This is a genomic window from Bacillus sp. FSL K6-1338 (genome assembly GCF_038006965.1).
GTDB lineage: Bacteria > Bacillota > Bacilli > Bacillales > Bacillaceae_G > Bacillus_A > Bacillus_A thuringiensis_S.
In genome coordinates this window covers 4,695,001-4,751,753 of record NZ_JBBOWI010000001.1, presented here as the reverse complement: position 1 = coordinate 4,751,753, position 56,753 = coordinate 4,695,001, and the positions used below count along the sequence as shown (strand labels likewise).

Sequence of the window (56,753 nt, the reverse complement as noted above, 5' to 3'; positions counted from 1 at the left end):
TTTGAAGTTCGTCTTCTAATTGTTTAAATTGTCTTCTATTAGTATGAGAACGCCAGTCTAATAAAGAAGCAATAATATATTCTTCTCGTGGGAATTTATTTTGAATCGATCTAATAATATTTAATGCTGTTTTTCCTGTTGTCATCTCATCATCTACGAGAACAATAGGATTGCTGTTTTGAAAAAAGCTTTCATCCACATAACAACGGTGCGATGTTGCATGAGAATGTTCTTCCTCAAATGTAATGACAGATTCTAGGTGGGGTATCGATTCCCTAGTTGTATGTACATACTTTGCATTTTGAAAGCATTGAAACATAGAATGACCAAGTGCTGTCGCTGTCTCAGCGAATCCGATGAACAAAACTTCTTCTTGCAGAGGATATTGATAACGAAATACTTCCTCTGGGATTTCATGAATTTCTAATGAAATGAGATTTAAAATTTCTTTTTGAAATGGATGAGAAGTATTATGTAGCATTTCCATATATCTTGCAGCGAGAGCAAATCCACTTGATAGAGAGACTGCAGGTTTAATAGGAAGATGCTTTCCAAGGATTGTACTCACAAATAAAAAACTACGTTTCTTATTTATTCTAGCAGCCATTTGAAAAAGATTGTCTAGCGCTAAGTTATATGGATTATCACGTACTTCTACATGAACTTTTATATTATTTAAAACGTTATACGTGTTGCTTTGCGTTTGTAATAAGGAGATCGGTGAATTGTTTGTTTTCATGTAGCACCCCATAAATATTAGATTTTAAAATGGTTTTGCGAGCCCAGCCATAATGCGGCTTTACTTCATTCATTTTGTTAGAAAAACTGCTTTTTAACACTCCATTATACGTATCTGCATTTTGTAAAATTGACCTCGCATCTAAATAATCTTCCATTGTGACAATGTGCATTGCCTGTACAACTTTAATATGAGATGGGTGAATAACTGTCTTTCCGATTAAGCCATTTGCATGGTCAAGTGATACCTCTTGAATGAGCCCTTCTTCATGATCATTAGAAAAATATTCCCATACACATCCTGAAATAATATATTCATTTGTTGCCCTTGAGAAAACGTTAATAATGTCTGAAATACAATCACGGACAACAGTAATATGATAGATAGGTGTGTATTTATTGCGCCGAATACTAAATATACTTGAAAAATCAGTAGCACCAATACGTACATTTAAGATGTAATCGTGATAAGAATCTAGTAAATCTTTTATTTGTAATAATGATTCTGCCCGTGTTTCCTTATACATAATTTCTGGTGATTCTAAAATCGGCATGCCATATAGCGATAATGAGTATAACTCGTTTATACATGCAAGCTGATCGATATAAGTCTTTCCGTTAATCGGTGTGAATTTTGGAAAGACAAAACCACATAAACAATGAACAGCACTACCTAATTCAGTAACAATTGTCTTCATTTGACTTGGCTGTCGAACTCTAATAAAAAGAAGTGGGATGTCTGCTTGATTTAGTATGTTGGCACTGACTAAGTTGGCTATTTGCTGTATTTGAACGACGATGTTTTGCTCTGCAAGTTTTACTTCTTCATCGCTGATAGCGTCCTCTAGACAAAGAATAATTGAGGTAGCATCCACATGTTTCTTTCTAATTATATCTTCCGCAATCGTTTCTTTCGTGCCAGGAGTATATAGTGTAGCGCCTAGTGCGTAAGCTAGTTGTTCTTTTCCTATATTTTTTGAAAAACTAAGAGGTTCTTTATAGAAAAAATTTTGCCGTTCTTCTGAGGAGAGATAAGAAAAGTAATTCAAATTGTCACCACCTTATTTGTAATGATTCTGTTTAATCGTAACATAATAAGAAAAATCTTCCATAAAATGAAGCGAGAAATTAAAAAAATATATTGAGAAAGATGAATTATAAGATGAATATCGAATATTGTTAATAGAAATATAATAGGGGGAAAGAGAAAGTGGATATACATAAGTTAACAGAGGAAGAAGCAAATGAGATAAATACGTGGGCGTACGAGGAACCATATAATTTATATAGTTTTTCAGGCGAGAAAGAAGTAATAAGAGAATTATTAGATGGAACTTATTATGGCTGTTGTAACGATCAAGAAGAGTTCATCGGCTATTTTTGTTTTGGAGAAAATGCACAAGTACCAGGTGGAAGAGATGCTAATTTATATGGTGGAGAAGATGTGATTGATATCGGACTTGGCATGAAGCCAGATTTAACAGGGAAGGGAATGGGAGAAATGTTTTTTCAAGCTGGAATAGCGTTTGCTGCTAAGGAATTTAATTCGAAGATGTTTCGATTAAGTGTAGCAACATTTAATACAAGAGCGATTACGTTATATAAAAATATCGGATTTAAGCAAGGGTCTATTTTTTTGAGTCGTGGAAGAGAATTTATGCTTATGGAATACGAAAGACCGTCAGCATGAAACTGACGGTCTAGAAAACATTATTATTCCGAGTGATCAGCTCGGTGCGCTAAACGGCTTGAGGCAGCGGCAGCAATTCCGCCAACGATATCGTCAAGGAACGTGTGCACTTTTCCAGTTGATTTATCATTTAAGTATTCTAAAATACCAGGTTTTAATTTATCGATATATCCAAAGTTCGTGAAACCGATAGATCCGTATACATTCACGATAGAAAGTGCGATAACTTCATCAATTCCGTATAAGCCTTCATCACGTTTTACGATATCTTGTAACGGCTCACTTAGCATTCCTTTTTCAGCAAGAACATCGAGTTCGATACCTGTAATCAGTGCGTTTTGTACTTCACGTTTTGATAGTACACGTTCTACATTATAACGGCATTCTGACATCTCTAAATTTGGATGATATTTTTTTTGAAGAAAATGAACAAGTTCAGCAATATCGTCAATTGTTACACCGCGTTCTTGTAATAGTTGTAATGCTCTTTCTTGTAGTTGATTTGATTCTTTCATGTTTATCACCTTTTTTTCTTTTTAGTATTTGTATACGTTTCGTTGCTTTATCATGTGCATAGGAATGAAAGGCGAGCACAAGCTCATATATATAAAGAAAAACCATAGGTGGCGACTGCGATGATTCAGCATATTTATGAGCATTATCACATGCATGTTAAAGAATTAATCCCCCTTGGCCCCTATAAAAGCTTTTGGATTCGCAACAAAATTTATGTACTTGTTCCAATTGGAGAAATGGAGGAAGAAGTACTTGTAGAGATGAAAAAGCTCAGTGATTATATGAACCAGCAAGGGGATATAACTGTAGCGACTTTCGTTCCGACTATACACGGCTACTATGTAAGTGAGATAGAAGAACAAAATTACTGCTTATTAAAAGGTATGCGCACGTTAGAACGACATGCTATGTCATTAGGAAGTGAGCTTTCTATATTCCATAAACGAGGTGCATTCTTTCCAGAAGAAATTGAGCAATTAAGCCGTATTGGTGAATGGAAAGCGTTATGGGAAAAAAGGCTCGATCAATTAGAAAAGTTTTGGCAATCACAAGTGATGAACCACCCTTCAGATGTATTCGATCAATTGTTTATTGAATCCTTCCCGTATTACTTAGGAGTTGCAGAAAATGCAATTCAATATGTTGTCGATACAGAAATGGATGATACGCCGCAACTAACGGATGCAGCAACAATTTGCCAAGAACGATTCACACCTTTATTATGGCATCAAACGAAGCGGCTCAAACTTCCTTTTGATTGGGTGTATGATCACCCAACTCGAGATATGGCAGAATTAATTCGCTATATGATGATAGAAAAAAAGAAAGACTGGGAGCAAACAATAATTCAATTTGTTACAGATTATGAACGTAATTATTCGCTATCCTCATTTGGCTGGCGCTTATTATTTGCAAGGCTCTTGTTCCCGCTGCACTATTTTGAAACGGTCGAACGATATTACCAAACTGGAAACGAAGAACAAAAAAGCATATATAGAGATCGCTTAGAAGCCATTTTACACGATGTGAACCGCTCAGAGCAATTTATGAAGCATTTTTATGGCTCACTTCGTTTACCAGTAGATAAGCTTGGGATTAGAAAATTAGATTGGCTATCTTAAACGTATAAAAAAGAGACCGCTGGAGGTCTCTTTTTTATACCACAATTTTATGTAATACATTATGCCCCTACCTGTTGATCTGTACATATATTTAAAACGAATTGATGTTTTTCGAGTTTTTCATTTACTTTACCCAATAATTCTTGCTGGATTTCTTTAAATAAAAATTGATAGCTTGTATTCCATGTTGGTATAACGGATGAAAGGCCTAATAAATACTCTTTTTTCTTTTCTAGTTCTTGAATTGTTAAAAAAGTGTTCCCCATTTTTGGCATGTGTCATCCCCCTATGTTTTCTTACTGTATATGTGTGAACGATTCACTATATAGTATTAATTATCGCATTTTTTGAGAAGGATTTCCAATTTTGTTTTATGATGTTAACGGATAAATGTGATTTGAATAAAAAAAGGAGACCAAATTTGGTCTCCTTTTAGAAGGCGATTCTGAACGAGCCGCTTCCGCTTTTAATTATCCAGCTCCAGCGGCTAAAATGTTCGGTGGCTTCGCTTCTTCCGCCGAGGCAAAAAGCGCCTCTATGTCAGAAGCTCCATCCTCCTCACATTTTGAACGAGCCGCTTCTGCTTTTAATTATCCAGCTCCAGCGGCTAGAACAGTCGGCCATTTCGCGCCTTCCTGTGAGGCAAAAAGCGCCTCTTCGTCAGGAGCTCCAATGACCTCCTGTTCTGAACGAGCCGATTCCGCTTTTAGATTAAAATACTTGTTCTACTTCGATAACGCCTGGTACTTCTTCAAGTAACGCGCGCTCGATACCAGCTTTTAGTGTGATTGTAGAACTTGGGCAGCTTCCGCATGCACCCATAAGGCGTAGTTTTACGATACCTTCTTCAATGTCTACTAATTCAACGTCTCCGCCATCGCGAAGTAAGAATGGACGTAATTTATCTAATACTTCTAATACTTGTTCTTGCATATGTGGGTTTTCCATTTTTATCGACTCCTTTCATCAGTTTTATTATAATCAAGATAGAGGGGAAAATCTATTTTTTCTCTTCTTGTTTTATTGTCGAAATATTGTATCGTGTTTTTTCAGTATAGGGGTATGGAATAAGTTTGTAAAATGATGTGCTTATGTAATAAGACATCTGAATATACTGTTGGAACAAGAAGTGGGGGAGAAGAAATGGTTAATGTGCAAGTGTATGGGACGAAAGTAATTTGTGCGAGCTGCGTCGGAATGCCATCTTCAACAGAAACGTTTGAATGGTTACAAGCGGCAATTGGTCGTAAATATGAAGGACAAGAAAATAAATTTAATTTCGAGTATATCGATTTCCAAGAAGAACAAGAAGATGCAGATAAAAAAGCATTCGCAGAGCGCGTAGTGGAAGAAGATTTATTTTATCCGGTCGTTCTTGTAAATGGAGAAATTGTTGGAGAAGGAAATCCTCGTTTGAAGGATGTTTACGAAGAAATCGAGAAATATTTATAAAACAAGAAGTCTTTGCGAATTTGCAAAGGCTTTTTTTATTGGAGGGATAGATGTGAAAAATGGAGTGAAGCATGCGTTACCAACGGAAGTACAACAGTTAATGGAGCGGTACACAGTAGAATTAAAAGAAATTTTTTTAGATGAAAAAATAGTCGGGGTATATATTTACGGATCCATCGCACTAGGTGCATTTCATAAGGAAACGAGCGATGTTGATTTTGTTACAGTGATAAGTGATTCCGTGAATGAAGCTGAAAAACAGCAGCTTGTGGAACTACATAAGAAACTTAGTGATAATACGCTAGGTAAAAGAATGGACGGTATGTATATTCCGCTTGTTGATTTAGGGAAATACAATGATGAAATAAACGAGTATGTGTATTGTGCAGATGGTAAAGCTAATGTTGGTCATTGGGACATTAATGCGGTCACATGGTGGACGTTGAAAAATCAAGGCATTACAGTTACCGGAAAAGAAGCAGAAGATCTTCCGTTGCAAATACAATGGAATGATGTAGTAAATACGATGAAATATAACGTAGAACAGTACTGGAGTGAAAAGGCGAAACAACCATATTTATTCTTTGTAGAAGAGTGGGTAGAATCAGCTGTCGTTACGATGGGACGTATTTTATATACACTAGATTATAAAACAATCGTTTCAAAAGATAGAGGATTGCAATACTTGTTAGAAAGTTCAGCGGAAGAATGGGAGCTTTTATTAAAAGAAGTAGAGCGAATACGGCACAATCCAAAAGAAAAGCGAATGCTCTCAAGGTGGAGAAGGGCAGATATGACGAAGAGGTACTTACTGCATTTAATTGAGACGTGTAGAGAGAAATGGTAGTAGCTTTTTATTTTGCATAATTTCATTTGCAAAAATGTCCTATATAGTTGAGGTAGGACTTATAATAAGTCCTATTTTTTGAAAAATTAAAAATAGATTAACGAAATGTGGAATTAAAGTTATGAAATAACAAATTGTAACCCCCTGTTTTTATTTAACAAATCTAAAAATTAAATCATCCCCTAAACACCTTACTTCCTTGCGAATAATGAGTTACTATTAATATATCTATATAATACATTTAGTATTGAACAAGACAGAAGGAGACATGTTATGGGATTTTTAGAAGTCGTAGGGAGTTTGTTATTTTTTGCATCACTTGTTTTATTAGTAATTTCATTAGTAAGTAAAATTAGAAAAAAACCAGCAAAAATATGGATAAAAAGAGCTATTATTTCATTTGTATTAGCAATGGTAGTATTAGGATTTAATGTCTCATTTTTAGGTGGAATAGCGGTAATATTTTTCTTTATGGGCTTATATGGTTTAGCTAAAATCATTCAACTATTGGTTAAAAAGAAAGATGGTAAAAAGAAATTTGCTATTCTTATGGTCATAGGATTTGTAGGATACTCTATTTTTGATAGTTCTTTTTTATTAAATGCAACTTACAATAAGCCTGCTGAAAAAGTTGCAAATGCAAAACAAGAAGAAAAGAAAGAAGAAAAGAAAGAAAAGGTTACATACAAGAAATATGGTATCGAAGAAATAAAATCGATGTTTACAGTCGGAATGACTAAAGAAGATTTTTCTAATAAAAAAGAAGAAGCAAGTCTTAATAATCGCTCCTTTGAAGATTACGAAGGATATTCTGTATACACTTTCAATTCCTCTGAAGGTAAAATAGCGGCTGTTGTTTTAAATAAGACTGCTGTTACAAAGATTGAAGTTTTTGATAATGAGGATTCTATTGCAAACTTTATTAAAGAGGAAGAAGTTAGAATTAAAGAAGAGCAAAGGATTATTAAAGAAAAAGAGCAGGAAGAGTTAAAGAAAAAACTTGAAGAATCATACAATAATAGTAAACAAAAACTAGAAGGATCTGGAGATTCTGTTACAAGTAAAATTAATTTGAATTCAGGTTTAGCATTCTTTGAGTTTACCAATCAAGGTTCAAGAAACTTCATCGTTCATCTAAAAGATTCTTCGGGTACAGCTACTCAATTATTAGTAAATACTATTGGGAGCTATAAAGGAACAGTCCAAACAACGGTTCCTTCATCTGGAGAGTACTATTTAGAAGTGAAATCAAGTGGAGGTTGGAGTAGCTCGGTAACCCAAAAGGCTTCTCCAAATACAGAAAAAGCACCAGGCACAGTTAGCGGTCATGGGGACGATGTGGTATTTATCGAAGTACCAAGTGGTAACCACATAATTAAACTTAAACATACGGGCTTAAGAAACTTTATTATTAAAGTGAATGATAAAAACTTGCTTGTTAACAAAATTGGAAGTTATGAGGGCTCAGCTTCTCAAGTATTCCAAGACACAGGAATGTATAGCTTTGGTGTTAAAGCTGACGGAGATTGGAGCATTACAATAGAATAAAAAAAGCGGTCATAGGGATATGACCGCTTTTTTTATTTGAATGAGATTATAATCAATACAATTTATAGAAGTAATAAAGCATCGGAATTTCATTTGAAATTTCACCTTAAAAAAATCGTTTACTGTTATTTCATGTTGTTACATACCGTAAAAGTACTTTACAAGGAATGAGAATTCGACAGATAATATAAAAAAATATGTAGGCGGGGAAGCGGATGAGTAAATATAAATTACATATAGATAAAGAACAACTATGGAAAGGCTGCGTTTTAAATTCGATTGCCCATGCAATTAATGTAGCGCATTGTCCAGATTTCTCACATGAAAGTTCATGGGATGGATTTAACTATAGTATGCAAAATACTCAAGGCGGACAAGGGACAATTACGTTTCATCCGAATTACACGATCGTATGTCTTCAAGATGTGAATAGCGAGAGAATTGATGAGTGGATTGATGCGAAAGATTATTTTGAAGGGGCACCTTCGGAAGTAATAGATATTGCGAAAGAAGAAGCACTTCAATACGTATTAGAAGAAGTAGAAGGCGAAACAGTTCCTTTTATTACAACTGCATTTTGGATTGAGGATAGCGGTGCGTATTCAATTGATTCATTTGAAGAGATGGAAGAGCACGGCGGATTCTTATTAGAAATTCCATTACTTGATACAGAATCAGCAATGGAAAGACTGGAAGAAGAGTATGAACTGACAGAGGAACAAATAGAGCTTTTACAACTCGTGTATGAGAGAAAAATCAAAAATCCAAACGAGAAAATTATGTTGTCTAAAGAAGAAGTAGCGATGATTGGAACGGAAGATAGTGAAGGATTGGAAGTTAGTAAGGAGTCATTTGAAGAAATGATTATTACTTGGGAGTTGTAGGGGAGGATAACATGTTTCCGATTGGTGATCAGCCCAAGATTATGAAAGACTTAGCAAGTATAGCTGGTGATTTAGAAGAAGTAGCGATTGAGGGGAAAACAAAAAATATAGAACGACTAGCATCTTTGCAAGTTAAAAAGTTATGGGTGTTCACAGTAAATCAAAAGCAGTTTGATCATATTCTTACGTATGTTTGTCCCGATATATTATACGTTTACGAAATGAGGGTCGAGGATTTAAGTAGCCTTCAGAAATTGTCTAATTTACAACAGTTGTATATGTGCTGGAATACAAAAGCGAAGACGTTATGGGATATTGATTATAATAAAAAGCTCAAATCCTTACTAATTGATGATTTTTCTAAGTTAGAAGATTTAAGTGCTTTAAGTGCTTTAAGTAAGTGCACACAACTCAATACTTTCTATATGGGTGGTGGGATAAATACAGCGATGAAAGTACAAACTTTAAAACCACTCGCTGAATTACAGCAGTTGCAAAAGCTTACTTTGATGAATTTAAAGGTTAAAGATGATTCATTAGAACCGTTAATGCAATTGAAAAATTTAAAAGAGTTAAGCATATCTAATCAATTTAAGGTGGAAGAGTATGCAAAACTTTCTGTAGCATTGCCATATACGGTATGCGAGTCTTTTAAACCTTACGTATATATGAACGATGCAATAGATGGGAAAAATATAATGGTGACTGGGAGAAGAAGGCCAGTCCTTAATTCAAAAACGGATACTGTGAAGATGCAAAAATATGAAGAACAATTTAAAAAGTTACAAAAGGAATATAAAGCACTAGTAGAAAGCAAAATGTGAAATCATATTGCACTTTCTACTAGTTTTTTTATATACATATCAATTTCATGAAAGAATACGAGCTCTTTTTCCTCGGTATTCAGATGCACGGAGCAATGTAAATATTGCTGTAAATAGCGATTAGCTTGTTCGTACTGTTTTAATTTGGAGAAAGAAAAACAAGTAAGAAGCAGAAACGCTTTTTCTCGTAATATTGAAACGACAGCTAGTACCGGAGTAATGGAATGTATATTCATTTCCACTAGATTTTCATAAGACGCTCACGTTTGAAACCAGTCGAAAATAGTAGAAAGGTAATTCGGAATAGCGATAGTTTCATGTGAAACATTATGCAATAACTGGTTCTGTTTGATATGCATAGGCTCTATTCTCGTTTGTAGAATGCAATCGAATATTGAAATGTTTTCTTTTAATTGTAATTGGTCCGTAATAAGCTGCGGGAGACCGATAGGGTGGACTCCTATATTTATATAGAATTCATCTCCAAACTGGCTTTTTTGTATGTTAATGAGCTTATAAAATCCGTTTTCAGCTTTGAAAAATGTATGTCTTTTTTTCTTAAAGCCGAGTGGTTTTAAAGTGGCGTGTAAATTTGTAATGAAATCTTGATCCTTTTTAGAGCGAGACTTATTCCTCGTCATATTCATACGTAGTTAAGTTTTGTAAGAAACTTTCAAAGTTAGGTGCTAATTCAATAATTTCCTCAAACTCATTATCGATAAATATAACTGGAGGATTTTCAGCTACATTTCGATAGTCTAATGCAATCCATGTATGTCCATCACCAGATAAAAGTACGATATTATCAGGCATTTCCCATTCTCGAATTAAATAGCGACTCTCTAAAATACTAGATTCATTTTCATCAAAAGAAATACCATATAAACCAGATACATTAACGTGATCGTCTGCCCAAGAATTTGGCTTTGAAGTAGGGTGAGTATCAAGACGAAGAGTTCCCCCATTTTGTTCTTTTAGAAGGTTTATGTATGATTCTGGAAGCTTTACGTTCAGTACCTCTTCTGCTTTTTTGATTAGTTCGTCGTTAATGGGTGCTAGTTTTAAATAGTCATCTTCTGCCCAAATTGTACTCTTCATATTCGGTCACCTCAAATAATAGTTTTAAGAATCTTATGTCATATATTATAGTTAGTTTAGATAACGCGCAATAGAGGGAGAAAATAATGAAAAAGTTTCAAATCGAACTAAATAAACTGCCAACAGAAAATGTCGGAGAAATAGTACTTAGTATAGATGAGAGTATTGTATTTCAAGAAAAGACGGACATAATAGACCCGATTTGTCAGTTGTTTGATGCTTGTATCGAGGTTTTTAAATATGATGACGCTACAATTTTCTTAAATGAATATGAAAAAAAGATGGAATTTAAGAAGAAAGATGGGGAGTTTCTCATTATTAATCAGAGAGGCAAGAAGTTAGCTAGTGTTGATAGCGAGCAATTTTTACGAGTACTCTTTTCGTTTCTTAAAAAGGAGATAGGGCAGATTTACATGAGTGGAGTTGATTCTTTTCGAATCAAAGATGCTTACCATAGAATGTTAGGAATTGATCCATTTGTTCCTAAACTTGTAAATGGAAATGATGAAATTATGTATCGAACTTATCATTCTACAAGTGACAAGTATGAATTAAAATGGAAGTATTTAAAAGGGAGAGAGGTTGACCCGATATTTACTCCGGTACTATCTCATGATAAGAAGAGTATCTTTTATGTAGAGGGAAATAACCACAGAATTCGTAAACTCGATAGTGAAACGAAAGAAGAAATTTGGCAGTGCCATATTCCAATAGTAGAAGATTGTAATTGCATAACTGTGAATGGTGTCACAATTATTTGGCATGCGAATCGATTTGGAGAAAGTATGGCGAAATTGTACGCTATTTCATCAAGTTGTGGGGAGCTTCTATGGGATTTAGAAATAGAAGGGCATATTATACAAGATGTAAAAACTACGGGAGAAGAGTTACCACGTTTACTAGTTATTACACAAGAAGGCTACAATGTTTTATTAGAGCTTGAAAGTGGAGTGAAATTATGGGAAAAGAATGTCCGAGTTGGGGGAGAAATGGCGCAGTGTCATCTTGGCTCAGATTACTATGTGTTAGCAGGAAATTCTTTTGATGAAGATGGGGAAGCTGATGTATATAGTAACGTTGCAATTGCCATTCAATTATTAGACGCTTCTACACTATGGAAACAAATGATGGAAGATTGTAATCCAAATGAACCAGTTACTTTAACTAATGAACATTTTATATGTGTAGCAATAGATTCATTACAAAAGTGGGAATATGGAAAAGAAGGTTGTAACTTAATTTTTGAAAAAGCCTTTGATGAGGTACAGTACTCTTACATTGCATCAATGGAATCAAAAATACTATTAACAAGAACTGAGTATGAATATGAAGATGTAAGTAGACAAATACAATGTTATGACCATAAGAGCGGTCAAAAATTATATGAAGTAAATATGCCTTTTGAAATTGAATTACCTCCATTTCTTACTGGAGAGATGATGGTATTGTCCTTAGGAGAAGGCAGAATTTGCGGTATTAATATTCAAACAGGTAAAGTGATTTGGAACAATACGACTCTACATGATGTTACAAAGGTTCTGTTATATAAAGATGGAGAAATTTACATTGCTACTTCAAATTTAGAATTAATCATACTTGATGCTGAATGTGGCGAAGTGAAAGATATAATTAAACTCCCTAAAAATGTTGTTGTAATAGATTTTATTGTATCAATTGAGGAAGTTAATAATGGACTATTCATTAGTTGTGTAAGTGGAAATATGTTTGAAATAGTAGAAGGCTAATTTGTGAGTTTTCTTAAGTCGAGATGTTTGTTTTAAAATAGTAGTATATATTCACTAAAAAAGATGTATAAAAATGATTTTGATGCATCCTTTTTAGTGAATATATAAAATAATTAACTTGGTGTATTAAAGGTATGATACATGATTATTTTAATATATTTAAAAGTAAAATGAAATAAGAAACAGATAATTGTCGGAATATATTCGATTTCCGTTCATTTTTATGAAATATGTGTACTTTTTGTTAGATTCCTTTATTTTGTACATATACAATAAATGTATATAGAAATAAGAAAAGGATGATGTACGTGAAGGACACTGTTTTACAAGAAACAATTTCTCAGCAAGAATTACATAAAGTTGTTCAAAAAAATACAGCTTATTATGATTTTAAGTGGGGTAAAGTAGAAAATCCTGCGCAAGGGAATACATGGAATTGGGTAGCCTTTTTCTTCCCAACTTTTTGGTTAGCTTATCGTAAAATGTATAAGTTATTTATTATATTTGCGTTATTGGCTATACCTAGTATAGTTATACCCCCTTTTATAGATATTCCAGATGGGATTTATGTAACATTTAGTTTAGCTCTTCAATTAGGAATGATGATATTTACTGGATGGCAAGGAAACCGTTTATATTATAAGCATGCTGTTCGTGTTTTTCGTAAGGGAGAAGATGCGTCTGATCATGAGAAGGCGTATTTCTTACAATCAAAGGGCGGCGTTAGTGTAGCTGGTATGATTGGTTTACAGATTATAGTCGGGATTGTGTTTGGTTTAGTTGCGTTAGGGCTGTCCTTTTTACCAACTGAGCCGAATATTAAAAACGTTGTTCGTTCAAGTGATGAAGGGGTTACTTTAGAGATTATGACTGATAATCCAACTTGGAAGTTTGTGAAGAAAGAAAAAGAGTATGACGTAGTAGAGTTTACTGGTTATGATTATACAGAGAAGAAAAATGTGAAAATTAAATTTGCTGTTTATTTTGATGAAGATTATTTCGAGTGGCAAGAGGTATATGAAAATAATAAGAAGTTAAGTGAAGAAGAAGTAGAAGAATATCAAATTTATATTGAAGAAAATAATTGGGGTTTCTAGAGGGAACTCGTTCATTTTGAAAAGAAGAATCTTGTGAAGATTCTTCTTTTGTTTATTAGGGGAGAGAGAAATGATTTCAGCATTAATAGAAGCTCTAATAGGATCTATTAGTTTAAGTACGGGTTTACACACGAAAAAGATTGATGCTAACATACTTTACTTGCAGCAGTATGAGTGGTTTCGAATGATGTATGAAGACGAGAAGTATCGAAAGTTATTTATTACGAACTACAAAGTTCGCTCATATTTACAAAGTAAGCTGAGAGTTCGATTGCTGGTAAAAAATAAAAATGCACAACGAAGATTTTTAAAATTAGTAGAAGAGCAAATGGAAAAAAGGCATACGAATTGAAATTTTGTAAAATACAATAAAAAATGAGAATTTGAGGTAGGGTTGTCAATAACGTGAGACTATGGCACTATAAAGAAATGCTATACAAATTTTATTTATCGAGATGTAAACATCAATTTTGATTTTTACGTATAAATAATGAACGGAGGAAATGAATTTATGGCTACTTTACCAAATTGTCCAAAATGTAATTCAGAATATACGTATGAGGATGGCGTTCTTTTCGTATGTCCAGAATGTGCTCATGAGTGGGGCCAAGACGCAGAAGCTGAAAATAATGATGGTGCAAAAGTTGTAAAAGATGCGAACGGAAACGTTCTTCAAGATGGCGACGCTGTTACTGTTATTAAAGATTTAAAAGTAAAAGGAACTTCTTCAGTTGTGAAGATCGGTACGAAAGTAAAGAGTATCCGTCTAGTTGATGGCGATCACGATATCGATTGTAAAATCGACGGTTTCGGAGCTATGAAGTTAAAATCACAGTTCGTTAAGAAGGCGTAAGACAATAAAAAGAGGGGGCGAATAGCCTCCTCTTTTTATTATGTCACTTTTTGTCGGTAAATCGATATTTCGTGCAAAATCGTTGATATATTCTAAGTTATGATAGATATATTTGAAAAATCGTTGATATATTGCAAGTTATGATAGATATATTGAAAAAATCGTTGATATAATTTCACTCACCGAGAACAGGGCATCATTTACTGAGCGAAAGTTACGATTCACTTCGCATCATAGTCAACCTCTTTCAACTGACATCGCTTATTAAAGAACGTTTTATATCCAAGCTGTAAAAAGATAATGACAGCGAAAGCGGTACTTCCTGAAATACCGAGTATGATAGCGATTTGATATTGAATGGCTGTGAATGGTGATACACCGGATAATATTTGACCAGTCATCATGCCTGGTAAGCTTATAATTCCCATTCCGACCATAGAATTAATTGTTGGTAAAATAGCAGAATCAAAAGCGTCTCGAATGAGCGGAGCAGCTGCTTCTTTCGGTGTTGCGCCGAGCATAAGTGCACCTTCAATTTGACCTCTTTGCGATTTCATATTGTTTAAGAACGTATTTGCGCCGAGAGAAACACCAGTCATGGCATTACCGACTAACATTCCCGTAATAGGGACGATATATTGCGGAGCATACCAGGGGTCATGACCGATAATAACAAAGATAAATAGTAGAAGTGGCCCAATTGATCCAGCGACCATGGAAAGGGCGGCTACTCGTTTTAATTCTTTAGACATTGGGATATTAACTCGTTTATAAATATTAAAAATTGCAAAGGTAGTAATAGAAGTAATGAGAGCAATTGTATAAAATGGATTACTGTTTTCAAATACGTATGTAAGGACATATGCAACAAGTACGAGCTGAATCGTCATACGGAATGTTGCGAGCGCGATTTGTTTTTCACGAGGTATTCCTTTTAATTTTACAAGTCCAATTAAGATAAGGATAAAAATATAGGCAGCCGCCAGTTGCCAAATTTGGAGTTCAATAACGCCCTTCAATAGAGAGCACTTCCTTTCTAGTTGCACCGTTTGTTTTACTAATTTCAATAATGTCGTCTGCAATTTCTTTTGGAAGTTGTTGCGAGTGTGTGATGAAGATAACTGTTTTTTTCTTTTTTCGTGCTAGTTCAGTAAATTGTTTCATAACGCGGCGTTCTGTATCATTGTCTAGTGCTGAAGTGGGTTCATCTAATAAATAGACAGGCGGATCCATAAGTACAATACGAGCAAAGGCAAGTCTTTGTTTTTCACCGCCGGATAATGAGGAGGCGCTATCTTCTAATTGCTTGTCTAAGCTAACGGTTTGTAATGCACTCCGCAGGGCATCATCATTTGGAAATGGTTTTTCAGAAAGACGAAGTCCCGTTAATAGGTTTTCTTTAACGGTTCCATCAAAAATAGGTGGAGTTTGCCCAAGCATAACTACGTCACGACGTAATTGAATAGGCGGATAATCAGAAATTAACTTTCCGTTATATTCAATTGTACCGGATGTTGGAGATTGTAAATCGTTTAACATGCGAAGCAATGTGCTTTTTCCACTTCCACTTTCACCGATAATGCAAGTGATTTTTTCATTTTGAATCTGTAAATAAGGAATGTGTAGGATATCTTTATATATAACGTCTTTTAATATAAACATAAATCGCTCCTTTCTGATTCTATTTATATCGTATCAAAAAAGGGAGGATAAGGGTTATAAAGAGCAACGTTTTTTCTTCATCTTGAGTTTTATTAATAAGTTAAGTAAACGATCTAATTCTTGGCTGAAAGAAATCACTTTATTATGAGTTAATCCGTATCGTTCAACGAGATAGATTAACTCTTTCTTTTTCGCTTCTATTCGATTGTTTAGTTTCGATAAGTTCATAAGTTGAATGTAATGCCTCCTACAAAAGTATTTATCACATAAAAAATAAGACCGAATGAATTCGGTCTTAAAGGAAATAATAAGACAACTTACAAATAGCATACACTGTTTATCAATAGTTTTTAATATAAAAATGAAAAATAAATCATTATACATATTGAGAAAGAGGTGTCTGATAATTTTTAAAAACTGATGCAAAGAGGCTGTCTACATAGTAGACAGCCTGTAAGATATTAACCCTTATGATATTTGTACATCCAAAGTAGACCGGATTTTAATAATCTTGGTACACGTCCCATTAATGGTTGGTTTGCAAGTAAACCAAAGCCATGCTTCTTACCAAGAGAGCCGAGAACACCTTTTAATTTGATTATAGGTAGTTCGTCAGGAAGTGGTTCATTGTTCCAACGTTTTAATAATATTTGGACAATTTGCTCTCCTTGACCTTCAGCAAGTTGGGCAGATGGAGCGTGTGGAAGTGCTGCGCAATCTCCTACAACATACACGTGCTCGTTATTTGGAATATTATGATATTTAGTTAAGACAACCCGTCCGCTACCATCTTGTTCAACTGGAAGGTTTCGAACAACTTCATTTGCTTGAATACCAGCTGTCCAGACGATTGCATCACATTCAAGTGGTTCATCGTGGTTATACACAATATTTGGTTCCACTTTTGTAATGTTAGAGTTTCTTATAATAGTAACTTTATGTTTTACGAACCATTCTTCTACGTATCTACTTAATTTCTCTGGATACGGGAATAAAATTCTATCTTTTCGATCAAATAAATAGATTTTTAAATCAGAACGGCTTTCGCGAAGTTCACTGGCAACTTCCACACCACTTAAGCCAGCGCCAACGACAGCTACTGTTGCATTTGGTTCTAGACTATTTAATTGTTCATATGTCTTACGTGTTTGTTCAATCGATTGTAGGCTATGTGTATATTCTTTCGCCCCAGGAACGTTATGATATTTATCCTCACAGCCAAGACCGATAATTAAATCATCATATTGGATCGCTTCGCCGCCATCGAGATGAACAGCTTTTTCTTCGAGATCAATATTTGTTATTGTGCCGTATTGAATATTGAGTCGTGGGTGCTCGGGAAACGGTATACGAATATGTGTTTCTGAAATAGTACCCGCAACTAATGCATAATATTCAGTTTTGAAGCAATGATATGGTACTTTGTCGATTAATGTCACTTGTACATCATCTGGAAGTTGGTTGCTTGGAAGTAGCCTTTGTAGAATTCTCATTCCACCGTAGCCGCCACCTAGTATTACGAGGTGTTTCATGATGGATTACCCCTTTTCTGTTGAAATATCCCCTAATCATAAAATTTTATATTAATAAAATATTTTGACTTTACTCAATCAAATTATATCGAATTTGTGAACAAATAACAATGCATGAATGAATACTCTGTTGTACAATAAGAAGAAAAGTAAAGTAAACTGTTTTGCCTTTTTAGTTACTATTTTATTGCAAGTAGCATGTTATATAAAATAAAACCATCTACTTTGAAGTGAAATAGTGAAGTAACTAAATAGTTTAGGATGTATAACGAAAACAACAAGAGACAGCTTAGTTTTCTTCTTATAGATGGAGTCAGAAGGTAATTTGTTTTGTAGTACAGGGGGGAGAATTTTGATTAAACCATTAATTGAATTTTGTGTAGGTAACCTTGCAAGTGGTTCACAAGCAGCTTTAGAGAAATTAGAAAAAGATCCGAATTTAGATGTAATGGAGTATGGTTGTTTAGGATATTGTGGCATTTGTTTTGAAGGACCGTTTGCACTTGTAAATGGTGAAGTTGTACAAGGTGCTACAGTAGAAGAACTGGTCAATAATGTATATGATTATTTGGATGAAAATCCAATGTTTTAAGGTGTTGCAATCAGCAGCACCTTTTTCATTAGATAAAATGTTATTTCGTAGGGGAGTTTAATACTATAGATAAATAAAAAAAGGCCCTTTTTAGAAGGGCTTTTTTCTTACACAATGTGTGTAAGAGTGGCTCATCGCCAAACGTTGTCAAATATGAGAAACGGGGGACATTCATATTGTGTTCTAAAAGCATGCATTCTATACTTAAAATAACAAATTATTTTTGGAGTGAATATAAATGAGCCAATTTTCTTTTACAAAAATGCATGGTCTTGGCAATAGTTATATATATGTAAATATGTTTGAAGAACAAATTCCTGAAGAAGATTTAGTTCTTGTGGCGGAAAAGGTTTCAAATATTAATACTGGTATTGGAGCAGATGGGATGATTTTAATTTGTCCATCTGACGTAGCTCCGGTGAAAATGCGCATGTTTAATAATGATGGTTCAGAAGGAAAGAGTTGTGGTAACGGTTTACGATGCGTAGCGAAATATGCGTATGAGCATAAACTAGTAGAAGAAACAGTTTTCACAATTGAAACGTTAGCTGGTATTGTAACAGCGGAAGTAACGGTAGAAGAAGGGAAAGTTACATTAGCGAAAATCGATATGGGAGCACCGCGTTTAACACGTGCAGAAATACCGATGCTTGGTGAAGGTGAAACACCATTTATTCGTGAAAACTTCTTATACAATAATCATCGCTATGCATTTACAGCTGTTTCAATGGGGAATCCGCATGCGGTTATTTTTGTTGATGATGTAGAGCAAGCACCTCTTACAACACTTGGTCCAGTCCTGGAGACACATGAAATGTTCCCAGAGCGAGTAAATGTTGAATTCATCGAGATTTTGAATGATGCAGAGATGAATTTCCGCGTTTGGGAACGTGGATCTGGTGTAACGCAAGCTTGCGGAACAGGAGCGTGCGCTGCAGTTGTCGCTGCTATTTTAAATGGAAAGATGGAACGTGGTAAGGAAATTACAGTCCATTTAGCTGGCGGCGATTTAATGATTGCTTGGACTGAAGAAGGAAACGTGTTGATGAAAGGGCCTGCGGAAGTAATTTGCCGCGGAGTGTATGAGTACAAGATAGAAGCGTAAAGATGTATAATAGAATGAGAACAGAAAGGATGGTGTATTTCATGATTGAAGTAACAGAACAAGCAGCTTTTCAAATTAAAGATATGTTAAAAGATGCTGAAGATGGAGAGAAGTACGTGCGCCTTGCTGTACACGGCGGTGGATGTACTGGCCTTTCTTACGGCTTAGGATTTGAAGTAGAACCAAAAGAAGACGACACAGTTCTTGAGTTTTTCGGTGTTGAATTTGTTATCGATACAGAAAGTGCTCCAATTGTTAAAGGAGTAAAAATTGATTATAAACAATCGATGCTTGGCGGCGGATTCACAATCGACAATCCAAACGCAATCGCATCATGCGGATGCGGATCATCTTTCCGTACAGCGACGAATGCTGGTAAGCCAGAAGAGTGCTAAGTTTTTAGCCGAAATAGAAAAAGACCTTTTTAGCGATGGAATAAAATCGTTAAGGAGGTCTTTTCTTTTGCCGTAAAAGCCCGATTACCAAGGCTAATCAATATTTCACTTTATTTTTGCATAGATGCAAGTATCAGTTAGTTGTTTGCCGTCAGATGAAAAATCTTCATTACGTAATATCCCTTCAAGTTCAAAGCCTAGTTTTTCAGGGAGTGCACGACTTTTCGTGTTATTACATTCACATCGTATTTCAATCCTTCTAAATTTGAATAACTGAAATCCAAGGTTTGTTAACGCACTTACTGTTTCTGTCATATATCCACTGCCACTAAATTGCGTGTTAATCCAGTATCCAATTTCACATTTAGAAACCTTCCAATCAATTCGATGAAGGCTAGCTGTTCCAACAAAATCATTCGTCTCTTTATGATAGATAAGATAGCGAAAGCTTTCTCTTTTCAAAAAATCTATATGCGCATTTCTCAGAAGAATTTCCGTTTCTTCAACAGTAGGAATGGACTGGAATAAAGACAACCATGGCTTTAATTCACGAATTGAATCTTTAATAGCTTCATGTACTACATTCCCTTCACCTGCTTGAAGTGGTGCTCGAAGAATGAGTCTGTCTGTTTCTATTTGTAACGGAACATCTAATAAAATAGGATTCATATTATTTCTCCTCTCGAAACCTTTAAATTATGACAGAATGAAACTTATATCATAAAAAAACTTTCACCCAAAAGAAATAATTCTTGAGGACGAGAGTCGCAATTTATAATAAATGAATTGAAAAATACTTTATCTCACTAATAGAAAATCACGTCACAGCATCACTATTAGTTATTATAGAACTGTGTGAAGTACAGGAATATAGTAAAGCTTATCTTCCCATAAAGGAACCTCTCAAAAACGAGTAAACAATAAATATATATTCAATTCATCATTTAGAAATCCCTTTTCACATATTGAAAACTAAACTATCAGTTGGTACAGCAGCATTAGGTTGTTAAACTAATGCATATGTTAATTGAATAAGGAATTATTATTTTTTAACCTGCTTTAAATTGAACGCATAATTCAAGATTGATTATCTAAACACAATCGCATCATGCAGATTTGGATCATCTTTCCGTACAGCGACGAATGCTGGTAAGCCAGAAGAGTGCTAAGTTTTTAGCCAAAATAGGAAAGACCTTTTTAGCGATAGAATAAAATCGTTAGGAAGGTCTTTTATTTTGGCGTTAAAACAGAAAATGCATGTAAAGTTACTTTAGAATTTAATTTAAATGTTATTATATATGGGATATATGATTAATCGAGTTTCATATTGTTCGTTTTAAGATAAGATTATGCAACAGAAATGTAAATGAATAGGAGAAATATACTATTTATTAGTTATATTTAATGTTAATATTTGTAACGAAGATGATTGGTGACCATGTTTGGATTAGCTGTAGCTGCATCGGTTATGACTAATAGGTAGATTTATTCCATAAAAGCCCGATTGGTGAGGGCTGATTAAAGTTTCACTTTATATAAAAAAGGTGCATGAGGGAGAAGGCTATAGCAAATTGTATAGAACTGAATAGTTCCGTATTAATTAAAATACGTTGATTACTAAATATTAAAAAATACCGGGGGGATTAGAGTGAAGTCATTTAAGAGAGTACTTATAGTAGGGATGGCGTTGACTACAGTATCGATTTTGGGAGCTTGTTCTAGCGATACAGACGTATTAACAAAAGTAGGAGTAAAGCAACCAGCGAAGGCGGAAGGTGACGTACTAAAAGAACAGAAGAAAACACCTATGACTACGAGTAAACGTGAAAGTATTAAAAATGAGGACGCTCCATCATCACAGAAGCGTTACATTTCTCATGATGAATCTAAAAAGATTGAGGAAGGTATGATGTATACGGATATTCTTAATACGATTGACTACGGTGGTGAGAACATAAAACATTATAATAACAATGAAAAACGCGTATTTTATACTGAAAAAGATACGGATGGTACATATGAAATTATGGTTGAATTAAATACATATGGTTACGTTGTGAATATTGAACGTACTGCTATAAAGGATACAGAGAAAGATACAGAGAAAGATACAGAGAAAGATACAGAGAAAGATACAGAGAAAGATACAGAGAAAGATACAGAGAAAGATACAGAGAAAGGTAAAGAGAATCGGGTATCTACGAAACGTATTGAAGAGCCTGTAAAGGAATATGAAGAAAAAAACGATCGTGTACCGTGGTATAAAGATGTAAATAACAATTCGGCAGCAGTAAGTTACAATCACTATTTGAAAATCAAAAAAGGTATGCCTGCGAATCAGGTAAAAGCTGCAATTGGACAGCCACATGTGATTGAGAAATATAAATCTTATTCAGTATATGACTATACTGGTTATGGTGGAGAAGGATCATTACGTGTAATCTTTGAACCGAATGGAACTGTTACGGATGTAGTGGAAGACGGTTTACCACGATAATAAATTAGTTACGGGAAGAGTTGTAGTAAAGTTTTCGTTGATTTTATAAAGTTTTTGGGAGCATACCCGAATATAGATGGAAAGTGTTTTTATTAGCCATGTTAACTATAGTATCAGTATTTACCGAAGTTTCTTCCAAATTCAATAGCGTTATTGTGGATGTTGTTGTCGTATTATTCTTGTTGGTATATATCGCAGTAGGACAGCGGTTGTAACTGAACGTAAGAGGACGCGTAGTAGCAGCTTCCTTTTGAAAGAAGGAGGAAAATATGATGGAGGATATTCTTGAATTCATAGGGAGATACGTAATTAAACCTATTATTAGTTTAGTGAGATATCTTGTAATAGAGATTATAATTGAGGGCATAATAGAAGGCGTAATAAACGGTATAAGGAAATTACGTGATAAATGGCGAAATTGGCGTGAAAGACGTTATTGGCGGTAGTGTAGGTGATGAGTGTGCGAAACAAAAACGTTATACAGAAGTTATGAAGAAGTTTAATGAAATAATAGAAAACGACTTGCATTTAGAATCTGTACTCGTTCCAATTGGTGATGGAATGAAGATTTCTAAAGTGAAGAAATAATTATTATCTTACAAAAGTGTAATGTTCATGTCATGTTTTTGAATTTCTTCTTTAAGCTCTGCGCTTTAAGATAAGAATATAAGAAAAACATATGAGGTGAAGGAAATGAAAAGATACATTGCACTATTTAGTATTTTAGTTGTATTTGCAAGTCTGTTAGTTGGTTGTGATTTAAACCGTATGGGTAAAGATGAGTATTATGTTCAAATTACAGTAGATGGAAAAGAATTTGATAGTAAAGCTAGTGATGGGCAGAAATTTAAAGATTATGAATATAAGCTGACTGGCTTTGATAAAGACGGTAAAGAGAAAGAATTAGAATTCATAGCTCAAAAAAATCTTCGTAAAGAAGCATTCCTACGCGTATATCACTCAGATAAAAAAGGTGTAACAGCTTGGGAAGAAGTGAAGAAAGACGAGCTTCCAGCGAAAGTGAAAGAAAAATTAGGCGTGAAATAAGACAGATAGAAAAGGAATTGACGAACAGGGTCAATTCCTTTTTTTGCTTTCAAATTCTTCTTCTGAAAAGACTTTAAATCCGTATCTTTTAAATAAAGCAGTAGTTACCCCGTAACCAGTTTGCTTATTACCGTTAAATTCTCCAGTATAAATCGTAGAATTACCACAAGATGGACTACGTTCCTTTAAAATAATATATTCTGGTTGTAAATTTTTAATTTGTTCTAATGCTTTATAAGCGCCATTTACGAAAGCTTCTGTGACATCTTCACCATCTTTTGTCATCACTTTCGCTTTTCCGTCCAAAACGTCGTCGCCATTCCCGCCAATAATTTCAGCGGAAGGACGAGGCGTTGGTAGTCCCCCTAATACTTCAGGACAAATGAGGACGGTATCTTCTTTTTGCAGAAGCTCCTCTATTTTTGAAACGAGATTGTCATTTCCGTCATATCGACAAGCGATACCACCTAAACAAGCGCTAATTACGATCATATTTTCATCTCCATTAAAAAAATATTAAATTCCACGCCAAATTCTCTTCCTGCCTCTTACTTATAAATGAGGTGATATAAATGGGAAGCTTATATAATTTAATGAAACCATATAGTGAATTTCGAAGTAAAGAAGAGTTTAATACATATCAAAAACAAGTTTTGAAGTGCTACCGATTTCAATTGAATAAAACTGATTCTATCATTATTCATTTTTTAGGAAAGTATGCGGTGAATGAGAAACAAAAAACAGTAGGAGTCGCCTGTCCGTTAATGGAGACGATTGCGAAGAATGTTGGAAAGAGTATTCGTACAGTACGCCGTTCAATTGCAAAGTTAGAGGGACTAGGAATTATAAAGCGTGTTGCAACAAAAGAAAGACATAAGCGCGGCGGGTATAGTGCGAATTTATATATTTTTCTTATATCTGCAATTGACCGCATGGATGACCGTATGAAAATGTCCGCTTGTAAAAGTGAGGATTATGCAGCTGGCTGTAGCGGAAAGGAACAAAAAAACGAGAGGGAAACAATTCTTTCTAAAAACATTCCACAAATAAAAGAGAAAAGAAAAATAACGTACGAGCTTGATGAGACGTATTGCCGTCATGATATACCGAAGCCTTTTATATACGCACTTCTGCCGATGACGAGTAATCCGAAGAAGATTAATATATTTTGGAGTAAGGTAGAACTTGCATATAAAAAGAGCGGATTGCTAGAGCAAGGTGTTTTACTAGAGCAAATATTAGCTGATGAAGAAGTGTATGGAAATTTCATTTGGCGAGTGAAGAGTGTCGTGAGAGCTTATAAATACGGGGAAATCCGTAAAAATGTGAAGGCACTTTTATATAGTACAGTGCGAGATTTATTTTTAGAGGTTGGATTAGAATGGGGAGCAGCACTGAGAAGAAGTAAGGGGATAGCGTTATTTGATCCATTTAAAAAGGAGCCATGCGTATAATACATGACTCCAAGTAGCTAGTCGAACTTTCTTACAACTGGAACACGAATCGCTACAAATAGTACGAAGACGATAACAGCAATTGCACCGCTTTTCATAACGGTTACGATTGGAATTCCCAGTGCAAGTGCGATTGATGTGAATGCATAAGAGAGCGGGATAAAGCCCATTGATGATAGCATAAGTAAGCTCATTACGCGTCCCATCATTTCCTCTTTTACTGTCGATTGAATCATCGCCATAAGCGGAACGATAGCCATTGCAATTGTAATACCATAAAACATGCCGGCTAATAGTGCTTGCCAAAGTACGGTGCTAAAGTTGATGGCTAAGAAGAATACACCAGACAATAGCATCATGATAATACAAAAAAGACCGCGCCTACGATTAATATTTCTTAAACCGACAATGACAGCACCGATTGCCATTCCGCCGCCTACAGATGCTTCTAAGTAACTAAACTGGAGTGAATCACCATGCAGCACGTTTTTAACAAAAAGCGGGAAACCAACTTGCATCGGGCCGATCAAAAATAAGTTTAAAAAGGCGCTACAAATAAGGAAAGTTGAAAGGAATGGTGATTCCTTTACATATAAGATTCCTTCTTTAATGGAAGTGAACATACCTTTATCCGTATCTTTTAGTTCTGGCATCGTAAATTGTATTTTTTGAACGAGTATGGCCGCGACAATCAGTAATAAAATTGTAATAGAAAATATTGTCTCGTAGTTTGTGAATTTGATAAGAATTCCGCCAAGTACAGGGCCTAAGATGACCGATGCTTGGTTCGTCATTTGTGTAAGTGAATTCGCTTGTGTTAACCGGCTTTTTTCTACCAATTCCGGTAAGATAGATCCATCTGCTGACCAGAAGAAAGCATCGGCAAGTCCAAAGAATAAAGCGAATAAAGCAAATGTATATAGTGTTACATCACCAACGATAAACCATGTGAGAATGGTTGCAACAAGAATCGCTCGAATAATATTGGAGTAAAACATAATGTTTTTTTTCGGGAATTTATCAGCTACAGCGCCGCCGATAATCATAAAAATAAGCCTTGGAACACTAAGAGCTACGAAAACAACACCGAGTGAAGCTTCAAGGTTTAATGTTTTTGCTATGTACCACGTTTGTGAAAAAGTAAAAAAGGCTAAAGCAAAGCTTGAAAAAAGAGTAGCTGCCCAAAGAAAAAGGAAATTCGTATTTTTTAATAACGGTTTTCCGCTTCCTTCTAAAGCAGTTTTATTTTGTTGTAGTTCCTCCATATTGCTTCCTTTCTATGTGACAAATTTAAACTAAAAAAACAGTAAACGCCCGATTGGTGAGGGCTAATACTCAATGAGAGATGTCCCTCGCTGATTATAGTTTCACTTTATACAGTTTCTAATATTTCTATACTGCACTTTCTCATTGTAGACAATAATAATGAATTTGCACAGTGGCTATTTAACGACAAAAAAGAAGATACCAAATGGTATCTTCTTTTTTGTCGTTCAGGCTAATGCAATATAAATATCCAATTGTACGTTGGTTGGATCTGTTGCTTTTTCATCATAAAGCTCAAAGTCTGTTGTAAAAGCACGTTTATTTTCTTTCGACCATTTCCAAATATATTCCCAAGCTTCGCAAACGACTTCAGCAACTGGTCCCTTTCTCGTTGTAAATACCGCATACGTAGCGGCGGGTATTGTTAAAGTTGTCATATTTTCAGGAACTTCTTTTAGTGAAGAAACGGGCATACCGATTGTAAATGTATATGTACCAGTTTCATCTGATTCGTAGTTGGAGTAGAAAGCGAGTGTTTCTTTCGTTTGTTGATTTGGGATGTGATGCATCATTTGTTCTTGAAAGTATCGGTTCCAGAGCTCGGGAATTTTGCCTTCAGTAGATGCTTCTTTTTCATTAGTCGTCGTAACCGAAACGCCGATTGCTTGGAAAGCTTCTTTTTTTACGATAATAGGTTCTTTCATCTTTAAAATATCCCCCTTATTAAATAGAACGTTTGTTCTGTTTTATTGTAACATATTTTGGAAGGATACGGTAGCACAATAATAAAAAACTCCTTCGCGTAAAAGGAGTTCTTTTCATTGCTATATTAAAACATACTTGAGCTATGCATCGGTTGAAGTTTTGCATTTGGATCGAAGTAAGCTTTTGCATTGTTTACTGCTGTCGGTGCTTCGCCAAATCCACAAGCGATAAGTTTTACTTTTCCTTCATATGTACAAATGTCACCAGCAGCGTAAATGCCAGGAATATTCGTTTCCATTTTTGAATTCACAAGGATGCTATTTTTTTGTATATCTAAGCCCCAGTTTTTAATTGGACCAAGAGAAGAAACGAAGCCGTAGTTTACAATTACGTCATCAACATCGATGATAACTTTTTCTTCAGTTTTTACGTGCTGAAGAACGACTTGTTCAATTTTGTCATCACCAATGAGTTCAACTGGAACATACGGTGTACTTACTTCTGCACGAGAATTCATTAAGTTTTCGACGCTATGTTCATGTGCACGGAATTTATCACGGCGATGAACGATTGTAACTTTTTCAGCGATCGGTTCTAACATCATCGTCCAGTCTACTGCGGAGTCGCCACCGCCAAATACTACGACGCGCTTGCCAGCAAATTTATTCATATCATCAACGAAATAATGTAAGTTTTTCTTTTCGTATTTTGCTGTACCTTCTAATTCTAAGCGGCGTGGTTGGAAAGCACCATTGCCGGCAGTAATGATGACTGATTTAGAATAGTGAGTTTGTTTATTCGTAACAAGTTTAAATATACCATCAGCTTGTTTTTCAAGCGTATCAACCGCTTCTTCTAAGCAAACGGTTGGATCAAATTTCTTCATTTGCTCTTTTAAGTTATCGACTAATTCTTGTGCACGCACTTTTGGAAATCCAGCCACATCATAAATGTATTTTTCAGGGTAGAGTGCGGATAATTGTCCTCCAAGTTGAGGTAAGCTTTCAATGATTTTTACACTTGCTTGTCTCATACCGCCATAAAATGCTGTGAACAGTCCCGTTGGACCACCACCAATAATTGTTATGTCGTAAACTTTTTGATTTTCTGCCACTTTCATTCCCCCTATAGATGGAATTTTGATATTGATTTCATATATTGTTCATATGTACACGAAAATCCTGCAAATGATGACACTTTCAAATAAATGATAGCATATTTGAGTTCATAATACTTCTGAAAACGACTGAATTGTGTGTAAGTTTTCGCATAGGTTCTTTTTTATTGTATAAAATATACAGAAAGGAAAATACATGAAAAAAAGGCTGAAAAACCCTTGAAAACGCTATGTTATTTTAAAATATTGATAATTCGCCAGATGCTTGAATTCTGGAATAAAACCGACTAATATAGGGAAGTATTATGTTAAATTTCTATGACAAAATTCGTACGATTTTTTGACTGCGTTTTGTTATGATATAGAATGTGATAAATTCCACATTCTTGACAAATAGAGTTTTTAGTACTTGGTATTATTTCTCATTACTATTATATAAAGAAAAGGGTTGTGATTTGGTGAAGACTCCAAAAATCGTAGTTTTAGGTGCAGGTTATGGCGGGATGATTACGACTGTTCGTCTGCAAAAAGCATTATCTGTAAATGAAGCTGAAATTACGTTAGTAAACAACAACAGCTATCACTACCAAGCGACTTGGTTACACGAGAGCGCAGCTGGTACATTACAAGATGAAAAAATCTGTCTAGATATTCAAGACGTTATTGATACAAATAAAGTGAACTTTGTACAAGACACAGTAGTAGAAATTAAAGCTGCTGAAAAACGTATTATCTTAAAAGACGGCGAGTTAGAGTATGACTACTTAGTAATCGGTCTTGGTTTCGAATCAGAAACATTCGGAATTACAGGATTAAAAGAGCATGCATTCTCAATCGCTAACATTAATGCAACTCGTGAAATTCGTGAGCATATGGAAGCTAGTTTCGCTAAATATGCAGATGAGAAGCGCGATGAGTTAGTAACAATCGTTGTTGGTGGTGCTGGATTTACTGGTATCGAGTACGTAGGTGAGCTTGCAAACCGTGTTCCTGAACTTTGCAAACAGTACAATGTACCACGTGAAAAAGCACGTATCATTTGTGTAGAAGCGGCTCCAACAGCACTTCCAGGTTTCGATCCAGCATTAGTAGAATACGCTGTAAAACAACTTGAGAAAAAAGGCGTAGAATTCCGCATCGGTACAGCAATTAAAGAAGCAACTGAAGAAGGAATTATCGTTGCAAATGGCGATGATACGGAATTAATTAAGTCTGAAACAGTAGTTTGGGCTGCAGGTGTTCGTGGTAATGGTATTGTAGAAGAGTCTGGCTTTGAAGCAATGCGCGGACGTGTAAAAGTCGATGAGTACATGCACGCTCCAGGATACGAAGAGGTATTCATGGTTGGTGATGCCGCGTTAATTATTAACGAAGAAATTAACCGTCCATACCCACCAACAGCACAAATTGCAATTCAACAAGGTTACAACATTGCACACAACTTAACTGTATTAGTTCGTGGCAAGGGCGAAATGAAAAAATTCGCATTCGATAATAAAGGATCTGTATGTTCTTTAGGTCATGACGATGCAATGGGTGTTGTTATGGGTAAAAAGTTAACAGGTTGGAAAGCTTCCTTCATGAAGAAAGTAATCGATAACCGCTACCTGTTCTTATTAGGTGGACCTTTATTAGTTCTTAAAAAAGGTAAATTAAAGTTCTTTTAATATATAGTAGAAAAAGCAGAAACGGCTAAGCGCTGTTTCTGCTTTTTTCATATTAAAAATATAGTATAATATATAAAAAAGAAAGAATATTCTGTCCGTTATGATGGAGGAGGTTATTACATCATGGAGAAACGAGGGAAGGTATGGCTAGCTGTTAGCGGTCTAGTAGCTACAAAAGATGGCAGGTGGCTATTCGTTAAGAAGAAATACAGTGGATTAAAAGGGAAATGGTCTTTACCGGCTGGTTTTGTAAATGAAGGTGAGACAGTTGATGAAGCTGTGAAACGCGAAGTGTTAGAAGAGACAGGCATTGTCGCTCATGTGAAGGGGATCATTGGTGTTCGATCGGGTGTTATTCGTGATGAAATTAGTGATAATATGATTATTTTCCTTTTGGAGCCTGAAGGAGAAAATATTATTGTACAGGAGAAAGAATTGTCTGAAGTGGCGTTCTTACATCCAGATAAGATTGCGGACGATCCGAATACGTCTGTACTTATTAAATATTTGTTAGAAGGAAGATCAGAACTACATCTTGAAGTGGACAAAACATTAAATCCAGGAGAATCATTTGGTTATACAGCTTATCACGTATTTACGGCACGTGGGAAGGAGAGGGAAAAAGAGTGAGTATACCGGTACTACTTATTTCAATGATGTTATTCTTTATTTTGTTCTTTGGAATTGGATTTTTACTCAACATGATTTTGCGGGCTACATGGGTAATGGTTATTGTGTATCCGATTGTTTGTATGCTTATTATTAATAAAGCGAGTATGTGGGATTATTTTTCAAAGCCGAAAGAAACATTTTCTTCATTTGGGACAAGTGTATCGCACTTAGGACAAGCAGACTTATTTATTCTATCTACTGGATTAGTAGGGGCTGCTTTAGCAGGAGTCGTAATCAAGAAACTTCGGAAAAGCGGATATCAAATGTTTTAATCTCCAATTCATTTGGAGATTATTTTTTTGCATATTCCTTCATCGTATAGGGAATGATTAACGATGAAGGAGTGTGGAATATAAAAATGTTAAAACGATATTGTATTCGCATTATGATGACTTGTTTACTTGCAATTGCATTATGCGTAACATGGAATGCTTTCACAGGAGTTTCTCTATTAGAGATTGTAAAGAAATATGAGGGAACGAGTGCAAAAGAAGTACATGCAGCAGAAGTTAAGAGAAATGTTGCTCCGAGTAAAGAAGTGATAAATGCTTTAGAGCAGGCAAACGACTGGTCTAAATATCGTTCAATTGAAATGACTGCAACAGGTTATACATCGGGGATTGAGTCAACTGGTAAGAGGCCAGGGCATCCAGAGTATGGTATTACATATTCAGGTGTTAAAGTGAAAAGGGATTTATATTCCACAATTGCTGCGGACTTACGCGTATTCCCGATTGGAACGATTCTCTTCGTGCCAGGTTACGGGTATGGTGTAGTAGCTGATAAGGGCGGTGCAATAAAAGGAAACCGTCTTGATCTATATTATGATACGGTGAAAGATGTTTATAGCCAATGGGGTAAGAAAAAAGTAAATGTGTATGTAGTAAAAGTAGGAAATGGTAAGTTTACAGAAGAAGAGTTAACGATGTTAAATCAAGACGAAACGATGCAAGTGTTTCGTGGTCAATATTTAAAACAAAGATAGTCTAGTTGTAATTACGCTAGACTTTTTTTCTTGGCTTATTTCATAATAGAGGAGATTTTACACGTCATATAACTGTAGTTGGAATTGTCGCATTTTATAGAAAATAAAGTTATAATGGTGGTAGAGAAATTTAGGGGGTCTGAACATGTTTCAAGTACAAAAAGAATTAGCAGGTCATGAAGTAGTGATTGTTGCTCTATTTGAAGAAGAGAAAATGAGTAGTTTTGTACAAGAACTGGACAAAGCGTTTGAAGGACAATTACAAGTTTTACTAGAAGAGAAAGAATTATCTACGAAGAAAAAGGCCATTTCGAAAGTACATAGCTTAGGAAAAACAAATGTGAAACGTTATTACTTTGTTGGTTTAGGCAAGAAAGAGTCTTACACGACAGAAACGTTACGTGCGGCTCTTGGAAAAGCGTTTAAAACATTACAAGTAGCAAAAGTACAAGATGCAGCAATCTTACTTGATTCTTTCGTAACAGAGAAATTAGATGCGATTGATGTAGCTCATATTGCAGCAGAAGTACAAGGCCTTGGTACATATGAGTTACAAACGTATAAATCAGATAAAAAGGATCGTGAAGAGTTAGAGAAGTTCACGGCTATTACAGCGGAAGATGCACAAGAAATTGAAGCCGCATTAACAGTTGGCTACGTACATGGACGTGCAACAAACTCGGCTCGTACACTTGTAAATATGCCGCCAAACGTATTAACAGCGACAAAGCTTGCTGAGTATGCTGTTGAGTTAGCGGAGAAGTATGATATGGACTATAAAGTTCTTGAGAAAGAAGAGATGGAAGATCTTGGTATGGGTGCATTACTTGCAGTAAACCAAGGTAGTGTAGAGCCACCAAAAATGATCGCTCTTATTTATAAAGGAAAAGAAGAGTGGACGGATGTCATTGGATTCGTTGGAAAAGGTATTACATACGATACAGGTGGTTATTCTTTAAAACCACGTGAAGGCATGGTTGGTATGAAAGGTGATATGGGCGGTGCAGCTGCTGTATTAGGTGCGATGGAAATTATCGGAGAACTGCGCCCAGAACAAAATGTGATCGCTGTTATTCCTTCAACTGATAACGTTGTAAGTGGTACGGCATTTAAGCCAGACGATGTAATCACATCTATGAGCGGAAAGACAATTGAAGTATTAAATACGGATGCAGAAGGTCGTCTAGCTTTAGCTGATGGTATTACGTATGCGAAAAAACTTGGTGCAAACTACCTTGTTGATGTTGCAACATTAACAGGCGGTGTAATTGTTGCACTTGGAAACTATACGACAGGCGCAATGACAAATAATGAAGAGTTATTTGAGCAAGTGCTAGAGGCTTCTATGGAAACAGATGAGCCAATTTGGCAACTACCGATTTTTGATCGTGATAAAGAACGTGTGAGAAACAGTAAGTTTGCTGATTTAAATAACTCACCAGGCCGTGAAGGACATGCGGTTATGGCAGGTACATTCCTAGGCGAATTCGCTGAAGATACACCGTGGGTACACTTAGATATCGCTGGAACATCAGAAACAAAAGGCGCGCACGACTTAGGTCCAGCTGGAGCAACTGGTGCAATGGTACGTACACTTGCAACACTTGTGGAGCGTTTCGGAGAAGAATAAGAGTATAAGTGAAGACTGTTCCAATATTTTGGAACAGTCTTCTTTTTTATAGGTTTGTTTATCCAGCTATTTGCCGGGCAGTAAGACCCTGACCTCAAAAATTCAGCGGAAGCAAAGAAGTTAAGTGTGGATCGAGCTGCTCGTAAACTCTTGATTGGTGAGGGGTGATTAAAGTTTCACTTTATAAAGAAATCGTATACAAAATCCCATTTAAGGCAAAAGAAGTACGGCCCGTTTCTTCAGAGACAACTAATATAAGTGCATCACTCTTTTCTGATAAGCCAATTGCAGCTCTGTGCCGTGTTCCCAGCTCAGGATCAACTTCTGTACTTTTTGTTAAAGGAAGAATATTAGCAGCTGAGACAATATGATTATTTTTTACGAGAACGGCACCGTCATGAAGAGGGTTACCTGGATAAAATATTGATTCGAGTAATGGTGCAGTTAAGTGAGCGTTTAATGTCGTTCCAGTTTGAATGAAAGCTTCAAGCGTCTCGTTTCGTTCCACAACGATAAGAGCACCATGTTTTCTGGCGCTTAAATGTTGGATAGCTGTTGTAATAAAAGATGAACTTTCCGTATAAGGTGATAAATATGCCTGAATATAGTATGTAGCTGCCAATGTTTGTACATTTGCCAACATATGATGAATATCTTCCATTTTGCATAAAATGCATTCATCTTCTTTATCGATTGCGTTCCTCATAATCGATAGTTCTCTTTCAGCAATTTCAATCATTTGCTTTGTTTGTATTTTGAGCTCTTCTGACAAGCCCCATTCGTGCATAATCCTCATTCCCTTTAGTGGAGTATTTAACAATAGTGTATACAAATATTCCTAGTAAAATCCTGCTAGATTTTATAAAATATTGAGATACGGCATGTTTTTTTCATATAATAAAGGTATGACGAGCGAGAGGAGAGAGAAGAATGAATTGGAAACAAGAATTTAGTCGCTGGCTTTCTTACGCACAATTAGATGCAGAATTAAAAGAACAGCTAGAAAACATGAAGCAAGATGAGAAGAAAATCGAGGATAGCTTTTATAAAAACCTAGAGTTCGGCACAGGTGGTATGCGTGGTGAACTTGGTGCTGGTACGAACCGTTTAAACGTATATACAGTTCGTAAAGCAACAAAAGGATTAGCAAGCTTTATTGAAAAGTTAGGTGAGGAAGCGAAAAAACGAGGTGTTGTTGTAGCCTATGATTCTCGTCATAAATCACCTGAGTTTGCAATGGAAGTCGCTGCTACACTTGGTGCACGTGGTATCACAACATATGTGTTTGAAAGCTTACGTCCAACGCCAGTACTTTCTTTCGCAGTTCGTCATTTACATACAGTAAGTGGAATCGTTCTTACGGCAAGCCATAATCCGCCTGAATATAACGGATACAAAGTATACGGTGAAGATGGTGGACAGTTGCCGCCAAAAGAAGCGGATGAGTTAATTAGCTACGTAGATGCAATAGAAGATGAATTAACAGTTGAAGTCGCTGATGTAGAGCAATTAAAAGCTGACGGTTTATTACATATTATTGGACAAGAAGTAGATGATGCATATGCTGCAGAATTGAACAATGTCATCATTAATAAAGAAATGGTGGAAAAGGCCGGCAAAGACTTAAAAATCGTCTTTACACCATTACACGGAACATCAAATATTTCTGTACGCCGTGGTTTAGAAGAAGTTGGATTTACAGATGTAACAGTTGTAAAAGAGCAAGAGTTACCAGATCCAAACTTCTCTACAGTAAAATCACCGAACCCAGAAGAGCACGCCGCGTTTGAGTATGCAATTCGTGACGGTGAAAAGGTAGGCGCAGATGTATTAATCGCAACTGATCCTGACGCAGATCGCCTTGGTGTAGCTGTTCGTAATCATAATGGTGAGTTCCAAGTATTAACAGGTAACCAAACAGGTGCATTAATGCTTGATTACTTACTATCTCAAAAGAAAGAAAACGGAATACTTCCAGAGAACGGTGTCGTATTAAAAACAATCGTAACGTCTGAAATTGGCCGTACAATTGCAAAAGCATACGGTTTAGATACAGTTGATACGTTAACTGGATTTAAATTTATCGGTGAGAAAATTAGACAGTATGAAGAAAGCGGACAATACGAATTCCAATTCGGTTATGAGGAAAGCTATGGTTATTTAATCCGTCCATTCTGCCGTGATAAAGATGCAGTACAATCTGTCCTATTTGCATGTGAAGTAGCTGCATACTACAAATCACAAGGGAAAACGTTATATGATGGTCTATTAGAAGTATTTGAGAAGTATGGTTTCTTCCGTGAAGACCTTGTATCGTTAACGTTAAAAGGAAAAGATGGAGCGGAACAAATCCAAGAGATGATGGCGACGTTCCGTGAGAATCCTCCGAAAGAAGTAGCAGGCTTAACAGTCGTAGCAGTTGAAGATTATAAAGCAAGCATCATTACATCTTTACAAGATGGACATAAAGAAGAGATTCACTTACCGAAATCAAATGTGTTAAAATATCAATTAGAGGATGGTTCATGGTTCTGCCTACGTCCATCTGGAACTGAACCGAAGATTAAGTTCTACTTCGGTGTACAAGATAGTTCTTTACAAAATAGTGAACAAAAGTTACTTACTATTAAAGAAGACATTATGAATCGTTTATAATACAAAGTAATTTTAAGTAGTAAGGAACAAAAGGGAGCGAAATCTCCCTTTTGTTTTATGTAGGAAATGATTGCTATTAATTCCGACAGGAGAGAGGGTATTTTGTGATGAAAAAAGTAAGAAAAGCGATAATCCCAGCAGCTGGATTAGGAACACGTTTTTTACCAGCAACGAAAGCAATGCCGAAAGAAATGTTACCGATAGTAGATAAACCAACGATTCAATACATTGTAGAAGAAGCAGTGAAATCGGGAATCGAAGATATTATTATCGTTACTGGTAAAACAAAGCGCTCTATCGAAGATCATTTTGATAACGCATTTGAACTAGAACAAAACTTATTAGAGAAGAAAAAATATGAGTTGCTTGAAAAAGTACAAGCTTCTTCAAAAATGGTAGATATTCATTACATCCGTCAAAAAGAGCCGAAGGGACTAGGACATGCTGTTTGGTGTGCACGTAAATTCATTGGTGATGAGCCATTTGCAGTGTTACTAGGTGATGATATTGTCCAAGCTGAGAAACCATGTTTACGTCAATTAATGGATGAGTATGAAAAAACACTTTCTTCTGTTATTGGTGTACAAACTGTTCCAGAAACAGAAACACACCGTTACGGAATTATCGATCCATTAGAACAAGAAGGTCGTCGTTACCAAGTTCGCAATTTCGTTGAGAAACCAGCACAAGGTACAGCACCTTCAAACTTAGCGATTATGGGCCGTTACATTTTAACGCCTGAAATCTTTATGTTCTTAGAACAGCAACATGTCGGTGCTGGCGGTGAAATTCAGTTAACAGATGCAATCCAAAGCTTAAATGAAATCCAACGTGTATTTGCTTACGATTTCGAAGGAAAGCGCTACGATGTAGGTGAAAAGCTAGGATTCGTTCAAACGACAATTGAAATGGCCCTGCAACACCCAGAATTACGTGATGACATGGTTGCGATGATGAAGAAAATTTTAGAAGAACAAGCGAATCAAGAGTCTTAATATAAAAAAGAGTTATTTTGAAGTGACCCCTAAAAGTTAGACACGGTTATTTGATTAGGCAGCTTGATAAAAGTGAGTCCGGTATTGTACCGGGCTCATTTTTAATTTTGCCTTAATCCGTTTCGTATTATAATAATCTATATATTTTTCTAATTCTATTTTAAAGTGCTCTACATTTTCAAATTCTTTTATGTAGAGGAACTCCGATTTCATAATCCCAAAGAAATTTTCTATTACTGCGTTGTCGTAACAGTTGCCTTTTCGAGACATACTCTGGACGATAGCTCTTGATTCTAGTGTACGGACGTATTGTCTCATTTGATAATGCCATCCTTGATCCGAATGCATCAGTAGCTGGTGCGTTTCAGGTAAACGTTCCAATGCTTTCTCTAACATGTCTGAAACAAGCGAATACGTCGGTCTAGAACCAATTGTATAGGTAATAATTTCACCATTATACAAATCTAATACAGGTGATACATACAGTTTTTCTCCAAACAATTTAAACTCTGTGATGTCTGTTACCCACTTTTGATTCGGTGCATCTGTATGAAAATTACGCTCTAAAATATTAGGTGCAATTCTACCGACTTTTCCTTTATAGGATTTATATTTCTTCATACGCACAACACACTTTAACCCAAGCTCTTTCATAATGCGCTGAACCTTCTTGTGGTTCACTTTCTGGCCACGATTCGTTAATTCATCACGAATGCGACGGTAACCATAACGACCTTCATTTTCCTCATAAATCGCTTTAATCTCAGCTTTCAAATCGGCATCTACATCTGGACGATTCATTTTCTTTACTAAATCATAATACGTGCTTCGAGGAATAGTAGCTAGCTCCACGAGTGCCTTCACCGAATATTTATGCCTTAATTCATAGACTACTTGCGCTTTGTCTTGTTTTGTGATTTTTCCTTGTTTTGAACTAAGGCATTTAACTTTTTTAAGTACTCATTTTCCATCTCAAGCTGTTTAATGCGTGCTTCAAGTGCTTCGACTGACCCTTCAGCTAAATGTTGTTTTAATTGTTTATTTGAATCTTTTTTCATGGATGGACGCCCCTTTTTCTTAGATTGAAGGGCATCAATTCCTTGTGTTTCGAGCTGTTTTTTCCAAACAGAAATCGTTGAAGGGGCAGGAATATTAAAGATAGCTGCCGTCTCAAATAAGGACATACCGTTTTCAATCATAAAGTTTAGTACGTCTAGTTTAAATTGTTGTGTGTAATTTGTACATCGTTTTAGAAAAGCTTCCAGACCATTCTGTTTATATTGGTTTACCCAATTCAAAATGATTGTGTCACTTATACCGAGCGATCTACCCATTTCTCGATAACTTTCATTTCCGTTCAAATAACGTAGAACGATTTGTATTTTTTCATCAGCTGTAAATTTAGCCATAGAAAAACTGCACCTCCAATTGTTAGACTGTGTCTAACAATTGGGGTGCAGTTCATTTCAGCTTGTTGAAATAACTCTTTTTTTATTATGAAATCGTCGAATGAGAATGCTGATAAGCAGAACGACGCACAGCATAGTATATGCGAGGTGCGATAATAGCACCGATAATTGTAAATGCAATATCTTTTACTGCGAACCACATCATAATCATCCAAGCAGCTTTATAACTCATATTACCGCCCATAAAGAGATTGACTGCCCCGTACATGTAAGTAGTACCGATTATATAAGTTAAAATAATTCCTGTGAAAGAGGCAATAGCAAATGTAATGAATGTTGGTCTTTCTTTTTGTTCTACTAGTTTTCCCGATACGTAAGCAACGATAATAAATGCGATAATAAAACCACCAGTAGGATCTAAAAGTGCTCCAAATCCAGCTTTGAAGTTAGCAAAGATTGGTGCGCCGGCTACGCCAACGAGCATATATACAGTCATGGATAAGGCACCAAGTCTACTTCCAAGAAGAAGACCTGCTAAAATTGCGAAAAATGGTTGCATAGATAATGGGATGCCCGCTACTTGCAGGAATGGTGCCCAAGATACAATATTTGCACCAATGGCCATAAGAGCGACGAACATGGCAGCTAATGCTAAATCTAAAACATGAAATCTCCTCATAATGTTAACCTCCTGTTGTTTTTAGGTTAACATTATCGTAGCGAAAATATTTACTTGTTGTCAATCAAAATATTTTGATAAGAAGGCTTTAAATAGTCTCTTAGCAATGTATATGGAATACGAAATTGCGGAATTCCACTTGAATACGGAGCAATTTCATATAAAGGGAAATAAATGACGAGATTGTCTGGCTCTAAAAAGAAGTGAAACTTTTTCATACTCATTACCTTTTCAGTTGCATCAGGAAAATAAATACTTTCATTTTGTTTAATTTGTCTTACAATCTCTGCACGGATTACATCTTTATATTTATCTTTTTGTTGAAATAAATCGTCTAAGTGCAGTAGCTTTTTTTCGTTTAAATCAAATGTATTTGCCTTCCACGTATAAAGACCATGTGCTCCGCCAGTATATTGATAGTAATTCACATATAGGCTAAGAAAAGGTGGTTTGTTTAATGAGACTTTATAATCGACATTTGCTACGTACGGATGAAATGGTGTACTAGATCCTTCTGTCTCTTTATAATATTTTTTTGCTTCTTTTTCTAATTTGTTTTTAAATTTGTCAGTGGATTTTTTGTAATATAAATTGAGCTTATTTTGAAATTTAGAGTCAGAAAAGTTGTGAAAAGAAGGCCTATTTATTTGATATTCTATATAAGGTTTCTTACCTTTTTGCGTTACAGTCTTAACATCGATTGTCAGGTTAGATGCTTTGGCTGTTATTGCACAATTTGGTACAATAGTCAGCAAGGAGAACATAAGCAGTAATATACAAAATTTCTGTTTCATTTAGGTGAAGCCTCCTTATATAAGTGTTATAAGTAGTTTGAAAATAAATAGGTAAAATTATACATTTAATTAAAGTAAGAGAAGGAGGAAGCGATATGGCAAAAACTTTAATGGATTCACTTGGAATTGAGTTGTTAGAGATGACAGAAGAAAAGGTGGTTGCTACGATGCCTGTTGATGAGCGTACGCATCAGCCGTTTGGATTTTTACATGGTGGTGCATCGGTTGCATTAGCAGAAACAGTGGCAAGTGTTGGTTCATACAATTTGATTGATCAAGAAAAATGTATTTGTTTCGGATTAGAAATTAATGCAAACCACATTCGCTCAAAGAAAGATGGAATTGTAACAGCGATTGGGACACCGATACATAGAGGACAATCGACAATGGTTTGGGATGTTCGCATTATTGATGAAAATGATGATTTACTATGTATATCAAGATGTACAGTAGCAATTAAAGAAAAACGTGAAAAGTAAAAAAGAGGCGCTCTTATGAGCAGCCTCTTTTTCTTATAATTAGAACTGGATTTTCTTCTCTAAGAAACCTTTTAGTTCGCTAATTGGCATACGAACTTGTTCCATTGTGTCACGGTCACGTACTGTAACAGCTTTGTCTTCAACTGAGTCGAAGTCGTATGTGATACAGAATGGTGTACCGATTTCGTCTTGACGACGGTAACGTTTACCGATAGAACCAGTTTCATCAAAGTCTACCATGAAGTCTTTAGCTAATTCTGCAAATACTTCAGTAGCACCTTCAGATAGCTTTTTAGATAATGGTAAGATAGCTGCTTTGTATGGTGCTAAAGCAGGGTGGAAACGAAGAACTGTACGAGAATCGTTTTCTAATTGTTCTTCTTCATATGCATCACATAAGAATGCTAATGTTACGCGGTCTGCGCCTAAAGATGGCTCGATGCAGTATGGTACGTAACGCTCATTCGTTTGTGGATCGATATAGTTAAAGTCTTCGTTTGAGTGTTCCATGTGACGTTTTAAGTCGAAGTCTGTACGAGATGCAACGCCCCAAAGTTCGCCCCAACCGAATGGGAATTTGAATTCAATGTCAGTTGTTGCATTACTGTAGTGAGATAACTCTTCTTCACCGTGGTCACGAAGACGCATGCTCTCTTCAGTCATACCAAGTGAAAGTAACCAGTTTTTACAAGTTTCACGCCAGAATGCGAACCACTCTAAATCTTCACCAGGCTTACAGAAGAATTCAAGTTCCATTTGTTCGAATTCACGTGTACGGAATGTGAAGTTACCAGGCGTGATTTCGTTACGGAAACTCTTACCGATTTGGCCAATACCAAATGGAAGCTTTTTACGCATAGAGCGTTGAACGTTTTTGAAGTTTACGAAAATACCTTGTGCTGTTTCAGGACGAAGGAAAATTTCGTTTGTGCTAGACTCTGTAACACCTTGGAATGTTTTGAACATTAAGTTGAACTGACGGATTTCAGTGAATTCTTCACTACCGCAATCAGGACATTTTACTTCATGTTCTTTCATTAAGTCAGCCATTTGGTCGAAAGTAAGACCGTCAACAACCATTTCAATGCCTTTTGCATCTAAAGCATCCTCAATTAATTTGTCAGCACGGTGACGAGCTTTACATTTTTTACAGTCGATCATTGGATCGTTGAAGTTACCAACGTGACCAGAAGCGATCCAAGTTTTAGGGTTCATTAAAATAGCTGCGTCTAAACCAACGTTGTGTGGAGATTCTTGAATGAATTTTTTCCACCAAGCTTTTTTAACGTTATTTTTTAATTCGATTCCAAGTGGACCGTAATCCCAAGTGTTTGCAAGACCACCGTAAATTTCAGAACCAGGGAAAACAAAACCGCGATGTTTCGCTAAGTTTACAACTTGTTCCATTGAATACATAAGAAAATCCTCCTTTTGAAAGTTAACGTATTGGCGATGATATACTCTGATACTTTAGAAACGAGCAGTATATGCTAAAAAGAACATAAAAAAACGCTCATCCCAAGGCTTATTTGCCTAGGGACGAGCGTTTGCCCGCGGTTCCACCCTAGTTGATACACAAAAGGTGCATCCACTTTATCATGTATTGCTCGGGACTGCCGTTTCCTTGCGGCTTCAGGCTTTCACTATCCCTGAATCGCTTTTTATGCAAGTACTTATAAGTCCGTCATCGCTACTTATATTAATAATAATGAACATATTCTAACACGTTCTTTTTTAAATCTCAATAGAGGAACGTGTCTATCTATGATAGAGTCTCGCCTATTTTTTCATTATTTATTCCGTAATTTTGTTTAATATGCTTAATTGCTTCACGCTTACTTAATGGAGCGAGTTCATTGTTTTGCACGTATTCCCAAACTACATCCGGATTTGTTTTTGCATATTCACGAAGGACCCAGCCAATCGCTTTTTGAATGAAAAATTCTTTTGAAGAATGTAGTTGCCCAATAATCCAGAAAAGAAGTTCTTCATCCATCTTTTGTTTATATTTCAGTTGGAATAAAATAGCGGCACGTTGTAACCATATGTTATCTGATGCAATCCATTTTGGAATATACGCAGAAATTAATTCTGGGTGTTTTAAAAAGATAGTACCTAAGAATGTAGGGACGATGCTATCGACAGAGTCCCACCAAGATTTTGTGACAATAAGTTCTTCTAAGAAGGGGATATGAGTTTCGTTTATATGCTTTTTATATTTTTGCATGATATCAAGTGCGGCCGCTTGGAATTCACGTTCTGGTAAGTCCCAAAGCTCGCGTACAATAATTTGGAAGTCTTTTTTATCTGGGAGAGTATGTATTTGAATGACGTCTTTTAATAATTGGCGCCTTTCCGGTGTTTGAATACCTAGAAATGGGAAGTGATTTTTCATATAACGAGTCATAGGTTCTGCTTTTTCAGGATTTTGATGAGCTGTAAAATGCTCTTGTAATGCTTTTACAAATGGATGCATACGTGTTTCTCCTCTCTTATTCTCTTTCTTCTCTTATTATACAAAGAGTTTGGATAAATTTTAAAACATAACTTGCAATGTAATGAAATATGTTGAAAGTAGAGAGGAGAGGATAAGATGGAGGATCAAGGCGTACTAGCAGGTTTCTTTGCTCTTAGTTTTGCGTTTATTCTTGTTGTATTGATTTGGGCAATTATTGCGTATTTATTAACGGCTTTTGCACTGTATACGATGGCGAAAAATGATGGTGCAACGGATGGTGCTCTTGCGTTTATTCCTTTTTTAAATAGTAAGATATGGGGTGATTTAGCAAAAGACAAATTACCGGATTTCTTAAAAGAAGAAGCGGGATGGAAAGTATTCGGCATATATGTCGCATGTTTCATTTTTAACTTCGTACCAATTCTATATTTATTAGCAACAGCTGTATCGATTGTGCTGTCTATTTATCTTATCTACGCAATTTTAGATAGATACGGAACGAATTCTATATTGTTTACGATTATTCATACAATCACATTTTCGGTTTTCTTACCGATTCATTTATTTATTATTCGAAATGAACCGGTGAGATATAAAGAGTAGATTTTTCGTTTCTGTTGATAAGTCGATATATTTTAGATATAAGTAAAAAAGCGCCCTGATTATCAGGGCGCTTTTTCTACTACATAAGGTAGCGTAAATAAATATAAATGTGAGAAATGATTAATGAAACGATCATAATTGGGAAACCGACTTTTAGGAATTCCATGTAACTAAATTTATGCCCTTCGCGGCTCGCGATACCTGCAACGATTACGTTAGCAGAAGCTCCGATTAATGTTCCGTTTCCGCCGAGACAAGCACCTAGTGCTAATGCCCACCATAATACATCGATTTGTGCGTCAGATGGTGATAAGCCTAGCCCAACTGCCATATCGTTAATAAGTGGAATCATTGTTGCGACAAATGGGATGTTATCAATTGTTGCAGAGGCGATACCAGATACCCATAAAATAAGGATGGATGCGTAAGAAATATCTCCGCCTGTTATACCAATTACTTTTTGAGCTAACATTTTGATAAGACCGATATCGATAAGCCCTCCAACAAGTACGAATAGCCCTGCGAAGAAGAAGATTGTTACCCACTCTACGCTTGCAAATACTTCTTCAATTTCATGCTCTTTCACACCAATTAACATAAGTACAGTAGCACCAGTTAAGGCAATGATAGCCGCATCAATATGGAAAATAGAATGAGTCATGAAACCTACAATTGTAAGTCCAAGTACCGTTAAAGATTTTTTCATTAATACTGGATCTTTAATGTATTGTTTTTCATCTAAGCTCATTAATTTTTTGACTTGTACAGGATCGGCAATTAATTGTTTGCGGTACATGAAGTAAAGTATTGTTGCTGTAACTCCAATAATAATAATTACGATTGGTGCTAGATTCAATAGGAAAGCATTGAAGTCTAAATGTTTATTGGCAGAACCAATCATAATGTTAGGTGGATCACCAATTAATGTTGCCGTTCCCCCAATGTTTGAAAAAATAATTTCAGAAAGTAAATAAGGAACAGGATTTACTTGCAGTATGCGCGTAATAGATAAAGTAACTGGAACAACAAGAAGTACAGTTGTAACGTTATCTAAAAATGCGGAGCCAAGCGCAGTAAGTAGGGAAAGGGAAATTAAAATTTTAATTGGATTTCCTTGTGCCCTTTTTGCTGCTTTAATGGCAACGTATTGGAAAACACCTGATTTACTCGTAATGTTCACCAAAATCATCATACCGATGAGTAGCGTAATCGTTCCCCATTCAATATGTTTCGTAAAGGCGTTATGTAAATCGACGACCCCCACAATTACCATGAGTGCTGCACCAAGAAGTGCGATGACAGCGCGATTAATTTTTTCAGAAATAATAATGGCATATGTAATTAAAAAGACTGCGATAGCAAAATAATACTGCCAGTTAGCGAGTTCTTGCGTTGTTTCGTGCAAAAATCTCATCTCCTTTCATTCATTTTTCTTAGTGTGTCAAATATTAACTAGATGAAACACACATAACGTCATTATAAAGTAGAAAAACTGCGGATGTAAATGAAAGGAGGGATTTTGTCATATTTTCTGCATAGGTCATTTTTTCTTATTTTTTAAAATATTTGTGGGCATTTGACATATATATAAGATACATCCAATCTGAATATTTAAAATGGAATTAGCATTCGAGCTTGTTCGTGTAGGAGTGTCAAATAGAAAGGAATGACAAAAATGATAAGGAAGGGATCGTATGGATGAACAACGATTTTTATTTTTAGACTTTGAGTTTACGATGCCCCAGCATAGAAAAAAACCGAAAGGATTTTTTCCGGAAATTATTGAGGTAGGACTCGTTTCAGTTGCTGGCTGTAAGGTGGAAGATACGTATTCATCACATGTCAGGCCGAAAACATTTCCCTCCTTAACGGATCGATGTAAGAAGTTTTTAGGAATAAAACAAGAAGTCGTGGATAAAGGGATTTCATTTCCTGAACTCGTTAAGAAGCTTGCAGAATACGAAACGAAATGTAAACCGACAATTGTAACGTGGGGAAATATGGATATGAAAGTGCTGAAGCATAATTGTGAAATGGCAGGGATAGCTTTTCCATTCTTCGGGCAGTGTCGTGATTTATCGCTTGAGTATAAGAAGTTTTTTGGGGAAAGAAATCAAACAGGATTATGGAAAGCAATTGAGGCGTACGGAAAAGTAGGGACAGGGAAGCATCATTGTGCGCTTGATGATGCGATGACGACGTACAATATTTTTAAACTAGTAGAAAAAGATAAAGAGTATTTAGTAAAACCAGCACCACCAACATTAGGAGAACTCGTTGATTTTTCAAAAGTGTTAAAGAAAGTGAGCACACAGTAACGACCAAATTGCACATTATGTAATTTGGTCGTTTTGTTTTTTTAGAGTTTGTAGTCCTTCTTTAACTGTTCTAATGTTTCTAGACTACGCTCTGCAAAAGGTGAATCATCTTCAGAAAATGAATTCATTTGAGTTTCTAATGCTAATTTTAGTGACTCGGTATAATCAGGAATTTCTCCTTCATATTTCTTTACCATTTGCGGTGGAATGTTCGTTTGCTCACGAAAAGCTAAAGCGCGTCTTTCATGGAAAAATGGTACGTCAGCTTGTTTTACGTTATGTAAGTCACCTTGCACCGGATGTTTTAAAACAGCTAATACTTTTACGACATAACTACCAGGACGGCTATTTGTAATTTCGCCGATGTATTTTCCTGTTTTATAAATACCAGTAACGATTTCACCAATTTCAAATGTTTCTCTCATATTTTTCACCTCAAGTTTATAGTAAGGAAAGTAGGAGGAGGAGTCAAAGAAATCATTCACTTTCGGAACGCCTCTTGAGAATATGAACTGGTTCAACTATAATTTAAAGATATATAACAGAAAATTCTGATGTTTTTTTGAATCCTATAATTAAGGAGTGTTCGTTATGATGCCTTTATATTTTCCGGAAGATAAAACAGAATATATTATTCCAGGGATTGTGTGCGTTCTATTTATTATCGGTGCTATTGCCACGTGGCGCATGTTTATTCGTATATCAAAAAGAGAAGCAGAGCGATTACAGAAAGTTGAAGAAAAACTATTAGCTGAAAAGAAACAGTAACGCATTTTTGTATGTTTCCCTCTATGCTCGGACAATCTAAGGGCAGAATATATTTTGGAGGGAATGGAATGAAGAAACGGCTTTTTTTCAGTTGTTGTTTATTATTTCTGATGGCAGGTTGTGACCAAGGAAAGCCGAAAGAAATTGAAGTGAAATTACATAATGCTTCAGGAGATGAAGTAGGGACTGCGAAAGTAGTTCAGCAAACAAGTGGAGTGAAAATTACGATTAAAGGGGAAGGTTTCACGCCAGGACCACACGGACTACATGTACATGAAATCGGAGAGTGTAAGGCACCTCGTTTTGAATCATCCGGGAATCATTTTAATCCTGATGATAAAAAACATGGTCTTCTTAATCCGAAGGGTGCAGAAAACGGTGATTTACCGAACGTAATTGCAGACGGTTCTGGAAAGATCAAGGCAGAAATCGACGCGCCGCACATAACGCTTGAAGAAGGAAAAACAACGATTCATAGAAAAGATGGAGCGTCTATTATTATTACAGAAAACGCTGATGATGGTATGACACAACCGACAGGTAAATCAGGTGATCGAATTGCTTGTGGTGTCATTGTAAAAAAAGCATCGGATATGAAGAAAAAGTAAAAGCTACCGTGCATGGTAGCTTTTTTTGTGAAACGTAATTGAAAAGATATGGATAAAGGAGGTTGTCCTAAAATGATTTATGACAGCCTCTTTTCTTATTATGAAAACGTATGACGCAGTCTGTTCAAAATTTCTTCTAAAACAGATCGTGGACAGCCGATGTTAATTCGAATATGTTCTTCCCCACCTAACCCGTATTTCTCACCAGGTTCAACGATGATTTTTCCTTTTTCCTCAAGTAATGCAGTACGCTCGTTTTGAGAAAGCTTTAGACGAGAACAATCAATCCATAATAAAAAGCTACCTTCTGGCTTCGTTACGGAAAGAGCAGGTATGTGAGTTTTGATATATTCATAAGCAAATTGAGCATTATCTTCTATATATAATCGAATTTCGTTTAGCCAATCATTACATTCTGTATAGGCACTTTGCATCGCTGTGTAGGCGAAGATATTTAACCCGTGGAAGCCTTGTCTATATTGGATAGCTGTAAAGGCGTGACGGAGTTTTTCGTTTGGAATGATAATAATCGACGCTTGTAATCCAGCGATATTAAATGTTTTACTTGGAGCCATACAAGTGATAGTGCGTTCTGCTAATTCTTCAGATAAGGAAGCGAACGGTGTATGTGTATGGTCTGCATAAATGATATCGGAATGAATTTCATCCGCGACAACGATTACGTTATATTTAGTACATAACGATCCGAGCTGCACAAGTTCCTCTTTCGTCCAAACGCGTCCGATTGGATTATGAGGGCTACAAAGAAGCATGAGTTTGACGCCTTGCTGAAACTGCTTTTCTAAATGCTCGAAGTCTATCACATATGTATCATTTTGTTTCTGTAATGGACTCACGCATAACTGCCTATTATTTGTTGTGACCATTTCGAAAAATGGAGGATAAATAGGTGGTTGTACGAGAACGGATTCGTTTTCTTTTGTAAAAGCCTGTATGCTCGTACTAAGAGCTGGAACGATCCCTGCACTAAAGACGATCCATTCTTTTTGAATGTCCCAGTCGTATTGTTGTTTTGTCCAGTTACAAATAATATCCCCAATATTTTCAGGGGGAAGTGTGTAGCCAAAAATCGGATGTTCGATCCGTTGTTTTAAGGCAGTTTGAATTGGTTTTGGTACTTCAAAATCCATATCAGCAATCCAAGCATGGATAAGTTCTTCGTTTTTATATGTATCCCATTTTATACTATGCGTTCCACGTCGATTGATTGCTTTATGAAATAGTTGCATAAGTTTGCCCCCTTCTTCTGTAAAACCAATAAGTTACGAAAGTTCTCTCTCTTCTTATAGAATAGCTGATGTGATAGGATAAAGAAAAGTATTAAAAAGTGAAAAGGCGGGAAGCGAATGGGTACATATGAAAAGATGATAGAGGTTGTGAAGAATTGGGATCCGTTTCAAATGGGACCGGAGTTTTATGAAACAGAAGCGAGCGATGTTGTGAACGTCATAAGTGTGTTTGATGATCCAAAATACATCGCAAAGAAGATTCAACATATATACTTTATGTCTTTTGAGGAAGTACCTGCGCTTGAAAAATGTGAGAAGTTAGCTGTGGAATTACTTGTAATAAAAGAAGGCGGAAGTTGTTCATTATAGGCTGTCGGAATTTCCGACAGCCTTTTTTATATTATCCCGCTATTTGCTTGGTAGTAAGACCCCACCTCAAAATTCAGCGGAAGCAAAGAAGTTAGGTGGGGACTGATTAAAGTTTCACTTTATTGCGCAGAAAAAGCGATAATTTCTTCATAAACATGTTTAGGCTTTTCTTCAGGTAGTAAATGTCCTGTATTTTCGTAAGAAATAAATTTTGAATTCGGTAAATCTTTGTGTAGACGATGACCTACATGTACAGGGACGACGCGGTCTTTTTCACCCCAAATGAGCAAGATAGGTGTTTCGATTTTTTGTAATTCAGTTGAAGATAAGTCACCTTCACGGTCTCGTATCATGCGAGTTAAAGCGGGAAATATACGGTCGTCATAAAAAGGAGCGGAGTAACCTTTTTTCATTTCATCGTCAATTAATGAGTGATCATGAACGACATTCATTAAGTTATGAACAATACCGCGTCTAATAATCCAGTTCTTTACGTATAAATGAAAGAACGGTAAATAAGAAGAGTATAGTAAAGGTAAGGTTGCGCGTGCTAAATAGCTAGAGCTGCATAGTAAAATCGTTTTTGAAATGAGTTCAGGACGTATACGGTTTACATAGAGAGAAATTTGCCCACCCATAGAGTGCCCAACTAATACAATGTTTGAGAGAGATAAATGTTCAATTAAATCAATAATAATCGTTGCTAAATTGTGATAAGAATACTTAAACAGATGAGACTTATCACTTTTTCCGAACGGTGGTAAATCAAGAGCAATCACTGTTCCTGCTTTCGATAGTAAGGGAATGAGACGACGGTAACTAAATGAGGAAGATAAAAAGCCGTGAACGAGTACGAAAGTAGGACGTTCTGTTTTGTTATCGTGTTCATACAATTCGTAATGAATAGTAGTGCCGCGAGTGGAAAAAGTGAAATAAGGACAAGTATATTCGTGATTCATTTTTTGTCACTCCATTGATTTTTGTTCATATCATCTCCAAGGAAGAAGAAAATATGTTAACAAAAAAAGGCAAGATGACGATGTCATCTTGCCTTTCGTTTATTCAGTATTACCCGCGAACAATATTAGGCGGTGTTTTTCCTTGTAATCCTGCAACTAAATTTTCAGCGGCGGTCATAGCCATTTGCTGCCTAGTTTTTAATGTTGCAGATCCGATGTGTGGTAAAGTCACAACATTTTGTAATGATAAGAGTGGATTATCTTTTTGAATCGGCTCTTGTGTAAATGTATCGATACCTGCTGCAAAGATTTTCTTTTCTGTTAAAGCATGGATTAACGCTTCTTCATCTACTGTTTTCCCGCGAGAAGCATTAATGAAGATTGCTGTTTCTTTCATTAATGAAAATTCCTTTTCTCCGATAAGGTGATATGTTTCATCTGTTAATGGAGTAAGAAGAACAATAAAGTCAGACTGCTCCAGTAGCGTCTGTAAATCACAATATGTAGCATCGAATTTTTGTTCAGCTTCTTCTTTACGACGGCGGTTATAGTAAAGAACATTCATATCAAATCCGAATTTTGCTCGTTTTGCAACGGCTTCTCCAATTCGGCCCATACCGATAATACCAATTGTGCTATGGTGTACATCTAGTCCGAAGTGTTCTTTTCCAATTTCAGCGTTCCATTCACCATTTTTCACATAAGAATCGAGTTCGCAAACACGGCGCCCAGCAGATAACATAAGGGCGAAAACGAGATCAGCTACTGTATCATCTAATACGTATGGTGTATTCGTTCCGATAACATTTCGGTTTTTCATCGCTTGTAAATCAAAATTATCGTAACCGACAGAAATGTTGCTCACTACTTTTAAGTTAGGAGCCACTGTCAGTAATTCTTCATTAATAGCAGATCCGAAATTTAATAACCCATCTTTATCTTGTATTTTTTCTAATAGAACATCACGGGGTACTTTCTCATTTTGATCCCATTTTTCATAATCACAGTGTTCTGATAAATAGTTTTCTACAAATGTTGGAACTGGTTCAGCAATATAAACTTTTGGTTTCACGATTCCATCCCCTTTCGCTTTATCACGCATTTTTCCACTGATTAAAGTTTCACTTTACCCCGCATTAACGGACAGTAAGTCTCCCAGCTCAAAAAGCAGCTCAAGCAAAGAGGTTAGGTGGGAGAGCAACTGTCCGTAAAAGCCCGATTGGTGTGGGCTGATAATCAGTGGGGTGAAGCATTTCGCTGATTAAAGTTTCACTTTATTTTGACATAATTCAATAGAAAAATCTTCTTTTCAAACTGGAAAGGGTATTTGTATAATTTAAACACAAACGAAAAGGAAGGATGATTTATATGGTGACAGAAAAAGAATTAGAATTATTAGCTTGTCTTGAAAAGAGTAGTCGATTATCTGTAGATACATTAGCGAAGCTGTTAAATATAGAGGTAGAAGAAGTAAAGAAGATGGTTGCGAGGTTAGAAAATGAAAAGATTATTGTGGATTATGTAACACATATTGATTGGACGAAGGTGAAAGAACATACAGGTTTAACGGCAATGATCGATGTGAAAGTTACGCCAAAGCATGGCGTTGGGTTTGATGCGGTTGCTGAACAAATTTATCGTTATTCAGAAGTGAAATCCGTTTATTTAATGTCAGGGACATATGATCTTTCTATTACATTAGAAGGGAAAACGATGGGAGAAGTAGCGATGTTTGTTTCTGAGAAATTAGCAACAATTGAATCTGTTGTTTCTACAACTACTCATTTCATTTTGAAGAAGTATAAACATGAGGGCGTTATTTATGAAAAAGACGATGATGATAAGCGAATTGTGGTGACACCATGAAGCAATTTGAACTATCTAGATCAGCAGAATCTTTAAAACCATCTGGTATTCGAAAATTTTTTGATTTAGCAGCAAATATGAAAGGTGTTATTTCCCTCGGGGTAGGAGAGCCGGATTTTGTTACACCTTGGAATGTAAGGCAAGCATGTATTCGTTCTTTGGAACAAGGGTATACGTCATATACAGCAAATGCAGGATTATTGGAGCTCCGTCAAGAAATAGCAAAGTATCTAAAAAAACAATTTGCAGTATCTTATGATCCAAGTGATGAAATCATTGTTACAGTTGGAGCGAGCCAGGCGTTAGATGTAGCGATGCGCGCCATTATAAATCCTGATGATGAAGTGCTCATTATTGAACCGAGCTTCGTTTCTTATGCACCACTTGTGACATTAGCTGGAGGAGTTCCGGTTCCTGTGGCGACTACGTTAGAAAACGAGTTTAAAGTACAACCAGAACAAATTGAAGCAGCTATTACAGCGAAAACAAAGGCAATTTTGCTTTGTTCACCAAATAACCCGACAGGTGCAATGCTAAATAAATCCGAGCTTGAAGAAATAGCAGTGATTGTTGAGAAGTACAATCTAATCGTATTATCTGATGAAATTTATGCAGAACTTGTATACGACGAAGTATATACAAGTTTCGCGAGTATTAAAAATATGCGTGAGCATACGATTTTAATTTCAGGATTTTCAAAAGGATTTGCGATGACAGGATGGCGCCTCGGTATGATTGCAGCTCCTGTTCAATTTTCAGAATTAATGCTCAAAATCCATCAGTATTCAATGATGTGTGCACCGACGATGTCTCAGTTTGCAGCACTTGAGGCGTTACGCGCAGGGAACGATGAAGTAATTCGAATGAGAGATAGCTATAAGAAGCGTCGTAACTTCATGACGACATCTTTCAATGAAATGGGCTTAACGTGTCATGTGCCGGGCGGAGCATTTTATGTTTTTCCTGCTATATCTTCAACCGGATTATCTTCAGCGGAATTTGCAGAACAGTTATTGTTGGAAGAGAAAGTGGCCGTTGTCCCTGGTAGCGTATTTGGCGAAAGTGGTGAAGGATTTATTCGTTGTTCATATGCAACGTCGCTTGAACAACTTATGGAAGCGATGAAGAGAATGGAACGGTTTGTAGAAAATAAAAAAAGGACAAAACGTAATACGTTTTGTCCATAAAAGGGGGGGAATACTAGAAAGCCATGTGTTAGTAGTCTATCCCAATATTGGAGAATTATACTTCTTTAAGGGAAATTTTTCATGAATTTTGAATGAGTTCTGTCATAGTGGTATAATTTACTAATATAAGGTATACGCATTCTAGATAACGTTATCTAGAATGCGTACTAACCAATCGGATATTTAAAATAAATATATCTGCTTTGCTCTTTATAATTGTAGAGAGAATGGTAAACGTATGGGAGTGTTTCATATGTCAGAACAATATACAACAGGAGTGGTTGTAACAGGGAAAGTGACTGGAATTCAAGATTACGGTGCATTTGTAGCGTTAGATGCAGAAACACAAGGACTTGTGCATATATCTGAAATTACAAATGGATATGTAAAGGATATTCATGACTTTTTAAAAGTCGGCGATACAGTAGAAGTAAAGGTACTTTCAATTGATGAAGAGCACAGAAAAATGAGTTTATCGTTAAAAGCGGCGAAAAGAAAACAAGGAAGGATTCTTATACCGAACCCATCTGAAAACGGATTTAATACGCTGCGAGAAAAGTTGGCAGAATGGATTGAAGAGTCCGAGTTAACAAAGTAAAAGAGGAACGCATATGAGCGTTCCTCTTTTACTTTATCTTATGATATATATTTGCAAATATGATTGCATGCAATCATATTCGTATGTCGGAGGTGAAAGGACATACTGACTATCGAATTTCGTTTGTTTCTGGGTGTGTACCAAGATTTTCAGATGGTTTAAACAGTAAACCAAGATTGATAAGCCCAGATATACCAACGATGCCGTAAATAATACGTGCAAGAGCTGAATTTTGTCCACCGAAAATGGCTGCTACTAAGTCAAACTGGAAAAATCCGATTAGTCCCCAGTTCACAGCGCCAATTACAGTAAAGACTAATGCGATACGTTGCAAAGTACTCATGAAAAAGCCCCCCTTAATTGTGAAGCATGAGCAAGCGATGAGTTAATTAACTCTTTTATAGAATGGGGTAGTTATGTTGTTTTTATACATAAAAAATGTTCGAAAGATGATGTATATACATCTATACCGAAAAATACGAATTTTTATGCAAAAAATGAACTTTTTCTAAAAAATATATATTGGTTACGTTTACAATGGTTGAATCGCTTGATTTACAACTTCAGTTTCGCTAAAGTGAATACAGAAATACATATCCATAATTGGAGGGAAAAAGATGAGTACACATGTAACGTTCGACTATTCTAAAGCGTTATCCTTCATCGGTGAACATGAAATCACTTATTTACGTGATGCAGTGAAAGTAACACATCACGCAATCCACGAAAAAACTGGAGCTGGGAACGATTTCCTTGGGTGGGTAGACCTTCCGCTTCAATATGACAAAGAAGAATTCGCTCGCATTCAAAAATGCGCAGAAAAAATTAAAAATGACTCTGACATTTTACTTGTTGTAGGTATTGGTGGTTCTTACTTAGGGGCACGCGCAGCAATCGAAATGTTAAACCATTCTTTCTACAACACGCTTTCTAAAGAACAACGTAAAACTCCACAAGTGCTATTTGTTGGACAAAACATTAGCTCCACTTACATGAAAGATTTAATGGACGTATTAGAAGGTAAAGACTTCTCTATTAACGTTATTTCCAAATCAGGTACAACAACAGAGCCAGCACTAGCATTCCGTATCTTCCGTAAGTTATTAGAAGAAAAGTATGGAAAAGAAGAAGCTCGCAAACGTATTTATGCAACTACAGATAAAGCACGTGGTGCATTAAAAACACTAGCTGATAACGAAGGTTACGAAACATTTGTTATTCCAGATGATGTTGGAGGACGTTTCTCTGTATTAACGCCAGTTGGTTTATTACCAATCGCAGTAAGTGGCTTAAATATTGAAGAGATGATGAAAGGTGCAGCTGCTGGTCATGATGACTTCGGAACGTCAGAACTAGAAGAAAACCCAGCTTACCAATATGCAGTAGTTCGTAACGCTTTATACAATAAAGGAAAAACAATTGAAATGCTTGTTAACTATGAGCCAGCACTTCAATACTTCGCTGAGTGGTGGAAACAGTTATTTGGTGAAAGTGAAGGAAAAGATCAAAAAGGTATTTTCCCATCTTCAGCAAACTTCTCAACTGACTTACACTCATTAGGTCAATACGTTCAAGAAGGTCGTCGTGACTTATTTGAAACAGTTCTTAAAGTAGGTAAATCTACACATGAACTAACAATCGAATCAGAAGAAAACGATTTAGACGGATTAAATTACCTTGCTGGTGAAACTGTAGACTTTGTAAACACAAAAGCATACGAAGGTACATTACTTGCACATAGCGACGGGGGAGTACCAAACTTAATCGTCAATATTCCTGAATTAAATGAGTACACATTCGGTTACCTTGTATACTTCTTCGAAAAAGCATGTGCGATGAGCGGCTACTTACTAGGGGTAAATCCATTTGACCAACCTGGCGTAGAAGCATACAAGAAGAACATGTTTGCTTTACTTGGTAAACCAGGATTTGAAGAATTAAAAGCAGAATTAGAAGAGCGTTTAAAATAATAAAAAGCGACCGGAATCCGGTCGCTTTTTATTATTTTATCGAAAAGTCCATCAGTATATTCAAGCTAGAGTGGGTATGCTAAAGGAAAAGTCTTGGAGGGATGGACTTGATTCCAATTCAATCAAATTTAGAAGGACGTACATATGCGCTATTTAAGTTAGAAGAGATTATGAAACCACTTGGATATAGCATTGGTGGTAATTGGGATTATGATAAAGGATGCTTCGATTACAAAATCGATGAAGAAGATGGGTATCAATTTTTACGAGTGCCGTTTACAGCAGTAGATGGTGAACTGGATGTACCTGGTGTAGTAGTCCGTCTTGAAACGCCGTATATTCTTTCGCACGTATATCAAGACGAACTAGATGATAATGTGAATACTTTAACCGCTGGAACGAGTGGGATGGATCAATTTGCTGAACCGAAAGATCCAGATGGAGATGTAAAAAGAAAATATATCAATATTGGGAAAGTGCTCATGCAAGAACTAGAGCGTCATTTTATTAATGGTGAATAACAATGAGTATGTCGCTTTCGATAAGAATGAAGGTATGGACTGGATTAATCATATATTGATCATCACGCTTTATACCTAGTAAGAGAATGTTTTGTTTTAGAAGGGTATAGCTACAATTTGCAAAGGTTTGTCCGGTGCAGGACGGAGAAAGCTCCATCAGTTGTAATTTGTTATCAGAGATTTCATCGTAAAGTGAGAATAGTACACCTGAAATAGAAGGGAATAAAAGAGAAGCGGTAAATACATAACTCGTTAATTTATTTCCTTCTATAATTTCTGACGCGCCCGCTCTCGTTGCATTTTGAATTTGTTCAGTAGTAAGTAGTTCGGCGATGCAGTGAATGTTTGGATTGAGTCCTTTCGCAGTTAAAATATTTAAAATGGACTGTGTATCTGCTAAGCTTTCGTTCTTTTCTTTATCCGCTGTTATTAATATGGTGTGTGCCGTTGCAATATTAGCCTTTAATAAAGTTTGATCGTGATGCGGACAACCTTTTATAAATTCTAAATGATGAAAGGGTTTTGGGAGTAAAGAAAGTGTTTCATCAATTAAAACGATATCAAGGTTTGGTTGTAGTACATGCATTTGCTTTACAACATGTTTTGCACGCTCATTCCAGCCAACGATAATCATATGACCGTTAGAGGTAGCGGCTTCTTCACCTTTAACTTTCATGTATTGTTTACTAATCATCTCAGTAGCGAATAGAACCATATAATAAGAACAAAAGCCAGTTCCTAATAAAATAATACTTATACCTATTAGTTTTCCTATCGTTGTATGGGGAGCAAAGTCGCCATATCCAACTGTAAAAATGGTAACAATTGACCACCAAATTCCGTCAAACCATGTAGTGAAATGAGAGGGTTCTAATCTATGTATAAGAAAACCAGAAAAAGCAGTGAGTACAATAATAAAACAAATTAAACGAAAAATAATGGAATCACGAAATGTATCTACTAAATTCGGACGGGATTTCAATAGTAAATTCCTCCTTGTTTTGCAGGACTACATTCATTGTTACCATTATAGAAAAAAGAAAAACTCTCTAATTAAAGAGAGTTTATTTTATGCTACATACTTTCCACTTCAGTTTGTTGGACACTTTCAAGATGCTGGAGAGTATAGTAAACATCAGCGGTATGTCTTTTTTGATCAATGGACAGTTTAAGATGTAAATAGTGAGAACCGTTTTCTAACGTTTTAAGCTTCATATTTTTAACGTTTATATCCATTTCTTTTATCTCCTCGATTACAACCGGGATATTGTCCATATTTCGCACAACAAGTTTCACTGCAATATCACGTTGACGAAATGATCTAGGACCTACAAACTTCATTGTCAATGGTATAAGTTCGACACTAATCATAAGAAAACACATTCCGAAAATTGCCTCGATATAGAAACCAGCTCCAACGGCAATACCAATACCAGAAGCACCCCAAATCATAGCGGCAGTCGTGAGTCCTGCAATGCTATCGTTGTCTCTTCTTAAAATTACGCCAGCACCTAAAAAACCAATTCCT

General features: G+C 36.0%; 65 protein-coding genes and 2 pseudogenes (2 of these 67 only partly in view). 37 read left to right on the top strand and 30 right to left on the bottom strand.

Features of this window, described 5'->3' with window-relative positions:
- Positions 1–739 carry the 5' portion of a phosphoribosyltransferase family protein gene (locus NZ044_RS24545; protein ID WP_098506260.1) on the bottom strand. 608 nt of this gene lie to the left of the window's left edge, so 739 of the gene's 1,347 nt are visible here — the first part of the coding sequence; its start codon is at positions 737–739; the stop codon falls past the left edge of the window.
- Positions 684–1,787: an HpcH/HpaI aldolase/citrate lyase family protein gene (locus NZ044_RS24540; RefSeq protein ID WP_001106085.1), complete on the bottom strand. Its 1,104-nt coding sequence runs from the start codon at positions 1,785–1,787 to the stop codon at positions 684–686. Before NZ044_RS24540 ends, NZ044_RS24545 begins: the two co-directional genes overlap by 56 nt.
- Positions 1,788–1,948: 161 nt before the next feature.
- On the opposite strand from NZ044_RS24540, the gene NZ044_RS24535 reads away from it, so the two are divergent.
- Positions 1,949–2,428 (top strand): GNAT family N-acetyltransferase, encoded by a 480-nt coding sequence (locus NZ044_RS24535; protein ID WP_000351144.1) that lies wholly within the window; start codon positions 1,949–1,951, stop codon positions 2,426–2,428.
- A 23-nt stretch (positions 2,429–2,451) separates the two neighbouring features.
- Here the strand turns inward: NZ044_RS24535 and NZ044_RS24530 are convergent, their stop codons facing one another.
- Positions 2,452–2,943, bottom strand: coding sequence for a phosphatidylglycerophosphatase A family protein (locus NZ044_RS24530; RefSeq protein ID WP_000665102.1), 492 nt, complete (start codon positions 2,941–2,943; stop codon positions 2,452–2,454).
- A 120-nt stretch (positions 2,944–3,063) separates the two neighbouring features.
- Here NZ044_RS24530 and yutH point away from each other — a divergent pair, with 120 nt between their 5' ends.
- Entirely contained in the window at positions 3,064–4,065 is a 1,002-nt protein-coding gene (yutH, locus tag NZ044_RS24525) for a spore coat putative kinase YutH (protein ID WP_000614219.1), read from the top strand.
- 59 nt (positions 4,066–4,124) lie between these two features.
- Here the strand turns inward: yutH and NZ044_RS24520 are convergent, their stop codons facing one another.
- A complete protein-coding gene (locus tag NZ044_RS24520; RefSeq protein ID WP_001125497.1) occupies positions 4,125–4,340 on the bottom strand; it encodes a hypothetical protein in 216 nt (71 codons plus the stop codon).
- A 436-nt stretch (positions 4,341–4,776) separates the two neighbouring features.
- Positions 4,777–5,013 (bottom strand): NifU family protein, encoded by a 237-nt coding sequence (locus tag NZ044_RS24515; protein ID WP_000431159.1) that lies wholly within the window; start codon positions 5,011–5,013, stop codon positions 4,777–4,779.
- Between the two features lie 195 nt (positions 5,014–5,208).
- Here NZ044_RS24515 and NZ044_RS24510 point away from each other — a divergent pair, with 195 nt between their 5' ends.
- From NZ044_RS24510 to NZ044_RS24490, 5 genes are all read left to right on the top strand, one after another.
- Positions 5,209–5,517: a YuzD family protein gene (locus tag NZ044_RS24510; protein WP_000248588.1), complete on the top strand. Its 309-nt coding sequence runs from the start codon at positions 5,209–5,211 to the stop codon at positions 5,515–5,517.
- Between the two features lie 52 nt (positions 5,518–5,569).
- Complete coding sequence (locus NZ044_RS24505; protein WP_002162985.1) at positions 5,570–6,364, top strand: nucleotidyltransferase domain-containing protein; 795 nt, start codon at positions 5,570–5,572, stop codon at positions 6,362–6,364.
- 273 nt (positions 6,365–6,637) lie between these two features.
- On the top strand, positions 6,638–7,912 hold the full coding sequence (locus NZ044_RS24500; RefSeq protein ID WP_340950017.1) for a tripartite tricarboxylate transporter TctB family protein: 1,275 nt from the start codon (positions 6,638–6,640) through the stop codon (positions 7,910–7,912).
- Between the two features lie 215 nt (positions 7,913–8,127).
- Complete coding sequence (locus NZ044_RS24495; protein WP_098506257.1) at positions 8,128–8,796, top strand: hypothetical protein; 669 nt, start codon at positions 8,128–8,130, stop codon at positions 8,794–8,796.
- An 11-nt stretch (positions 8,797–8,807) separates the two neighbouring features.
- Positions 8,808–9,620, top strand: coding sequence for an internalin (locus tag NZ044_RS24490; RefSeq protein ID WP_098506254.1), 813 nt, complete (start codon positions 8,808–8,810; stop codon positions 9,618–9,620).
- 2 nt (positions 9,621–9,622) lie between these two features.
- On the opposite strand, the pseudogene NZ044_RS24485 reads toward NZ044_RS24490, so the two are convergent.
- Together NZ044_RS24485 and NZ044_RS24480 are read right to left on the bottom strand one after the other, a co-directional pair.
- A pseudogene (locus NZ044_RS24485) lies at positions 9,623–10,261 on the bottom strand (DUF4304 domain-containing protein).
- The gene (locus tag NZ044_RS24480) at positions 10,248–10,718 is read right to left on the bottom strand and encodes an SMI1/KNR4 family protein (RefSeq protein ID WP_000843111.1); all 471 of its coding nucleotides are present in this window, start codon (positions 10,716–10,718) and stop codon (positions 10,248–10,250) included. Before NZ044_RS24480 ends, NZ044_RS24485 begins: the two are co-directional and overlap by 14 nt.
- A gap of 86 nt (positions 10,719–10,804) precedes the next feature.
- On the opposite strand from NZ044_RS24480, the gene NZ044_RS24475 reads away from it, so the two are divergent.
- The 4 genes from NZ044_RS24475 (at position 10,805) to phnA (ending at position 14,413) form a co-directional block, all read left to right on the top strand.
- Positions 10,805–12,463 (top strand): outer membrane protein assembly factor BamB family protein, encoded by a 1,659-nt coding sequence (locus tag NZ044_RS24475; protein ID WP_044783126.1) that lies wholly within the window; start codon positions 10,805–10,807, stop codon positions 12,461–12,463.
- 299 nt (positions 12,464–12,762) lie between these two features.
- Positions 12,763–13,560, top strand: a complete 798-nt coding sequence (locus NZ044_RS24470; protein WP_118961879.1) for a DUF2628 domain-containing protein — start codon at positions 12,763–12,765, stop codon at positions 13,558–13,560.
- Positions 13,561–13,630: 70 nt separating this feature from the next.
- Positions 13,631–13,912: a hypothetical protein gene (locus NZ044_RS24465; RefSeq protein ID WP_000622255.1), complete on the top strand. Its 282-nt coding sequence runs from the start codon at positions 13,631–13,633 to the stop codon at positions 13,910–13,912.
- A gap of 159 nt (positions 13,913–14,071) precedes the next feature.
- The gene (phnA, locus tag NZ044_RS24460; RefSeq protein WP_000212735.1) at positions 14,072–14,413 is read left to right on the top strand and encodes an alkylphosphonate utilization operon protein PhnA; all 342 of its coding nucleotides are present in this window, start codon (positions 14,072–14,074) and stop codon (positions 14,411–14,413) included.
- A 221-nt stretch (positions 14,414–14,634) separates the two neighbouring features.
- On the opposite strand, the gene NZ044_RS24455 is transcribed toward phnA, so the two are convergent.
- The 4 genes from NZ044_RS24455 to NZ044_RS24440 form a co-directional block, all read right to left on the bottom strand.
- Positions 14,635–15,432 (bottom strand): ABC transporter permease, encoded by a 798-nt coding sequence (locus NZ044_RS24455; RefSeq protein WP_000679259.1) that lies wholly within the window; start codon positions 15,430–15,432, stop codon positions 14,635–14,637.
- Positions 15,416–16,075 carry an ABC transporter ATP-binding protein gene (locus NZ044_RS24450; RefSeq protein WP_000470267.1) on the bottom strand — a complete coding sequence of 220 codons (660 nt, stop codon included), beginning with the start codon at positions 16,073–16,075 and terminating at the stop codon, positions 15,416–15,418. Before NZ044_RS24450 ends, NZ044_RS24455 begins: the two co-directional genes overlap by 17 nt.
- A gap of 54 nt (positions 16,076–16,129) precedes the next feature.
- Positions 16,130–16,303: an aspartyl-phosphate phosphatase Spo0E family protein gene (locus NZ044_RS24445; protein ID WP_001054092.1), complete on the bottom strand. Its 174-nt coding sequence runs from the start codon at positions 16,301–16,303 to the stop codon at positions 16,130–16,132.
- A gap of 233 nt (positions 16,304–16,536) precedes the next feature.
- Positions 16,537–17,607 carry an NAD(P)/FAD-dependent oxidoreductase gene (locus NZ044_RS24440; RefSeq protein ID WP_000682066.1) on the bottom strand — a complete coding sequence of 357 codons (1,071 nt, stop codon included), beginning with the start codon at positions 17,605–17,607 and terminating at the stop codon, positions 16,537–16,539.
- A gap of 352 nt (positions 17,608–17,959) precedes the next feature.
- On the opposite strand from NZ044_RS24440, the gene NZ044_RS24435 reads away from it, so the two are divergent.
- The 3 genes from NZ044_RS24435 to NZ044_RS24425 all read left to right on the top strand — a co-directional run bounded on the left by NZ044_RS24435 (position 17,960) and on the right by NZ044_RS24425 (position 19,699).
- Positions 17,960–18,199 carry a YuzB family protein gene (locus NZ044_RS24435; protein ID WP_000595025.1) on the top strand — a complete coding sequence of 80 codons (240 nt, stop codon included), beginning with the start codon at positions 17,960–17,962 and terminating at the stop codon, positions 18,197–18,199.
- Between the two features lie 238 nt (positions 18,200–18,437).
- On the top strand, positions 18,438–19,304 hold the full coding sequence (gene dapF / locus NZ044_RS24430; RefSeq protein WP_000077409.1) for a diaminopimelate epimerase: 867 nt from the start codon (positions 18,438–18,440) through the stop codon (positions 19,302–19,304).
- 41 nt (positions 19,305–19,345) lie between these two features.
- The gene (locus NZ044_RS24425; RefSeq protein WP_000573830.1) at positions 19,346–19,699 is read left to right on the top strand and encodes a HesB/IscA family protein; all 354 of its coding nucleotides are present in this window, start codon (positions 19,346–19,348) and stop codon (positions 19,697–19,699) included.
- A gap of 105 nt (positions 19,700–19,804) precedes the next feature.
- On the opposite strand, the gene NZ044_RS24420 is transcribed toward NZ044_RS24425, so the two are convergent.
- Positions 19,805–20,368, bottom strand: a complete 564-nt coding sequence (locus tag NZ044_RS24420) for a GNAT family N-acetyltransferase (RefSeq protein ID WP_001068198.1) — start codon at positions 20,366–20,368, stop codon at positions 19,805–19,807.
- Positions 20,369–20,775: 407 nt separating this feature from the next.
- Here NZ044_RS24420 and NZ044_RS24415 point away from each other — a divergent pair.
- The 4 genes and pseudogenes from NZ044_RS24415 to NZ044_RS24395 all read left to right on the top strand — a co-directional run.
- Positions 20,776–20,868: pseudogene (locus NZ044_RS24415) on the top strand (iron-sulfur cluster assembly accessory protein); the annotation flags it as partial.
- 479 nt (positions 20,869–21,347) lie between these two features.
- Positions 21,348–22,196, top strand: coding sequence for a hypothetical protein (locus tag NZ044_RS24410; protein ID WP_184121819.1), 849 nt, complete (start codon positions 21,348–21,350; stop codon positions 22,194–22,196).
- Between the two features lie 402 nt (positions 22,197–22,598).
- Entirely contained in the window at positions 22,599–22,784 is a 186-nt protein-coding gene (locus NZ044_RS24400) for a methyltransferase (protein ID WP_044783984.1), read from the top strand.
- 105 nt (positions 22,785–22,889) lie between these two features.
- Positions 22,890–23,243: a YxeA family protein gene (locus NZ044_RS24395; RefSeq protein ID WP_000833143.1), complete on the top strand. Its 354-nt coding sequence runs from the start codon at positions 22,890–22,892 to the stop codon at positions 23,241–23,243.
- A gap of 30 nt (positions 23,244–23,273) precedes the next feature.
- On the opposite strand, the gene NZ044_RS24390 is transcribed toward NZ044_RS24395, so the two are convergent.
- Positions 23,274–23,735: a DUF523 domain-containing protein gene (locus tag NZ044_RS24390; protein ID WP_000635491.1), complete on the bottom strand. Its 462-nt coding sequence runs from the start codon at positions 23,733–23,735 to the stop codon at positions 23,274–23,276.
- A gap of 80 nt (positions 23,736–23,815) precedes the next feature.
- Here NZ044_RS24390 and NZ044_RS24385 point away from each other — a divergent pair, with 80 nt between their 5' ends.
- The gene (locus NZ044_RS24385; protein WP_000535257.1) at positions 23,816–24,697 is read left to right on the top strand and encodes a helix-turn-helix domain-containing protein; all 882 of its coding nucleotides are present in this window, start codon (positions 23,816–23,818) and stop codon (positions 24,695–24,697) included.
- A 17-nt stretch (positions 24,698–24,714) separates the two neighbouring features.
- On the opposite strand, the gene NZ044_RS24380 is transcribed toward NZ044_RS24385, so the two are convergent.
- From NZ044_RS24380 to NZ044_RS24370, 3 genes are all read right to left on the bottom strand, one after another.
- Positions 24,715–25,962, bottom strand: a complete 1,248-nt coding sequence (locus NZ044_RS24380; protein WP_000391930.1) for an MFS transporter — start codon at positions 25,960–25,962, stop codon at positions 24,715–24,717.
- Positions 25,963–26,190: 228 nt separating this feature from the next.
- Complete coding sequence (locus NZ044_RS24375) at positions 26,191–26,667, bottom strand: GyrI-like domain-containing protein (RefSeq protein ID WP_000662574.1); 477 nt, start codon at positions 26,665–26,667, stop codon at positions 26,191–26,193.
- Between the two features lie 125 nt (positions 26,668–26,792).
- On the bottom strand, positions 26,793–27,782 hold the full coding sequence (locus NZ044_RS24370) for an NAD(P)/FAD-dependent oxidoreductase (protein WP_000829785.1): 990 nt from the start codon (positions 27,780–27,782) through the stop codon (positions 26,793–26,795).
- Between the two features lie 461 nt (positions 27,783–28,243).
- Between NZ044_RS24370 and NZ044_RS24365 the strand changes: the two genes are divergently transcribed.
- From NZ044_RS24365 to pepA, 5 genes are all read left to right on the top strand, one after another.
- The gene (locus tag NZ044_RS24365) at positions 28,244–29,452 is read left to right on the top strand and encodes an NAD(P)/FAD-dependent oxidoreductase (RefSeq protein WP_000856602.1); all 1,209 of its coding nucleotides are present in this window, start codon (positions 28,244–28,246) and stop codon (positions 29,450–29,452) included.
- 123 nt (positions 29,453–29,575) lie between these two features.
- Positions 29,576–30,082, top strand: a complete 507-nt coding sequence (locus NZ044_RS24360; protein WP_098506251.1) for an NUDIX hydrolase — start codon at positions 29,576–29,578, stop codon at positions 30,080–30,082.
- Entirely contained in the window at positions 30,079–30,396 is a 318-nt protein-coding gene (locus NZ044_RS24355; RefSeq protein ID WP_000027012.1) for a YuiB family protein, read from the top strand. Before NZ044_RS24360 ends, NZ044_RS24355 begins: the two co-directional genes overlap by 4 nt.
- Before the next feature lie 86 nt (positions 30,397–30,482).
- Positions 30,483–31,109 (top strand): 3D domain-containing protein, encoded by a 627-nt coding sequence (locus NZ044_RS24350; protein WP_000920103.1) that lies wholly within the window; start codon positions 30,483–30,485, stop codon positions 31,107–31,109.
- A gap of 145 nt (positions 31,110–31,254) precedes the next feature.
- Positions 31,255–32,739, top strand: a complete 1,485-nt coding sequence (pepA, locus tag NZ044_RS24345) for a cytosol aminopeptidase (RefSeq protein ID WP_000487966.1) — start codon at positions 31,255–31,257, stop codon at positions 32,737–32,739.
- Between the two features lie 181 nt (positions 32,740–32,920).
- Here the strand turns inward: pepA and cdaS are convergent, their stop codons facing one another.
- Positions 32,921–33,526: a sporulation-specific diadenylate cyclase CdaS gene (gene cdaS, locus NZ044_RS24340; protein ID WP_000545255.1), complete on the bottom strand. Its 606-nt coding sequence runs from the start codon at positions 33,524–33,526 to the stop codon at positions 32,921–32,923.
- A gap of 143 nt (positions 33,527–33,669) precedes the next feature.
- On the opposite strand from cdaS, the gene NZ044_RS24335 reads away from it, so the two are divergent.
- On the top strand, positions 33,670–35,394 hold the full coding sequence (locus tag NZ044_RS24335) for a phospho-sugar mutase (protein WP_001104214.1): 1,725 nt from the start codon (positions 33,670–33,672) through the stop codon (positions 35,392–35,394).
- A 107-nt stretch (positions 35,395–35,501) separates the two neighbouring features.
- On the top strand, positions 35,502–36,389 hold the full coding sequence (gene galU / locus NZ044_RS24330) for a UTP--glucose-1-phosphate uridylyltransferase GalU (RefSeq protein WP_000757823.1): 888 nt from the start codon (positions 35,502–35,504) through the stop codon (positions 36,387–36,389).
- 54 nt (positions 36,390–36,443) lie between these two features.
- On the opposite strand, the gene NZ044_RS24325 is transcribed toward galU, so the two are convergent.
- From NZ044_RS24325 to NZ044_RS24315, 3 genes are all read right to left on the bottom strand, one after another.
- Positions 36,444–37,798, bottom strand: a protein-coding gene (locus tag NZ044_RS24325; protein WP_085959122.1) for an IS3 family transposase whose coding sequence is annotated in 2 segments (ribosomal slippage) — positions 36,444–37,345 and positions 37,345–37,798 — 1,356 coding nt in all. Because the reading frame shifts where the segments join, the coding sequence is not laid out codon by codon here.
- 85 nt (positions 37,799–37,883) lie between these two features.
- Positions 37,884–38,477, bottom strand: a complete 594-nt coding sequence (locus NZ044_RS24320) for a biotin transporter BioY (protein WP_001252163.1) — start codon at positions 38,475–38,477, stop codon at positions 37,884–37,886.
- A 50-nt stretch (positions 38,478–38,527) separates the two neighbouring features.
- Positions 38,528–39,271, bottom strand: a complete 744-nt coding sequence (locus NZ044_RS24315; RefSeq protein WP_000810328.1) for a DUF3298 and DUF4163 domain-containing protein — start codon at positions 39,269–39,271, stop codon at positions 38,528–38,530.
- Between the two features lie 95 nt (positions 39,272–39,366).
- Between NZ044_RS24315 and NZ044_RS24310 the strand changes: the two genes are divergently transcribed.
- Entirely contained in the window at positions 39,367–39,750 is a 384-nt protein-coding gene (locus NZ044_RS24310) for a hotdog fold thioesterase (RefSeq protein WP_001140616.1), read from the top strand.
- A 39-nt stretch (positions 39,751–39,789) separates the two neighbouring features.
- Here NZ044_RS24310 and NZ044_RS24305 read toward each other — a convergent pair whose 3' ends face one another.
- Positions 39,790–41,166, bottom strand: a complete 1,377-nt coding sequence (locus tag NZ044_RS24305; protein WP_000287148.1) for a glycine--tRNA ligase — start codon at positions 41,164–41,166, stop codon at positions 39,790–39,792.
- A gap of 346 nt (positions 41,167–41,512) precedes the next feature.
- Positions 41,513–42,226, bottom strand: coding sequence for a DNA alkylation repair protein (locus tag NZ044_RS24300; protein ID WP_000553316.1), 714 nt, complete (start codon positions 42,224–42,226; stop codon positions 41,513–41,515).
- A 117-nt stretch (positions 42,227–42,343) separates the two neighbouring features.
- Between NZ044_RS24300 and NZ044_RS24295 the strand changes: the two genes are divergently transcribed.
- Entirely contained in the window at positions 42,344–42,811 is a 468-nt protein-coding gene (locus NZ044_RS24295) for a hypothetical protein (RefSeq protein WP_000390065.1), read from the top strand.
- Positions 42,812–42,890: 79 nt separating this feature from the next.
- Here the strand turns inward: NZ044_RS24295 and NZ044_RS24290 are convergent, their stop codons facing one another.
- A complete protein-coding gene (locus tag NZ044_RS24290) occupies positions 42,891–44,216 on the bottom strand; it encodes an ArsB/NhaD family transporter (protein ID WP_000545235.1) in 1,326 nt (441 codons plus the stop codon).
- A gap of 289 nt (positions 44,217–44,505) precedes the next feature.
- On the opposite strand from NZ044_RS24290, the gene kapD reads away from it, so the two are divergent.
- Positions 44,506–45,129 (top strand): 3'-5' exonuclease KapD, encoded by a 624-nt coding sequence (gene kapD / locus NZ044_RS24285; protein WP_000344356.1) that lies wholly within the window; start codon positions 44,506–44,508, stop codon positions 45,127–45,129.
- Between the two features lie 41 nt (positions 45,130–45,170).
- On the opposite strand, the gene NZ044_RS24280 is transcribed toward kapD, so the two are convergent.
- Positions 45,171–45,554: a kinase-associated lipoprotein B gene (locus NZ044_RS24280; RefSeq protein WP_118961983.1), complete on the bottom strand. Its 384-nt coding sequence runs from the start codon at positions 45,552–45,554 to the stop codon at positions 45,171–45,173.
- Between the two features lie 166 nt (positions 45,555–45,720).
- Between NZ044_RS24280 and NZ044_RS24275 the strand changes: the two genes are divergently transcribed.
- On the top strand, positions 45,721–45,897 hold the full coding sequence (locus tag NZ044_RS24275; protein WP_000982756.1) for a hypothetical protein: 177 nt from the start codon (positions 45,721–45,723) through the stop codon (positions 45,895–45,897).
- A gap of 68 nt (positions 45,898–45,965) precedes the next feature.
- The gene (gene sodC / locus NZ044_RS24270) at positions 45,966–46,505 is read left to right on the top strand and encodes a superoxide dismutase [Cu-Zn] (RefSeq protein ID WP_000746518.1); all 540 of its coding nucleotides are present in this window, start codon (positions 45,966–45,968) and stop codon (positions 46,503–46,505) included.
- A gap of 98 nt (positions 46,506–46,603) precedes the next feature.
- On the opposite strand, the gene NZ044_RS24265 is transcribed toward sodC, so the two are convergent.
- Positions 46,604–47,755, bottom strand: coding sequence for a MalY/PatB family protein (locus NZ044_RS24265; protein WP_001175811.1), 1,152 nt, complete (start codon positions 47,753–47,755; stop codon positions 46,604–46,606).
- A gap of 117 nt (positions 47,756–47,872) precedes the next feature.
- Here NZ044_RS24265 and NZ044_RS24260 point away from each other — a divergent pair, with 117 nt between their 5' ends.
- Positions 47,873–48,124, top strand: a complete 252-nt coding sequence (locus tag NZ044_RS24260; RefSeq protein WP_000537641.1) for a YugE family protein — start codon at positions 47,873–47,875, stop codon at positions 48,122–48,124.
- Positions 48,125–48,243: 119 nt separating this feature from the next.
- Here NZ044_RS24260 and NZ044_RS24255 read toward each other — a convergent pair whose 3' ends face one another.
- Positions 48,244–49,083, bottom strand: coding sequence for an alpha/beta fold hydrolase (locus NZ044_RS24255; protein ID WP_001015203.1), 840 nt, complete (start codon positions 49,081–49,083; stop codon positions 48,244–48,246).
- A 109-nt stretch (positions 49,084–49,192) separates the two neighbouring features.
- Positions 49,193–50,185 (bottom strand): 2-hydroxyacid dehydrogenase, encoded by a 993-nt coding sequence (locus NZ044_RS24250; RefSeq protein ID WP_001205003.1) that lies wholly within the window; start codon positions 50,183–50,185, stop codon positions 49,193–49,195.
- Positions 50,186–50,451: 266 nt separating this feature from the next.
- On the opposite strand from NZ044_RS24250, the gene NZ044_RS24245 reads away from it, so the two are divergent.
- From NZ044_RS24245 to yugI, 3 genes are all read left to right on the top strand, one after another.
- Entirely contained in the window at positions 50,452–50,949 is a 498-nt protein-coding gene (locus tag NZ044_RS24245) for an Lrp/AsnC family transcriptional regulator (RefSeq protein ID WP_000255696.1), read from the top strand.
- Positions 50,946–52,136 carry an aminotransferase gene (locus tag NZ044_RS24240; protein WP_000808529.1) on the top strand — a complete coding sequence of 397 codons (1,191 nt, stop codon included), beginning with the start codon at positions 50,946–50,948 and terminating at the stop codon, positions 52,134–52,136. Before NZ044_RS24245 ends, NZ044_RS24240 begins: the two co-directional genes overlap by 4 nt.
- 253 nt (positions 52,137–52,389) lie before the next feature.
- Positions 52,390–52,734, top strand: a complete 345-nt coding sequence (yugI, locus tag NZ044_RS24235; protein ID WP_000003764.1) for a S1 domain-containing post-transcriptional regulator GSP13 — start codon at positions 52,390–52,392, stop codon at positions 52,732–52,734.
- A 109-nt stretch (positions 52,735–52,843) separates the two neighbouring features.
- On the opposite strand, the gene NZ044_RS24230 is transcribed toward yugI, so the two are convergent.
- Positions 52,844–53,077, bottom strand: a complete 234-nt coding sequence (locus tag NZ044_RS24230) for a DUF378 domain-containing protein (RefSeq protein WP_000105788.1) — start codon at positions 53,075–53,077, stop codon at positions 52,844–52,846.
- 274 nt (positions 53,078–53,351) lie between these two features.
- On the opposite strand from NZ044_RS24230, the gene NZ044_RS24225 reads away from it, so the two are divergent.
- Positions 53,352–54,704, top strand: a complete 1,353-nt coding sequence (locus NZ044_RS24225) for a glucose-6-phosphate isomerase (RefSeq protein ID WP_000103654.1) — start codon at positions 53,352–53,354, stop codon at positions 54,702–54,704.
- A 107-nt stretch (positions 54,705–54,811) separates the two neighbouring features.
- Complete coding sequence (locus tag NZ044_RS24220) at positions 54,812–55,225, top strand: YugN-like family protein (protein WP_000612326.1); 414 nt, start codon at positions 54,812–54,814, stop codon at positions 55,223–55,225.
- Here NZ044_RS24220 and NZ044_RS24215 read toward each other — a convergent pair.
- Both NZ044_RS24215 and NZ044_RS24210 read right to left on the bottom strand, forming a co-directional pair.
- Positions 55,212–56,207 (bottom strand): potassium channel family protein, encoded by a 996-nt coding sequence (locus tag NZ044_RS24215; protein WP_000842324.1) that lies wholly within the window; start codon positions 56,205–56,207, stop codon positions 55,212–55,214. The two genes, NZ044_RS24220 and NZ044_RS24215, sit on opposite strands and share 14 nt — an antisense overlap.
- 92 nt (positions 56,208–56,299) lie before the next feature.
- Positions 56,300–56,753, bottom strand: the 3' portion of a protein-coding gene (locus NZ044_RS24210) for an MgtC/SapB family protein (protein WP_340950015.1). It continues 227 nt past the right edge of the window; the window shows 454 of its 681 coding nt (coding positions 228–681); its start codon lies beyond the right edge, outside the window; the stop codon is at positions 56,300–56,302.

Coding starts and splice junctions, on each gene's coding strand:
- NZ044_RS24530 (WP_000665102.1), bottom strand. CDS start 2,943: ATGAAAGAATCAAATCAACTACAAGAAAGAGCATTACAACTATTACAA.
- yutH (WP_000614219.1), top strand. CDS start 3,064: ATGATTCAGCATATTTATGAGCATTATCACATGCATGTTAAAGAATTA.
- NZ044_RS24520 (WP_001125497.1), bottom strand. CDS start 4,340: ATGCCAAAAATGGGGAACACTTTTTTAACAATTCAAGAACTAGAAAAG.
- NZ044_RS24515 (WP_000431159.1), bottom strand. CDS start 5,013: ATGGAAAACCCACATATGCAAGAACAAGTATTAGAAGTATTAGATAAA.
- NZ044_RS24510 (WP_000248588.1), top strand. CDS start 5,209: ATGGTTAATGTGCAAGTGTATGGGACGAAAGTAATTTGTGCGAGCTGC.
- NZ044_RS24500 (WP_340950017.1), top strand. CDS start 6,638: ATGGGATTTTTAGAAGTCGTAGGGAGTTTGTTATTTTTTGCATCACTT.
- NZ044_RS24495 (WP_098506257.1), top strand. CDS start 8,128: ATGAGTAAATATAAATTACATATAGATAAAGAACAACTATGGAAAGGC.
- NZ044_RS24490 (WP_098506254.1), top strand. CDS start 8,808: ATGTTTCCGATTGGTGATCAGCCCAAGATTATGAAAGACTTAGCAAGT.
- NZ044_RS24480 (WP_000843111.1), bottom strand. CDS start 10,718: ATGAAGAGTACAATTTGGGCAGAAGATGACTATTTAAAACTAGCACCC.
- NZ044_RS24475 (WP_044783126.1), top strand. CDS start 10,805: ATGAAAAAGTTTCAAATCGAACTAAATAAACTGCCAACAGAAAATGTC.
- NZ044_RS24470 (WP_118961879.1), top strand. CDS start 12,763: ATGATGTACGTGAAGGACACTGTTTTACAAGAAACAATTTCTCAGCAA.
- NZ044_RS24465 (WP_000622255.1), top strand. CDS start 13,631: ATGATTTCAGCATTAATAGAAGCTCTAATAGGATCTATTAGTTTAAGT.
- phnA (WP_000212735.1), top strand. CDS start 14,072: ATGGCTACTTTACCAAATTGTCCAAAATGTAATTCAGAATATACGTAT.
- NZ044_RS24450 (WP_000470267.1), bottom strand. CDS start 16,075: ATGTTTATATTAAAAGACGTTATATATAAAGATATCCTACACATTCCT.
- NZ044_RS24445 (WP_001054092.1), bottom strand. CDS start 16,303: ATGAACTTATCGAAACTAAACAATCGAATAGAAGCGAAAAAGAAAGAG.
- NZ044_RS24440 (WP_000682066.1), bottom strand. CDS start 17,607: ATGAAACACCTCGTAATACTAGGTGGCGGCTACGGTGGAATGAGAATT.
- dapF (WP_000077409.1), top strand. CDS start 18,438: ATGAGCCAATTTTCTTTTACAAAAATGCATGGTCTTGGCAATAGTTAT.
- NZ044_RS24425 (WP_000573830.1), top strand. CDS start 19,346: ATGATTGAAGTAACAGAACAAGCAGCTTTTCAAATTAAAGATATGTTA.
- NZ044_RS24420 (WP_001068198.1), bottom strand. CDS start 20,368: ATGAATCCTATTTTATTAGATGTTCCGTTACAAATAGAAACAGACAGA.
- NZ044_RS24395 (WP_000833143.1), top strand. CDS start 22,890: ATGAAAAGATACATTGCACTATTTAGTATTTTAGTTGTATTTGCAAGT.
- NZ044_RS24390 (WP_000635491.1), bottom strand. CDS start 23,735: ATGATCGTAATTAGCGCTTGTTTAGGTGGTATCGCTTGTCGATATGAC.
- NZ044_RS24385 (WP_000535257.1), top strand. CDS start 23,816: ATGGGAAGCTTATATAATTTAATGAAACCATATAGTGAATTTCGAAGT.
- NZ044_RS24380 (WP_000391930.1), bottom strand. CDS start 25,962: ATGGAGGAACTACAACAAAATAAAACTGCTTTAGAAGGAAGCGGAAAA.
- NZ044_RS24375 (WP_000662574.1), bottom strand. CDS start 26,667: ATGAAAGAACCTATTATCGTAAAAAAAGAAGCTTTCCAAGCAATCGGC.
- NZ044_RS24360 (WP_098506251.1), top strand. CDS start 29,576: ATGGAGAAACGAGGGAAGGTATGGCTAGCTGTTAGCGGTCTAGTAGCT.
- NZ044_RS24350 (WP_000920103.1), top strand. CDS start 30,483: ATGTTAAAACGATATTGTATTCGCATTATGATGACTTGTTTACTTGCA.
- pepA (WP_000487966.1), top strand. CDS start 31,255: ATGTTTCAAGTACAAAAAGAATTAGCAGGTCATGAAGTAGTGATTGTT.
- cdaS (WP_000545255.1), bottom strand. CDS start 33,526: ATGCACGAATGGGGCTTGTCAGAAGAGCTCAAAATACAAACAAAGCAA.
- NZ044_RS24335 (WP_001104214.1), top strand. CDS start 33,670: ATGAATTGGAAACAAGAATTTAGTCGCTGGCTTTCTTACGCACAATTA.
- galU (WP_000757823.1), top strand. CDS start 35,502: ATGAAAAAAGTAAGAAAAGCGATAATCCCAGCAGCTGGATTAGGAACA.
- NZ044_RS24320 (WP_001252163.1), bottom strand. CDS start 38,477: ATGAGGAGATTTCATGTTTTAGATTTAGCATTAGCTGCCATGTTCGTC.
- NZ044_RS24315 (WP_000810328.1), bottom strand. CDS start 39,271: ATGAAACAGAAATTTTGTATATTACTGCTTATGTTCTCCTTGCTGACT.
- NZ044_RS24310 (WP_001140616.1), top strand. CDS start 39,367: ATGGCAAAAACTTTAATGGATTCACTTGGAATTGAGTTGTTAGAGATG.
- NZ044_RS24305 (WP_000287148.1), bottom strand. CDS start 41,166: ATGTATTCAATGGAACAAGTTGTAAACTTAGCGAAACATCGCGGTTTT.
- NZ044_RS24300 (WP_000553316.1), bottom strand. CDS start 42,226: ATGCATCCATTTGTAAAAGCATTACAAGAGCATTTTACAGCTCATCAA.
- NZ044_RS24295 (WP_000390065.1), top strand. CDS start 42,344: ATGGAGGATCAAGGCGTACTAGCAGGTTTCTTTGCTCTTAGTTTTGCG.
- kapD (WP_000344356.1), top strand. CDS start 44,506: ATGGATGAACAACGATTTTTATTTTTAGACTTTGAGTTTACGATGCCC.
- NZ044_RS24280 (WP_118961983.1), bottom strand. CDS start 45,554: ATGAGAGAAACATTTGAAATTGGTGAAATCGTTACTGGTATTTATAAA.
- NZ044_RS24275 (WP_000982756.1), top strand. CDS start 45,721: ATGATGCCTTTATATTTTCCGGAAGATAAAACAGAATATATTATTCCA.
- sodC (WP_000746518.1), top strand. CDS start 45,966: ATGAAGAAACGGCTTTTTTTCAGTTGTTGTTTATTATTTCTGATGGCA.
- NZ044_RS24265 (WP_001175811.1), bottom strand. CDS start 47,755: ATGCAACTATTTCATAAAGCAATCAATCGACGTGGAACGCATAGTATA.
- NZ044_RS24260 (WP_000537641.1), top strand. CDS start 47,873: ATGGGTACATATGAAAAGATGATAGAGGTTGTGAAGAATTGGGATCCG.
- NZ044_RS24255 (WP_001015203.1), bottom strand. CDS start 49,083: ATGAATCACGAATATACTTGTCCTTATTTCACTTTTTCCACTCGCGGC.
- NZ044_RS24250 (WP_001205003.1), bottom strand. CDS start 50,185: ATGCGTGATAAAGCGAAAGGGGATGGAATCGTGAAACCAAAAGTTTAT.
- NZ044_RS24245 (WP_000255696.1), top strand. CDS start 50,452: ATGGTGACAGAAAAAGAATTAGAATTATTAGCTTGTCTTGAAAAGAGT.
- NZ044_RS24240 (WP_000808529.1), top strand. CDS start 50,946: ATGAAGCAATTTGAACTATCTAGATCAGCAGAATCTTTAAAACCATCT.
- yugI (WP_000003764.1), top strand. CDS start 52,390: ATGTCAGAACAATATACAACAGGAGTGGTTGTAACAGGGAAAGTGACT.
- NZ044_RS24230 (WP_000105788.1), bottom strand. CDS start 53,077: ATGAGTACTTTGCAACGTATCGCATTAGTCTTTACTGTAATTGGCGCT.
- NZ044_RS24225 (WP_000103654.1), top strand. CDS start 53,352: ATGAGTACACATGTAACGTTCGACTATTCTAAAGCGTTATCCTTCATC.